This window comes from Paenibacillus sp. AD87 (assembly GCF_001659845.1).
Lineage (GTDB): Bacteria > Bacillota > Bacilli > Paenibacillales > Paenibacillaceae > Paenibacillus > Paenibacillus marchantiae.
In genome coordinates, this window is the sequence record NZ_LXQN01000007.1 from 4,483,245 (window position 1) to 4,540,915 (window position 57,671).

The window sequence follows — 57,671 nt, forward strand, 5'->3', positions numbered from 1 at the left end:
CCCTCCTTCGCCAAGACATAATTTATATAAACATTATATCATAAAAGATCAAATTTGAGCAAAATAGTTAGCAAAAAGAAGATAAATTCACAAAAAGTGAACTTATCTTGAGAAATCCGCCCTATAACGGCTAAAGCAGCGGAGAAAGCATGCGAGAAAGCATTTCTGCCCCTTTTTGCCACCGTGAACGCTGCTGAAACACCTTCACGTCAATCTGGCTGCATTCATCCAAATCACGTTCAAAATCCTCGGTCAGCCGTTCCATGGATGATTTTTCGAACAACACAGCGGTCAACTCGAAATTGCAGAAAAAGCTCCGCATATCCATATTGGCTGTGCCTACCGTCGCAAGCAAATCATCCACAATCAGGACCTTGGCATGCACAAAACCTTTGCGATATTGATAGAATTTCACTCCCGCACGCAACAGTTCTTCGACATAGGACAGTGAGGCCAAGTGCACAAGCCGGGAATCCGATTGATAAGGAATGATGATTTTCACATCTACCCCACTCACGGCAGCCGTCTTAATCGCTTCATACAATGCGGGGTCCGGAATGAAATAGGGTGTTGTGATGTATATGCGTTCGCATGCCACGGAAATCGCCCCAAAGCACATTTCTTGAATGGCATCCCAGTCCTGATCCGGCCCGCTGGCCAGAATCTGAATCCGCTCTTCCCCGCTGCAAATATGTGGAGGGAACAGCTCTGTCAGTTGAGGCTCTGTAATCTGCTCGCCGGAAGCAAGTTTCCAGTCGTTCAAGAACGTATTTTGCAGGAAATATACGGCATCTCCTTCAATCTGTACATGGGTATCGCGCCAGAATCCAACCTCCGGATATTGTCCGAGATAATCATCACCTATATTAATTCCACCCACAAATCCAATCCTTCCATCCACCACAACAATTTTACGGTGATTCCGGTAATTCACCCTTCGGTCAATCGTTGCAATGAGCGGCGGCAGAAAATAATGAAACTCCACGCCTGCGTCCTGAAACTTGCGGATAAAGCTCCAGCTCATCTTGTGACTGCCGAGTCCATCGCAGATCAAACGCACTTTGACGCCTTCTTTCGCCTTGCGAATCATCACGTCCTGAAACTTTGTACTGATGACATCATCCCGAAAAATATAAAATTCAACATGCAGATGGTGCTCTGCCTGTTCCATGGCCCTCAACATGGCTTCAAATGTCTCTTCACCATTCGTCAGTACTTGACTCCGATTGCAACCTGTAATTGGGCTCTCAGACAGGTGTGACAGCAGGTTGAACAAACGATGCTGATGATTGTATCGGCTACCAGACATCTGATCGGCATGCTCGACAATATGAGCCTGCTCCCAGATCGTTTCCCGTATTTCCCGAAAGATTCGCGAACCGCCCTTACGGACCTTCTTACGTTTGCTGTAGTCCTGGGCGACAAAATAATACACAACAAAGCCGATCAAGGGTACACAGAATAAAATAAAAAGCCATGCCACAGCTTTCGCCGGATTACGGAATTCCAGCAACAGAATGGTGGCTGCCTGAAAAGTAAATACGAGCAATATAATGACCAGCCAAAACATTCGGCTTCCTCCTCATGGCAAGGGATAAGCTTGCCGTTCTCTCTCACTGTACAAGCTTTGACGATAAAGCCTTTAGCTAATCATTAGATACCCAATGTATGCACTGTTCGTAACGTTTGCTTAGATAAAATTTTACATACACAGCGCATCTGTAACAGTGCTCAGCCAGTTCTTGCCATGTTTTGGCGTTGTATATTCTGACTGTGTTCCCCTCTACATATGATTCATTCCAGTCTGCGGATCAGCACTCCATCGCCATTTCGCATACTCTGCCTTCCAGACTCTTCCTCTTTTCTTGATTGGAAGGTGGTCTTCTTACGTAAAATTAGATATAATATTCGTTAAAAACTTATTACTTAAAGGAGAAGACTAGTTAATGGAAAGTGAGAGGTATGCGTTAAATTTAGTATTGGTTGCATTTTTGATAGGACTTTCGGCGTTTTTTGTTGCAGTGGAGTTCGCTCTGGTACGGATTCGTCCGAGCCGGATTGACCAAATGATTGCAGAAGGAAACAAGCGTGCCTTGGCTGTTAAACAAGCCGTTGCCAACCTGGATGGATATTTGTCCGCCTGTCAGTTGGGTATCACGATTACATCTCTGGGACTGGGCTGGCTGGGAGAACCCACGGTAGAGAAAATTCTCCACCCTGTGTTCGAAAGCATGAACATGCCTGAGGCAGTTTCTTCATTCTTATCGTTTGTTATTGCGTTTGTTGCCATCACGTATTTGCATGTGGTAGTTGGCGAACTTGCACCTAAAACGATTGCAATCCGTAAAGCCGAAGCCGTTGCTCTGCTGACGTCTACACCTATCATCTGGTTTAACCGAATTATGTATCCTTTTATCTGGCTGTTAAACAGCTCAGCGAATCAACTGGTCAAGTTGTTCGGAATCAAACCTGCATCGGAGCATGAAGATGCGCACTCCGAAGAAGAATTACAGTTTATCATTAATGAAAGCTTTGAGAGCGGCAAAATCAACCAAGCCGAGTTCGGATATGTAAGCCGAATTTTTGCTTTTGATGAGATGCTTGCCAAAGAAATCATGGTACCCCGGACTGATATGGTCTGCCTTTATGTCAATAGATCGAACGAGGAAAACCTGGATATTATCCGTCAAGAACAATACACCCGTTTTCCAGTAGTAAATGAGAGCAAAGACGATATTATCGGTATCATAAATACCAAACAATTTTTCCTGGAGTTGTACGGGAACGAAGAACCTGTCGATCTCTCTTCCCTCATTCAGCCGGTATCGGCTGTTCACGAAACGACTCCGGTCAAGGACCTGCTCAAGAAAATGCAGAAGGATGGCGTGCATATTGCCGTGCTGGTCGATGAGTATGGAGGTACGTCCGGGATTGTAACGATTGAGGATGTGCTTGAACAGATTGTCGGAGAAATTCGGGATGAGTTCGACGCAGACGAAGTGGAGGATATTCAGGTTATCAATGAAAACTATGTCATTATGGATGGCAAGGTGTCCTTGTCCAAAGTAAACGATATGTTCACGTCAAACCTGGATGCGGACGAATGGGATACCATTGGCGGATGGCTTTATAGCCATCGTCCAGAGATGAATGAACAGGAAGAATATGAGTTCGAGAATCTCACCTTCGTGTTGCTGGAAAAAGACAAAAATCGCTTCTACAAAGTCGCCGTTGTTCCTAAGGAACCGCTGACCATGTCCGATTACACCGATGAAGACGAGACGAATTAATAAACTCGCTTCTTCAATATAGATACACTAAAAGGTGGTGTCCATCGTCGTGAAGATGATGGATACCACCTTTTTCATATGGCAGGCGTATTGGGATGAGTCGCGGTTAGCGATACTTGCTGTTTAGCATAGTTCGCTCTCGCGGCGAATATCTAACGAATCGAGCACGTTCTATTGGCCCTATTTTCACTGTTACAACAGTTTAACGAATCGCAGACACTCTAATGCCTTGATCTGCTGGTCCTTTCGCATTTTTCCGGCGTAAAAGAGACCCTGAAGTTCGTTAGCCTTGGCCACTCATGCTAATTCACACGATAAGGTGCCTAGAGTTGTTAGCACCTTAGTTGAATTAATTGGCTGGATCTGCCTTGTCTTCGACGATTCGATTCTGAATCTTCCGGAAAATAATTTTGATGATCATATATAACGGAATAACGATAATCATCCCAAGAATGTTCCCCAGGTCTGCACCTACAAGCAGTAAGATGACGGTAGTCAACGGATGAATGTCCAACTGTTTGCCATAGACATAAGGAGAGATCAGATTATCCTGAATTTGCTGAGCGATAACAATGATGACAAGCGACCAGATCGCCATTGAAGGTGATTCAATGAACCCCACAATGACGACAGGAATGGCTGCCAGCAAAGCCCCTACATAAGGAATGAAGTTCAGAATAATGGATACGGCCGTCAGGAGTAATGCATATGGCAAACCGAGAAAGAGAAAACCAATATACATCAGGATGCCCAAGGCTACATTGACAATGACACGACCTACAATGTAGCTGCTCAAAGCTTCATCGATTTCATGTACCGTCTCTTCTCCATCTTTACGGTAACGTCTCGGGAGCAACAGTGTAAGATTAGTTCCAAATTTGCTGCCTTCCTTGAGCATGTAATACAGCATGATCGGGAACGTCGCCAGAATGATGACCAGATTAGATACGACAGAAAACAATCCGGATACATAATCCGTTACCTGGGCAATGCCTTGACTTAGAAAATCGGAGAAGCGTGAGAACAGATCGGAATCCTCAGGTATATATTTTGAAAGGAAACCACTCTTTTCGAATTCAGCCAACTGATCACTGAGCGATGTAACCAGTACCGGGGCATTCTCCACAAAATTCAACAGTTGTTCACGCAGTGAAGGCCATACAAGCACACTGAATCCTGCCATAATCAGCGCAATCACCACGTAAATAATAAGGACTGACAGTGCACGTTTCATTTTGTGCCGTTCCATATAGTCGACGAGCGGACGCAGCAGATAATAGAAGAAACCAGCAATCAGCAGCGGAATAATGATGATGTGAATCAGCGAGGTCAGGGGGCTGAAAATAAAGTTGACTTTATCCCCCAAATACACGATGAGCAGCAGCAAAATAATTGCTGTACATATACGGTAAAACTTGTTGTTTATCAAGAAACGTGATCCCTCCATACGCTGCTCTGCCAAATACGACTGCGGCGATAATATGTATGTCATGCAACTTAATACAGCTTGGACAGCGTGTTCCATTCCAAGCCGTATTCTTATGTATGATTATATGTACCCTTAAATGCTAGTCATGCCACAGCGAATGCTGAATATACTCTCTTTTCCATCCTGGAGGAGAAATTGGGTAAAAAAAAGAAGCAGGCGATTAGCCTGCCACATCTCTTTTGTTGAATACAACCCATGAGATCAACATGAAAACAACATAATATACAGCTAGCACAGCAACAGAAAAGCCAAGTGTCATGCCTGTATTCCCACCGTCTAACATACTAAAGTCCGTCACTGGATCCATATACCGACTGAGATCCATGTTATTGAACAGAACATACTTGGCCCATTCATAACGAACGGGATTGAAGATCAATGAGAACAAATTCTGTGTAAACATGATAAATAGAGACAAACCGATGGCCAGAGCTCCCGAACGAAACACGGAGGAGACCATAAAGGCAATAGCGAGCGTAATAAACAAGTCCACGTACAGATATCCCCATAGTGCAAATGCGTGTGATGCAGAAGCACCGCTTCCATCCGGAGTTACGGAATGGGAGAACAGCATATACGACATTACGGTTGCCATAATAACAACAAGTAACGTACTCAGAATACTGAATCCAATCACGGACAAATATTTGGATGCCAGTATTTTGCTGCGTGACCACGGACGAATCAACAGTAGTTTAATGGTTCCCCAAGTGAACTCTCCGGCCACCGCTTCGGCTGCAATGACGACACAGAAGATAGTATTCAGGAAAAAGACGACCTGAACGGTAGTAATAGCTGCTTGCCAGTATGGAACTTCACTGGACCCCATGCCTTCATTGAGCAGAACCGGCATCAACAGCGAAATTAATGCCAGAATAGATAACATAATCCAAGTACGCGGACGACGGAAAATTTTCATGTTTTCATTCATAATGAGATTGCCGAAATTACCCAATGCTTCCGCCCCCAGTCACCTGCAAAAATTGATCTTCCAGCGTATGGGTTACGCTACGGATACCGTATACCTGGAACCCTTCACTGACCAGCCTCGCATTCAAGTCCGGAATCTGCTCACGGGATAAACGAATCACAATGGCATTGCCCTGAACTGTAGCTTCGCTAATTAGTTCGGCTGCACGTGGAGCATCATTTACCTCAAAAGCAACTTCAGTAAGTACGTCTGCTCCCGCCTCAGCTCTGAGATTTCTCACATCAATCAATTTGCCATTTTGGATAATCGCAACGGTATCACACATCAATTCCATCTCCGACAACAAGTGGCTGGATACAAAGACGGTGATCCCTTCCTCCTGACAGAGCTGACGCAAATAATCCCTAAGTTCCCGTATTCCCTGTGGATCGAGCCCATTGGTGGGTTCATCCAATACCAACAACTTTGGTTTATGTAATATGGCTTGGGCCACGCCCAGACGCTGGCGCATACCCAGAGAATAGGTCTTTACCTTGTCATGAATGCGTGCTGTAAGCCCAACACGTTCAATCGTCTCGGCAATGCGTTCTTTCGTAATACCAGGTGACATCCGGGCAAAGTGAACGAGATTTTGATATCCGGTCAGAAACTTGTACATTTCTGGATTCTCGACAATAGCCCCAACCTGAGCGATGGCCTGTTCAAATTCATTCTTTACACTGTGTCCCGAGATGATGATATCTCCTTGACTGATGGACATCAGCCCTACCATCATTCGAATCGTTGTTGTTTTCCCCGCCCCATTGGGTCCTAAAAAACCAAAAACCTGCCCCGGAGAAATATCCAGAGTCAGGTCACTGACCAATGATCGGGAGGAGATGATTTTACTGACGCCCTGAAGACGGACGACCGGCTCCTGCTGCATTCCATTTCCTCCTTCATCAACGGGCATTCACATCATGCCCGCTTCTCATATGAAGATAGTGTATCATAATCTTTAGTATATTGTCCCGCAAACTGGGATTTCCCCTGACGTTTCGTTTGAACTACACACGCTTCACAGCATCCAAGCGGCATCTCACTCCGATAAAATCCGGTGCGAAATACGTGATTGCCTCCACAGTCCTCTTCCTTCAGTTCGACAGAGCCCCTAGCGACCGACACAATCATCCCACAACTGACACAGTAAAAGCGGTCCGTTTCAATCAATGATATTCCTTCCCCTCACAAGGAGCATTGAAGTCCCTGTTATTTGTCGTTAGACGCTGAATTTTGATACATTTTGTATCTAACTCGTAATTTACTTGACACCGGGACTAATGTCAACCCCTTAAAGGTTTAAAAAGAAATGAAATGCAAAAAAAGCTCTATAAATGCGACTAAAGTCTCGCATTCATAGAGCCTTTTCAAGTACAAATGATACAATTCGGCACATAGTATGGGTTAATACTATCATTCAGTTTTGTCATGCTCAGTCTCGGTATCTCCATTCTTCGGATAATACCAAAGCAATGTCCAATCGTCCCCATCCTTTACGATATAACAATTCTGCACGATTTTAAATTGACCAAAGGTTCCCGTAAACTTCTGGGTAACACCAATGCGATATGCCTCTGCAAATGGCTTAACGCCATCAATTACCGTAACGTCAAACTCTCGCTCCGGTTTTTCCATCTCCAGATCAAAAGTTTCCACCCCAAAATGCTGCATGAAAATATGCGCTCTCGACTGTAAATAAGCGCTTTTGGGAAAACGTTCTTTCATTAATGGATGAAACAATTCCCATGAACTGCCGAAATCACCCGTCTGCTCATATTTGTAAAACTCCTGGGCAATGGCAGCAGCTTCATCTGGTGCATCCGCACGAAACAGATATGGGATGGTTCTACCTATGAGCCACAACAGCAGCACCACAAGTGCTATGAATCCGATCTTTTTAAGTAACGCATTCCGGTTCCTTCTTCGCAGCATGCCCCGTCCCCCTTGTCCTACTTCCATACTTATGATGGATGGCAAGCAAGTAGAAGCGGGAACTAGTGAGCAGCATTTCCTGGGAAATCACTTTCTTTTGACTGACGATCGCCTTGGAGACCTGAATCTTCTGAAAACGACATTAACCCCCATATATAAGGCAATTCCGCCACATCCGCCAAGCAGATCCACGCCGACATCACGGATTGAACTCGTCCGGTTAGGGCTGAACTGCTGAATATATTCATCAATGGAGGCGATAACCGCTACTACGGCCAGGGCAGCAGCGATACAAGTGAACATCCGCATTTTCCTGTATCTCAGCCCACCATAGATAAGCACCGCCAGCACAGCATATACAAACAAATGTGCACTTTTTCGAAATAAGAACTCAACAAAATCATACGGTCGTTGTCTTAAGGAATAATCAAGCTCACCGTATGTGAATTTCACATCTGGTAGTGCAAATCCGATCTTTACCTTTTCAGACCATTTATGCAGCCATGGCTGGATAGTCTGCTGCTGATAAGATTGGGTCGAAAAGTGCCAGATCACCAAAACCCAAGCCGCAATCAGCAGCAGTGACAAGATATAAACAGAAGATCGTTGTTTACGTCTATGTTTATGCGTTCGTTTCCCGTAATCCTCCTCCATAAGCAAGGTTCTCACCACTTTCATAAGCCTTTCATTATTTCTGTTTATTTCTCCAAATGTTCTTCAATTATTCCGTGAATGCGATCTTTTTCCTGCTGATCCACGATGTAATAATAAATCCCATTGATTTTCTCGCCTTTACCCTTGATCTCCACCGTATCTACATTCTCCAGATCATTGCGATAATCGAGGAGGAGTTCCTTCATCTCATCAAAAGTAACATCCGTTCTGACATGAGTACCTAATTCATCAAGCATATTTTGGATATGAAGTACACTGGAGAATTGCATCGTATTCTTTAGCATCTGCTTCAGAACCTCACGCTGTCGATCATTACGACCCAAATCCCCTTTCGGGTCATCATAGCGCATTCTTGAAAAACCGAGCGCAGCAACACCGTCCAGATGAATATTCCCTTGATCATAACGCTGGCCCTCATAATCAAATGCAAAAGGATTATTTACATCCACGCCTCCGACCAGGTCGATGATTTTGGCAAAGCCCTCCATATCCACTTTCATGTAGTAATGAATGGGTGCTCCCAGAAATTGCTCGACAGTGTTTACCGACATGTCCACGCCTCCGAAGGCATAAGCGTGATTGATCTTATCTTCTGTATTGTGTCCCACAATCTCTGTCCGTGTATCCCTTGGAATATTAAACATGAGTACTTTCTTTTTCCCCGGGTTCACACTCAGCACAATCATTGTATCCGAGCGCCCTCGATCATTTGGACGCTCATCCACACCAAGAATAAGCGCGTTAAAAGGCTCCTTACTGTTGATGTCCACTGGTAGCCCACCTCTGCTATCTGTGACCGAGACGGGCTTTACAGGATTCCGGGGCTCATAGATTTGGTCAGCGGTTGATTTAACGGATTGGTAGAGATATATGGCATAACCAAACACGACAACTACAAAAAAGGAAACAATCCAGATGCTAACTTTCATCCACTTTTTCATGGGTTCTTCCTCACTCACATTCAAGATAATGAATAGCGATTAAATGATTGCTGCCGCTTTTCCTTCAAGCTTCGTCAAACCCGGACGACCAACCGAATAATATTGAAGATTAGATGCCTGCACCTGTTCAGCACTATACAAATTACGACCATCAATCATAATTGGATCCTTCATGATTTTGACCAGTTCATTCAAATCGATATGAGCGAACTCCTTCCATTCAGTCAACACGCACAAAGCGTCTGCTCCTTCCGCAGCATGAAATGGATTCTCTTCCCACGTGATGGAGGCGACATCTACCTCTTTACGGAAATTCGCAGTTGCGATGGGATCGTAGGCCTTAATGACTGCTCCAGCATCACTTAAATGCTGAATGATATCGATCGCTGGAGCATCACGCACGTCATCTGTCTCCGGTTTAAAAGCTAACCCCCAGACAGCAATTGTTTTTCCTTTTAAAGATCCCAGCGCCTCTTCCAGTTTGTGAATGACATGTAAACGCTGATCTTGGTTTACTTGGACAACGGATTTTAACAGTCTGAAATCATAATCGACCATGCCTGCGATCTGAATTAAAGCCTGTGTATCTTTTGGAAAGCATGAACCTCCATAACCAATGCCTGCCTTCAAAAAGGAAGCTCCAATACGCTTATCATATCCCATGCCTTCAGCTACTCTTGTAACGTCGGCTCCTACTTTTTCACATATATTCGAGATTTCATTAATGAATGAAATTTTGGTTGCGAGAAATGCATTGGAAGCATATTTAATCATTTCGGCTGATCGAATATCCGTAATGATCAGGTTCTCGGTCAATGGCCGATGGAGTTTCTTTAGTGTTTTAATTGCACGATCACTGTCTGTTCCAATGACAATCCGGTCAGGATTCAGCGTATCATTCACCGCAGATCCTTCGCGGAGGAACTCGGGAACAGAAGCCACATCGAAAGGCTGAGATGAAATACTGCTAATCAGCTCGCGGACACGATCATTGGTGCCTACAGGAACGGTGCTTTTGGTCACGATAATTTTGTAGCTTTCAATGTGACTTCCAATCTCTATAGCTACTTGCTCCACATAGCTCAGGTTGGCTTCGCCGCTCGGAAGAGAAGGCGTGCCTACAGCGATAAAGATAATATCCGACTGGCTAATCGCTTCAGCAATATTGGAGGTGAATGATAGTTTGCCTGCTTGCATGTTGGAAGCCATCAACTCTTTGAGGCCAGGCTCATAGATGGGCACGTTGCCCTCGTTGAGCATCTCTACTTTGGCCTCATTGTTGTCCACACAGATGACTTGGTTGCCGATCTCCGAAAAGCATACTCCCGATACAAGACCTACATACCCTGTTCCAATCACCGCAATATTCATCTTGTTTTCCCCCAATTCACGCAATTTTGGATAATATCTGTCCATTCCATCTCGATTCGCACGATATCCTCTTCCACCAGCTCACTGCCCATCTGAACTTCAATGATTTCAAGTTCGGTTACGGCTTTCACACTGTGTTTACTACCTGCCAGGATGGAGATAACATCCCCTTGATTAAGCAATCTCAGTTCACCATCCAGAATCAGTTCGCCCTGTCCCGAAACAACTGTCCATACTTCATTTCGTTTGAGATGGTATTGATAAGAAAAATTCTTATCTGCCTCAACAATAATGCGTTTAGTTAATACCTCTTCTCCTCTGGCATTACGCGTGTAATCAAGCACTTTGTAACAACCCCAGCGGCGTTCCTCATACATAGGACGTTGATTATCATCCTTAAGAATCTCTTTAATCTGTGGACTTGCCTCTTTCTCACTAACCAGAATTCCATCCGGACTCGTCGCAACAATAAGATTGGATACTCCCAGCACACACACCGGAATATTCAACTCATTGATCAGATGTGTGTTTACCGAGCTATTCGTCATTACACCTTTGCCCACAATATGGGTACTCATTTCGTCCGTCAGCGTATTCCATGTGCCGAGATCTTTCCAATATCCCTCATAAGGTGTAACCACAATGTGACTGGCTTTTTCGACTACTTGATAATCAAAGCTAATTTTCTGTAATCTTCCGTATTGTTTGAGCATCTCTTCATACTGAATTGGCAGTTCAAGGGAGATCAGCAGATTAATCAGATAGTTCAGCTTGAATGCAAAAACCCCGCAATTCCAAAGGGCAGATTGCTCTATCATCTCTGCCGCTTCAGTCTCACAGGGTTTTTCTTGAAAACGTGATACTTTGGCGTAATGGTTATGTTTTTCGGTCTCATGTGGATCAGGAATAATATAACCGTATTTCTCTGAAGGATAAGTGGGCTTTACCCCGATTAGTGCGAGCTCCGCACCAGACTCATCCAACACTCCTTCAAGCTCTGTAACTTTATAGAAAAAGGATTCCTCCACATATGGATCAACGGGAAGTACAGCAACCGTTTCGTTCAGACTGACGCCCTGTACCGAGTACAGATAAACAGCTGCCAAGGCAATTGCGGGAAAGGTATCTCTGCGTTCCGGCTCTACGACAAGATCAACCTCATCGCCCAGTTGACTCCGCAAAATCTCCACCTGTGGCTTACTCGTTGCAATCGTGGCCTGTTCGCTTAATCCCGTATGCTGCAGTTGCCTCCATACCCGTTGAACCATGGATTCCGTCTGCCCTTCAGGGCCCTCCAGTACTTTCAAGAACTGCTTCGATCTCGTATCGTTGGATAAGGGCCATAACCTCTTGCCTGATCCACCGGAGAGAAGTACGATTCTCATGGTTATCACTCCACTCTCTATATTTTATACACATTGAGCTCATTTTTTTAAACTGTTGCGGTTGTTTCCATATACTTAGGTGTAGGTTGAGAGATCGTTTTTGAGGAGGTATCCATGTTTGCCGTGTTTACTTCATGAGTCCATATTCGATAATATCCCGAGTTTTTCCCGTAGGAGTTATCAATCAGTACATTGGGTTTTGACATAAGGCAGGATAAGATATGTCCGTGTAATCTGGAAGAATGAATCATGCGATAATCCGCGAAACAACGAATAGCCTTGTTCACCAGATAATCACTATATTTCATCCATAAAAACTGTGAAATGGCTCGTGACGCCCGCTTTTTCAGTCCTTTACTGATGTAATAAATAAGTTTCTTTTCATATCTGTTATATAATGTTGGCCAATCTAAGTAGTCACCTTGCTGCTCTGTTGAAATCGAAGATTGTTGAGAGATTTGTTCAATATCTGTTCTAAAGAAATTCAACTTTTCTTTACGTGGGGATCGTTTCAATTCAATTGGCCATAATTGATGTGCCATATCAGGAATTAAAGCTACCTCACAGTTGGGGAAATTCTCGGATGCAATTTGAAACGATACTTCATCTCTAACATATATATGGAGATCTGGATGTTGATTAAAAATAGCAGCGGTTCTTTGAAGAGCAGACGGATCCTTATAAAATATCGTCTGAGGAAGAATCACAATCTTATGATTCGGATAATGCTGAACAATATTTTCTCTCAATTTTTGATGTGCTTCGTATAAATCGCCAAAATTCCCGCCACCATGGAGTACAATAATTTGATCTCGCGGTATTTCAACCTGATAATCAAAATCATAAACACTATATCTATGGGTGACGTGAATACGGTGGTCTTTAAAAAAAGTCTCTGTTCCTTTCATAATAAGAAGATCACCACAATTGCTATGGACAGGGTAATCAATATAATAAATTTTGGAATTAGCAGGTATGATCTCCAGTATGGATTCAAGCCGTTTTTTCAACTCATCCATGGGATGAATCCTTTGCACGTTTGACATCTTTTCCGGCTCCTTTGAGTATATTTTTCTCTCTCAATCTTTCCTTTAGAAAAGTAATATCTTCCTTGTTGTACAGCATCTTATGCATAGGCATTTTGAAAATAATGGATACAGATGCTAATGACATCATTATGCGAACAAAGGAACCGAGCAATAATGCTAACCCTATTCCGTATAAGCCCAGTAGTGGAGTGAGCACAAAAAATAAAGTAATCGTCACTGCCAATGCTACAATCTGCCGGAGTACGATTACACCAGGTCTTCCCAACGCATTAAACGCCGAAGCCAGAATCCAGGATCCTCCGCCAACAATGCATTCCAGAGATAACAAATAAAACACACCGCTAGCTTCAAGAAATTCCGGTCCGAACAGTATTCCAATAAAAAAACGACCAATCAGCATACTAGGTATGATGATGATCGTCATAAGAACCATACTAATACGGAAGGCTCTGCCTACAAGAGTCAGTACCTTCTGCTGCTCCATGCCTGCGACCTTTGGAAAGATCACATTCGTTATCGCAGTCTGAACTACGTTAAACATTCGGGAGAGGGCAAAAACAACCGAATACAACCCAAAATCTTTGGGTGTAAGTAAAGCCAAAATAATTATTTTATCAAACTGGTTATACAAAGTACCAAGCAGCTCCACACCGTATACTCGAATACCATAACTGAATAGGTGAATACAGGTTCTAAATTGACTCACCAGCTTGCTTGCTGAACTGAATATTTGCTGCCTCATGGCATACATGTAACAGATTAATACAAGTATATTAGCTGCAAAACTAACAATGATTGCTCTTTCCACTGTTAATATGCCTGTTATCCACAGCAGTACCAGACCAACAAGATTAAATAAGGGAGCAAACAACCTTGATAGATTATAAATATGGAATTTATCCGTTCCTTGGGCGGCTGCAGCAAGCACTCCCATAAACAGCATTACAGGAACCATGGATACGGTATACCAGCGCGCAATGGAAACGACCGATTCCGAATATCCGGAGAGCCAGAAAGAGATGCCAAACCAACTTACAATCCCAGCTATCAAGCTGATAGGAATTTGAACCGCAAAACTCATGCTGATGTATGTTGGTAATTGATTTATGTTCTTTTTCACATTGTAGATTAACGAGGTTGGTAGACCAAATGCAGCTAGACCAGATATAAAGGCGGGCCAAAACAGTACAGCAGCAAGTTCACCTTTACCTGTTGCCCCGAACATTCGAGCTGTAATAATAGAAGTGAGAGTCGTCACAGCCATAATAAGAATATTGGCAACACTGGTCATAAAAATGGTCTGCACCATGCTAAGCTGCCTTGGCTTTTTGGCAATTGCCATGTTCATCAGGTGTTCAGTCCTCTGCTGTTCCGGAAAGACCCTACGATCGTTCCGTTACGATAAGATATTTTTGCCATTTCACTCATTACCTTTTGGACATTATTAAATGAGATTAATATTAATAACGCCGCCTGAACAATTCTTACAGTATGCTTGAATATTCCCCATCCACTCTTCTTATAACGTGTTGCATCACTAATGCCTTGCCAATAAACTCTTCGCAGTAACCAACGTTTAGTTAGCCTACTTTTTGCTATTTTGTGCTCTACAATAGCGTATGGACTGTAAAAAACTTTATATTCTAGACGAACTCGACCAATTAGCTCGCTTTCTTCACTTGACATTAAATTGCTACCTACACGTCCCAAATCTTCTCTAAATGGTTTAATCTGCTGAAAAATACTCATCCTGAAAGCTACATTAGCTCCAAAAGGAATAGAGGGCGCCTGCATTTCCACAATCTCGCTAGAAAAATCCATCAGCGTGTACAGACTAACGATATCATGTGGTATCCAATCAGGTTTCCCCCCCTCCCAGATAGGTACTATTTTTCCACCAACACAACCAATTTGGGAATCCATATCAAAAATTTTAATAACTTCTTTAATCCAGGTAGAACACGCTAGTGCGTCATCATCCAGGAATAAAATAAACTCTCCCTTCGCTTCCTGTATCGCTCTATTTCTTGCATAGGATAATCCTAATTGAGGCTCGAAAATATAGCGAACATGCGCTGGCATGTTAAGAGAGTCGAATAATTCTTTTGTGTTATCCGTTGAATTATTATCAATAACCAGAATCTCGTAATCAGCATTACCCGTGTCCCCATTCAAAACACTTTCAACAGCCTGCATCGTGTCTATTGCTCTGTTGTGTGTGCAAATGGATACTGAAGCCCTCATTATCTCACCCCAAATATACAGTTTTATTTGTTCAGGCTAATTGCTTCAACAGCTGTCCGCGATGCGACCATAAGCAATGATTAATAACCCAGTCATGACCGTTATTCCCCATCGTTCTGGCCAGTCCTTCATCTGTAATCAATTCTTCGATACGATTGGCAATTTCCTTTTCATCCAGAGGATTTACAAGATAACCAGTTATCTCGTCCTTTACTGCGTCAGGAATTCCACCGCTGTTGCCCGCAATCACAGGTAATCTGTAGTAATTGGCTTCAAGAAATACGATTCCGAAACCTTCTACATCACCTTTTTCCTTAATATCGCGGCTGGGCATGATGAATAAATCAGAACATTCATATAACTGATGTAGCTCATGGTCAGTGATGCCGCCTGTGAAAACGACTACAGAATCTAACCCGTACTGCCTCACCAGACGTTCCAATTCCCCTCTGTGTGGACCATCTCCACATATTAGATATTTCAGATTAGGAATCCGCTTGATCACATGACTAATAGCTTTAAGAGTGACATCATGTCCCTTGCGCTCAACCAAACGAGAGACGGTTATCATCACTTTTTTGCCATGCAGATCATATTTATCCCGGATATCTTCATTGAAATCAGAACCACCGTTTAGTTTGCTTACGTTTAACCCTGGTGGAATAATGACAATCTGCATCTCCGGAATGCCGAGCTCCACCAGCTTTGACTTGGTATACTGGCTATTGGCAATCACCTTGTCAGACCGCCTCAAAATGAACAACAGGAGTGGGAATAACTTGCTGTTCACCATCCCCATAACATCCAAGCCATGAACATAAGGGAAATATTTAACCCCAAAAAAAGTTTTCATAAACGGGCCTGCGATGCCTACTGGGAATATGTTGACAAAGTGTATTTCGTCCGTTTTTTTGCGCCATTTGAGAATAATAAGCTGGAAGACTAGGATAAGTTGCGATAAGACGAGCAGGAGCTTATTGGAATTCCAAAAGATTCGCTTCCTGATAATCTGGAAATCGGTCTTCTGATCAAATTGTTCTGACGCTGCAACATCCTTTATTTTATTCGTTAGAACCGTGGTCTCTTCTGCCGGAATCTGTGATATAAGTCCATAGGCATAATCATGAATCCCTCCTTTTTCGGGCGGGAAATCAATAGCAACAAATACCTTATTCATACATTTTATCTCCCTTGAGAGGTCTTATGGAAAGAGTATCTACATCGTGTTCATAATGATGTTCACCGTGTCTTTAGCACATTTGTTCCAGGAAAACAGACCCGAGTGATCTTTTCCTTTATAAGACATTTGCTTGCTCAATTCCGGATTTGATGTAATTTCAATCAATTGTGAAGCTGCTTCTTTCGGACTATCTGGATTAAAATACAAAACAGCATCCCCACATACTTCTGGAATGGATGCACGAGAAGATACAATAACCGGGCAACCTGACGCCATTGCTTCCAAAGGCGGCAAGCCGAAGCCTTCATACAAGGAAGGGAATATAAACCCAGCCGCATCCTCGTAAAGCGCCTTTAATTCCTCATCTGTAACATAGCCCACCCAATTAACAGCATCGGATTTGGCCCATGTCTGTTCACCGAAAACTTTACTGTTTTTAGACCCAACAATAACAACGTTCAGATTGTGAGCTTCGATCTCAGGTAAAACTTCAAAAATCAAGTTGAAGTTTTTATAGGGATTCATCGTACTCACGGCCAAGACATAAGGTGATTGAATACCATATTTTTCGATCGTTCCTGCAGCCGCCTTTTTTCGATGAATGTGATCAATACCCAGATGAGTGACCACGAGCTTGTGCTCGGCTATTTTACAGTGCTGCATCAGTTCTCCTTTGGAGAAGTGAGATACAGTAATAATCTTCTTGGATGTTTTCCCCAGTCGAACCATCAAAAATTTGTACCAAGCACGGAAAGCAAAAGAAAAAGCCTTCGGGTAATTGAAGACAGCAGCATCATGGATGGTTACAATCTGATTTTTGTTAAAAGCCGGACCCGTGTTACACAGGTTGATTAACAATCCTCCCTTGGCATAAAAGGGAAGTTCAAGTTGCTCCCAAAGATGTCCTTTCAACTTACCAACCGCTTTGTGTCGTATATGCTTGAATGCTGGTTCGTTAATTATATTGGAGGGAGATAATAAGCAAAATTCATAACGGTTTCCGTCAATTTCACCCCGATCTATCAATTGATCAATTTCTTTCACAAGCTCCAGTGCATATCGCTGAACTCCGGTTATGGTCTGGGTCAAAAAACGAGCATTAATATATATTTTAATCATGTGCATCTCCAGCTCTCTTCGAAAATTCTAAGCGACTGGTCACGGGTATTTCCTGAAGAGAAGCTCCTGTAAATGCCTCATAATAGAGTCCCACAATCTCTTCGTTCATCCGAGAAGCGTTAAATTTATCCTTATAGATGGCATAACCTGCTTCACCCATTGTTACCAATTCAGCCTTGTCTAGGTTCTTCAGGATGTTCAAAAGTTCATGAGAATGTTCAATATCAAAAATATATCCACTTTCACCATGCTGAATGAGTTCCGGTAAAGCTCCACGACTACTTCCAATAACGGGTTTCCGGTTCTTCATAGCCTCGATAGCAACAAGTCCGAAACCCTCCCATCTGGATGGCATGATGACCGCATCACATTGCTGATAATATCGATCAATTTCCGCATTGTTTACCCAACCAAGACGAATAATGTTTTCGGGAAATTCCCATACCTTGTCTTCAAGTACGGTGTCTCCGATAACATACAAGCGAATGTGTTGCTGCAATTCCGGATATTCTTTAAACATATTCAGTACAATATCAAGCCCTTTTTGTCGGTCATACCTGCCCACGAATAACAACTGAATGATATCCGTCTCCTCTGAAGATTTGCTTAAGGGAATAGAGTTACTAGCTTCGCGTTCACGTATACCGTTATAGATAAGTTTGGACTTAGAAGCGGATAAACCCAAACGTAAAGATTGTTCCAGTTCATACTTGGAAATATTAACAATGACATCCGTTTTATATTCCATAAGCTTTTCTATAAAAAAATAACCTTTTCTGTACAACGGTTTGGTGTCCATTAGAAAAGCCCAGCCATGGGAGCAATAAAAAACGCTGGCTTTTTGTGGAAAAATAAAAAATAAGCCCCTTGCGAGTATACCCGCAAATGAACTGTGAATATGAATAATATCTGGTTGAATAGACTTAATGGCTTGGTGAATTTGTCTCATGGCCGCGAAAAAGTATTTGGGGTGACGTGTATACTCATAACGCAGAATGTGATCCGGCTCCAAATCAAAATCAGAAGCAGAATTATAGTCACTCATCATCAGATAAACATCGAAAAATTCACGTTGGTATCCAACAACTTCATTAAGATAGGTCGCCATTCCACCAACAACGTATTCGCCGATGTGTAAAATCCTCAATCTTCTCACCCCAATTTCTGTGATATTCCCCCTGAATTACGAGTCTGAACAAGAGCCATGCCAATGAGCATCCAGAAGAAAACATTGGCAGGAAACAACTCAAGTACATTCGTTGTAAGACTTGCAGCTGCCACTCCCGCACCAAGTGCAAGTGCCATCTGAGGCAGACGCAAAGTGCTCGAGTCGGTTGACGTATTCATTTTCTTGACAAGCGAGACAACAATCCACATAAACAAAACGATAAAATAAATGATTCCGATCCAACCTGTCTGCTCGTATAAGGAAAAATACTGATTGTCTACCGCAAAATTACTAGAGTTCACACCGATCATATACGTTCTCCGGCTTGCAGCCCCTACCGAACCGATCCCATTGCCAATCACTCCATTCATCGTAAACGGAGAAGTAAGACTGTTCCCCCATGTCTGTAATCGATCCAATAAGGAAGAACTGGAAAGCAAATTTTTAGATTCCAGCATTCTGCTCCCGAAGAACACAGCTGCTGGGAGCAACATGAAAGTAACGCCAATTAGCAGTGTGTTTTTTTTGCTATATTTTCGAATCTGGAGAAAAAACATAATGATTTGATATACAAACCACAGTAACAGTGCTGATCGAATGGTCGACAATAGCAAGAAGCTGATTGTCAGCAATTGAATGATTACTCGGAAAAAACGATGTTTCAATGCCATTTTAGTTCGTTCTGCAATCAAGCCTGTTATAAGCAAAGCATACGCATAGCCGTCAGGTGAATAGGTTATAGATGAGAGGCGAGGTACACCTTCTAAATAGTTTTTAATGTTCACTCCATAGATAAAACCAAGCGAAATCAACTTTTCAATCCCAAGTGAGTACTGAACCAGCCAACCAACGATTAATAAAATAAATATAATCAGGTTTGTTCTGGCAAACGCATAGATGCCTTGACATTGTGAGATAAGCATCCCGGTAAACATCATAATTAACGGTAAAAATGTGATTTTAATTCCATATATAAGTGTTACAACACTTGCACCCAGCAACAGATTTAACGCGCCTAGTGCAATAACTGACCCCAATATGAATAGAAAAGGCCTAATGAATAAAGACTGGCTTCGGTATACTTTCCTTAAAGCAAAGATCGCGACCAACACCATGCCTAAGTCCTTTAGTGAACGAATGATGATGTTATCGACATAAATAGAGACCAAACCATAGATGGACAAATAGATCAGCAATATATGGACGGTTGTATTGAATAGTGTATACTGTGATTCTGGCTTCACATAAACATACGAATGGGGTCTGGCATTCAAGGAAGTAATTTGCATTTTACCCTCCACGCCTGATTAACTTATCGTATATATTGATATGTTCTTTAAGAAGATAGGCTTCATTAAAAGTCTGGCTATGCGCATAACATTGTTGTTTCAATTGAACCTTATCCTGTTCGGGTAAATGATAATATTGAAGAATTCCTTGAGCAATAGCCTCTGAATTGTAGGCAGGAAATGAAAATTTCCCCGGTTCAACCAGAATCTCTGGCATGCCTCCCACACGAGAAGCATACACAGGTGTGCCTACCTGATAGGACTCGATCACTACTCTTCCAAAAGGTTCAGCCCACGTGGAGGGAACAACGGTAATATCCATCTCTTTCATCTGTGGGGCAATCTGAGATTTATCCAGTTTCCCTCTGAAAATAATGCGTGGTTCTGACCCTGCTAACTGTTTCAAATGATGCAGCAGTGGACCATCCCCAAAAATATGCAGGTTGCCCACAATATCCTGTCCAAGACTTTTTACCGCATCAATTAGATATTGAACACCCTTTACTTCCGTTAATTGCCCAAAGTAACCTATATTCAATGGCTGATGATGTTGAATCTCTTTCTGTGCATACAACTGCTGAACATTGTTATTCTCCTCTACAATGTTATGAATGACATGTTTGGAGGATCGTTCGAAGAAACCAAGCGTTGTATGACTCCCAAGGATATGATTGGATATACCAATTACCGTAGATATCATTCGGCTGTATCTTCTTGATATTTGTCTATATAACCTGGAGTAGGCAGATATTTTGATCGGGTCAATTAATGAAAAGTCACGTAGTGTATGCACGACCGGAATATTCAACTCATGTGCAGCCTTCCAAATCGCCAGGCTCAGACCAGGGATATTCTGAGTATGAATAATAGCAGGTTGTAATCTGGTTAGATACGCCTTGATGTATCGATATTGCCTAATATTAAAGATATCCTGGACTCTCCACATAATCTTATTGGCAGCGGACGTTTCTTGTACGGAGTCTCCGATCCAGTACCGATTGTTATAGGGCAGCCGCGAGATTTCAATTCCGTTAATCATCTCTGTACGTATTTCCCTTTTCTCGTGCCCACCTACAGTAATGACTTTGACCTCATAATGACGATTCATCGTCTGCGCCAGAATTTGTGTTGATATCTCTGCGCCTCCAATGATATGGGGTGGATACAAGCTGTGAGCAATTAATACTTTTTCCATTCTTCTCAACTCACTTTATCAGCTTCATGAGGTTTCCTGCAGCATCGCCCGGTAATGGTCGATCGTAAGTTTTAATCCTTCTTCCAAGCCAATCTCCGGTTCCCAATTTAAAATTTCTCGAGCCTTGTCAATTACCGGACGTCTAACCTTAGGGTCATCTTCTGGCAAAGGTAAAAAAACGAGATTGCTGTCTGATTGCGTAAGCTCTTTAACCAAACGAGCAACTTCAAGTACGCTATATTCCGTGGGATTACCAATGTTGATTATTTCCCCATTCGCTCTATCTACAGCCATCAGTTGCTGTAGTCCTCGAATGTTATCATCCACATAACAGAATGAGCGAGTCTGTGATCCGTCTCCGTACACCGTAATATCCTGTCCTGTCAGTGCCTGTGTTACAAAGTTGGAAATGACACGACCGTCATCGTTTCGGAGTCCTGAGGAATACGTATTGAAAATACGCGCCACCTTCACGGGAATACTGTGTTTCGTGTAGTATTCATAACAAAAAACTTCGCCCAAACGCTTGGCCTCATCATAACAGGCTCTTGGTCCCCAAGTGTTCACGTTACCACGATAACTCTCAGGCTGTGGATGAACTTCGGGATCTCCATAAGCTTCACTCGTACTCGAATACAGGAACTTTGCTCCTTTGATACGGGCCAGCTCCAGTAAATGATAGGTTCCTCGAGTATTCACCCAGATCGTCCCAATCGAATCCGCCTGATAGAATTTGGGTGAAGCGGGTGAAGCCAGATGATAGACTTCATCTACTGGCTGATCTACCAGAAAATCCAGTGAATCGGGCAGCGTGACGTCAGCTTCATGGAAAAAAAAGAGGGGGCTGTTAGCCACCTCTTGCAGATTTTTAGAAACTCCTGTTGAAAGGTTATCTATTCCGGTAACCTGATGTCCTTGATCAATTAATGATTTGACTAGATGTGAGCCTAGGAAACCGGCCGCTCCCGTCACTACAACATGTTTCAATGCGATCACACTCCATATTATCTAATGAGTAGGTTAAAATGTATTACTTTTGATCATAACGCCAACGGTTTTAAAAATGATAATGATATCCATCTTTAAAGATACGTTAGAGATGTAGTGAAAATCATATTGCAGATTATGGTGAATCGGTTCCTTACGAACATCACTTACTTGCCATAATCCAGTAATCCCTGGTTTCACCAGAAAACGTCTGCGCTCCAGATCCGTGTAGCTTTCTTCTACGATTCGCTTCATTTCAGGTCTGGGACCTATGAAGCTCATGTCACCCTTGATAATATTAAGCAATTGTGGCAGCTCATCCAGGCTAGTTTTACGAAGTAATCTACCCAACCGTGTAATTCTCGGATCATTGCTTGTCGTTGGAGATACGCCATATTTCGGCGCATCCGTACGCATCGTTCTAAATTTATAAATACTAAATTTAACTCCGTTTTTCCCGTAACGTTCTTGTCTGAATATTACAGGTCCTTTGGAATCAAGCTTAATCATAATCGCTGCAACAAGCATGACCGGTGATGTGATCAGCAACAGCACAGCCGCAATAATAAAATCGATAAACGGTTTTATTACGTCAGCATATCCGCCAACACGCTGGGAGTAAGGCTGTTCCAATACTGCCGAAGTGCCATCCTTGGCAAGGGCTTCTCCACTCCCAAAGTATTCCGGTCTTGGAAGTTTCACAGACTATCCCCTCCTGCTACAAGCATTTGGTTCAATTGTTCCTTCATCAGAATCTCTTCAATCGCCATTAGAACCGGCGCACGCAATTCTTTATTTTTGAGAGCAAAATCAAGTGTGGTCAGGATATAGCCCAGCTTCTCACCGACGTCAAACCGGGAGCCTTCAAAATCATAAGCACTAATTCCTTCATCCCGATTCAGCATTTGCAGCGCATCCGTGAGTTGAATCTCACCGCCCGCACCCACATTTTGTTCTTCCAGATACTCAAATACTTTAGGTGTCAAAATGTAACGGCCCATAATTGCCAAATTGGAAGGTGCTGTACCCAACGGGGGTTTCTCAATCATGCTGTTCACAGAGGATAAGCGTCCCTCTGTATGCAGGGGATCAATAATTCCATAGCGGTAGGTTTCACTTGGACTTACTGTTTTCACTCCGAGTACAGACTGGTTGACCTTCTCATATTGCTGAATGAGTTGCTTCGTGCACGGCACATCCGAAACCACAATATCATCGCCAAGCAATACAGCAAACGGTTCATTGCCAATAAAGTTTCGAGCACACCAGACAGCATGCCCGAGTCCCAGCGCTTCCTTCTGCCTTATGTAATGAATATCAACGTTGGAGGACTTCCGGACTTCTTCCAGCAAGCTGAGCTTTCCTTTTTCGAGCAAATTTTGCTCCAGTTCAAACGCGCTGTCAAAATGATCTTCAATCGCACGTTTTCCCTTGCCCGTTACTATAATAATGTCCTCAATCCCGGAAGCTACAGCTTCTTCAACGATGTATTGAATGGTCGGTTTATCCACAATAGGGAGCATTTCTTTAGGCATTGCCTTTGTAGCGGGTAAAAATCGGGTTCCCAATCCGGCTGCGGGAATGATTGCTTTCCTCACTCTAGTCATAAATACCACCCTATCCATTAATATTTTTTATGTTTAAAAGCATGAGTTGGATCACTTATTAAAATCCATGAAATCATGAAATAAATTGATGCAATTCTTACTTTTAATTTCATAAAAGGGCATTAAACCCATCCTCACATCACACCCTTGACGATATACGTCTAAGGTACACTACCCACAGTGTGACCGAGTGCCTACCTTGATAAAGGTATAGTAGACATCACCTTGGCGATATTATTTGTGGATCAATGTGCGCATTCGTTAAGCATTTTCCCCATAGTAGGCATTTCGACTTTTTGGCACCTGTACATTGTTCAAGACAGCTCCGAGGATACGTGCGTTCACATGTTCAAGATGGGCTTTTGCCTTTTTAACCAGATCCTTCTTCACCTTGCCCGCACTCACGACAAGAATGACGCCATCACACAATGAACTAATAATTAAAGCGTCCGTAACTGCCAGAACAGGAGGGGTATCAAATAAAATCACATCGTATTCTTCCTTCAAATCCTGGAGCAAAGCCGTCATTTTACGAGATCCAATCATCTCTGAAGGGTTAGGAGGTATAGGGCCAGAAGAAAGAACATGCAGCCCTTCTACTCCGGTTTCCCGAAGTACTTCCGTAACTTTATATTGGCTGGACAATACACTAGTCAGACCCACATGGTTAGGAACATTAAACATACGATGCACCGCAGGTTTTCGCAGGTCCGTATCCATCAACAGAACCTTTTTCCCTTCTTGGGCATAGGTAACTGCCAGATTGCCGATCGTTGTCGTTTTCCCTTCGCCGGATAATGCCGAAGCAATCATGATCGTTTGAATCTGACTATCAATCGATGAGAATTGGATATTGGTTCTTAACTTCCGATATGCTTCAGATGATGTAGACTTGGGATTAGCCATAGTAACGAGGCTCCCTTTATCATTGGTTAACCGTGGCATACTGGCCATCACCTACCTGTTTTTGAGATGTTGTTGTTTGCTTAGAAAAACGGGCGTCTTCTTTTCGGATTCTTGAGATGACTGCTAGTGCAGGTATACCCAGTTCTTTTTCCAATTCATCCTCTGTTTTCAAAGTATCGTCCAGGTATTCCAACAGGAATATAAATCCTATAGATAATAGAAGTCCAACAAAGAAACTGATCAGGATGTTCATAACGGGATTGACATTGATGGGTCCAGAGGAATCCGTAGGTTTGGCTTCACTCAGAATCGTTACATTATCCACTTTCATAATTAAGGGGATTTGGGATTTAAATACTTTGGCAACGGCATTTACCGTTTTTGCCGCTTTTTCAGAAGATAAACCGGTGGCGGTCAAACTCATAACCTGGGATTCATTCGCGGTGGTTACCCGTAGGCTCTGTCCCAATTCATTACCGTTCATGCCGAGATCGGGGTATGTAGCTGCTACTTTATCGAGGATTGCCGAAGATCTGATTATTTCAATATACGAATTAATCACTTTAATGTTGGTTTGAATTGAACTAATATCGAGGTTTGGAATACCTTGAGCGTTATAAGCCTGGTTCACGATTAATTTGGCATTCGCCTCGTAAATAGGTACAGTCAAAAAATAATTTTTAACACCTGCTCCTATACAAGCAACTGCAACAAAGACAATGATGATCCAAATTCGTTTTCGTAAAATTTGCATATACTCTTTTAGCTCCATCTCGTATTCCTCCCATTTAAATCAGCAATTATGATGAAGAACGTGTCTTCTATATATGTTTAGCTGGTTACCAGAACAACAATCTACGCTTCAAAATTAAAGGTTCTTCGGGCTCTATGATTTGATTGTTCCATACCGAGCACGCATTATTTTGCAAAGTTTGAACTAGACGACTTCCAAATCGGCGTTCAAGCAGGTGATATGCGGCTTTCATTGAAAATGTTCTTTCTTCCATATTATGGGCGTCTGATGAAATGAAATGAAATCCGTTTTCTTTGCAAAAATGAAAACACCATTTCTGAACTTTTCGCCCGAAAAGTCCCATGACCGATTGAGCCGTGATTTGACATAGAGCACCTTGCCCAAGATATTCAACCAATAAATCGGGATTGTTCTGAATTGGACGATTTCGTTCGGGATGAGCAATAATAGGAATGATACCCGCCAACTTAAGTTCTTGGAGTATCCCGGGGAACTGCGAGGGGATATGACCAAAGGGCAATTCCAGCAACATGTATCGGCTCCCGGCGAGTGTGCAGCATTTTCCTGCATATAAGTCTGCAATCAGGTTGTCATGCACCCTGATCTCCTGTCCGGGACGGATCTCCAAGCAAATGTTGCGTTTGCGAAGTTCTGCATGTAGCAGGTCCACTGCCTGATTGACCACGTTGGGTTTATTGTTGTACTGCCCGTTCAGGTGATGCGGAGTAGCAATGATCGAGGTAATTCCTGAGGCTGCCGCTTTCTCAGCCATCGCGATGGACTGTTCCATATGAACAGGGCCATCATCCAGACCGGACAAAATGTGGCAGTGCATTTCAACCATATCCAAACTTCCTCAATGTATGATCCCCCTCGCCCCTTTATTCATTGCGCAAATGCTTTTGGTGTTAAAGAACTAATGCATAACGCTATGAAATATAGTAAAATGGCGTTAAGTACATGCTTGTTCAGAATATGTTTAGAATGTGTTCATTTCATATGGTAAAATCAATGTAATGATAGGTTTCCTGCAAGTTAGGTTGTTCCGATGCCTTCTCATACTGAAACCGGGAAACGGTCGGAAACTGAACTTCTCGAATCATTGTATTTAACTGTCCCGTTATATATAGTGTCTGCTCTTGCTGAATATGCAAGTTTGAATGATACAATGTGAGCTCACCGAAAGGCTGTTTCCATTGCAACTTTGCGTGGAGTCGCACACATACATGGCTATCTTCTACATCCAAACCAATTAGCATCTCTGGTGATATCGGCAAGTCCAGGTCGCTCAGGAAGGTGATCGCTCTTGTGTCCATACCTAGCAGCAGAACGGGGCGTCTTTTGCGGTCTACCAATTTGCCATGAAACTCCTGAATGTACATATGGACATTTAATTTGAGATCCGCCCATTCCTGAATCATTGAATTCATGGCTTCATTCCTTTAGAATGGATTAGCTTGCAAGAGTTGCCTATACTCCTTCTCACAGGTATATTGGCTAGGCAACGTGGTCATACTTAAAATATCCCAAATGATACATTTTGTAACTCCATACGTCCAATTTACGATACAATTTGTATCATGTCAAGCAGTATTTGGACATGGTTCTTTTGATTTACGACAATATGAGATGTCCTTAGACAGACCTATATACAACTAGGACTACTAAGGCGTTACGATGATGCAGGAAAGCTGCCCTGATCAAACACTTGGCTCAGGATTGTTTCAATATATATTTGATTGCGTTCAGGGGGAAATAGCATATGAGCTACGGAAATCGCATTGCTGAATTAAGGGAACAGCGGGGACTTACTCAAGAAGAACTTGCGAGCTCCATTCATATTACAAGAGCTGCTCTCTCCCACTACGAGAAAAACCGACGCAAACCGGATTTCGAAGTGTTAACGAGACTTGCTGACATCTTTGGCGTATCTATTGATTATCTCATTGGACGGACGAAACAAAATGATGTCGTAATGGATGAGGACGTAAGGGAGTTCGTGGACGCCCTTGAATTATCGGATAAGGAAGTGCTGGAACGCTTCGGCCTGATGATTGATGGCAAACCCTTAACAGAAGAAGAGGCACGTCGTTTTATTGCTTTTGTCCGCATGGAGCGCAGTATGGATTAAACCGCAAAGAAGACCCAGTACCGAGAAAACATCACTCTCCGGTTGCTGGGCTTTTTTATGTCTTGATTTCCCTCCATCTATTCTAGGCTTGTCGATGTGTTGTCAAGCGCGCTTGTTGTTGTCGGAGGATACGAAATGGTTCCAACGCTCCGGGTCGATTCCGCATTGCAGTAAAACTTTCATGATGTCCATCTGGGTTGCTTCGACTGGTTTACCTTTCGGCTTACGATCGCCCCTGTTTGGTTGCTTCATATTCATTCCGCTAACCTCTCTTATCTTTATACTTTCCCTGCACTCCAAAACTAGCCTTATTATACTTGAGAAAGTTCTTCAATGTTGTCGTCTCATGGCGATAGCGTTTTTTGTGCGGGTTCTAATTTTGTCGAAAACCAAATAGGAGCTCTACAGCGCCGTATTGGCCGCCATAAAGCTCCTATTATTCTTAATACAACCCGTTCATGCAATCGAACAGGAATATATTAACCTCCTGTACGTGCAAGTTCACGCATGTTGGCTTCAAAAGCAGCCAGCAAAGCGGCCTCTCCGGTCAGACCCGTAGCCTGAATCCGTTCGATTTGCTCGGTCATTCGTTTGAAATCCTTCGGAATAACACGAACGAATTGATCTACAGATTGCTGCCAGTTATCCAGAATGTGCTGACCAACCGCACTACCTGTATTCGCAACATGACGTTGAATCATGCCTCGCAGATCTGCACTCTCAGAAACATCTTCGATACGCTCCAAAAGTACCATTTCCAGATTACAACGTTTCAGGAATGTGCCTTTTGGATCATACACATAAGCAATACCTCCGGACATGCCGGCTGCAAAGTTACGACCTGTATCACCCAGAACGACGACACGTCCACCCGTCATGTACTCACAACCATGGTCGCCTACACCTTCAACAACCACTTTGGCACCCGAGTTCCGTACAGCAAACCGCTCTCCGGCGATACCACGAATATAAGCTTCACCACTGGTTGCCCCGTATAGAGCCGTGTTACCAATGATGATGTTATCTTCGGCATCAAATGTGGCTTTTGGTGAAGGCATGACGATCAATTTACCTCCGGACAACCCTTTACCTACATAGTCATTGGAATCCCCTTCAACGGTCAATGTCATACCTTTAGGTACAAAGGCCCCAAAGCTTTGTCCAGCAGAGCCGACAAATTTGAATTGAACCGTATCTTCCGGTAATCCTGCAATTCCATATTTGCGCGTGATTTCACTACCCAAAATGGTTCCTACTGCACGGTTAACGTTGGTAATTGGAAGCACCGCTTCAACCGGTTGACCGGATTCAAGAGCAGGTTGCGCCAATGGCAGCAACTGCTGCATATCCAGCGTCTCTTCCAATTGGTGGTTTTGATGCTGTGTACGGTAACGTGCAGAGCCTTCCGGCATTTCTGGCACATGCAGTAATACGGACAGATCTACACCTTTCTTCTTCCAGTGGTCTACAGCCTCTACTGTTTCAAGGCAATCTGTACGGCCCACCATTTCCTGAATCGTACGGAAGCCAAGATCAGCCATGATTTCGCGGACATCTTCAGCAACAAAACGCATGAAGTTGACGACATGAGCGGGATCTCCCGTGTAATTTTTACGTAATTCAGGGTTTTGTGTCGCTACACCTACCGGACATGTATCCATCTGACAGACACGCATCATGATACAGCCGAGTGCAACGAGTGGTGCTGTAGAGAATCCATACTCCTCAGCTCCCAGCAAAGCAGCTATGGCCAAGTCACGACCATTCAGCATTTTGCCGTCAGTTTCCAGCACGACACGGTCACGCAGATTGTTCAGCATCAACGTTTGATGTGTCTCTGCAAGACCCAGCTCCCAAGGCATCCCCGCGTGGCGAATCGAGCCTTGCGGCGATGCCCCTGTACCGCCGTCATAACCGCTGACGAGGATAATATCGGCACGACCTTTGGCTACGCCAGCCGCAATCGTTCCAACGCCTACTTCGGATACCAATTTAACGTTGATCTCTGCACGTGGATTGGCATTTTTCAAGTCATAGATCAACTCAGCCAGATCCTCAATCGAGTAGATATCATGATGCGGTGGCGGAGAGATCAGACCTACACCCGGTGTTGATCCACGAACTTCAGCAACCCAAGGGTATACCTTACGGCCAGGCAATTGTCCACCTTCACCCGGTTTTGCTCCCTGTGCCATCTTGATCTGAATCTCATCGGCATTAACCAGATAGTTGGATGTTACACCAAAACGTCCGGATGCCACCTGTTTGATCGCACTGCGACGAGAATCTCCGTTACTATCTTTAATGAAACGAGCCGGATCTTCGCCGCCCTCACCTGTATTGGATTTACCACCAACACGGTTCATCGCAATGGCGAGATCTTCGTGTGCCTCTTTGCTGATCGAACCGAAGGACATCGCCCCTGTTTTGAAACGTCGCATAATGTCTTCGACGGATTCTACTTCTTCCAAAGGAATCGCAGGACCGACCGGTTTCAGTCTCAGCATGGAGCGAATGGTCAGCAACTGATCATTTTCGCCTTGCACAAGTTTGGAATACTTTTTATACAGTTTGTAATCGCCCGTACGTACTGCATGCTGCAGCGTATGGATCGTTTGCGGATTGAACAGATGCTCTTCTCCGTCGTTACGCCATTGGTATTCCCCGCCAGAATCCAGTACTTTGTCATTGCCATCTTTGTCCGTAAAGGCACGGTTGTGATGAGTCAATGCTTCGGCTGCCACTTCTTCCAGACCAATCCCGCCAATTCGCGAAGGTGTCCACGTAAAGTATCGGTCAACGAAGTCCGATTTCAGACCCACGGCTTCAAAGATTTGAGCTCCACGATAGGATTGAATCGTCGAGATTCCCATTTTGGACAATATTTTAATAACGCCCTTCGTAGCGGCTTTAATATAGTTCTTCACAGCTTTATCATGTGAGATGCCACGCAGCAGCCCTTGCTGAATCATGTCATCCAGCGTTTCAAACGCCAGATAAGGGTTCACCGCACTTACACCGTAACCAAGCAACAAGGCATAGTGATGAATATCACGCGGCTCTGCCGATTCCAGCAAAATGCTGACTTTGGTTCTGGTTCCTTTACGAATCAGATGGTGATGTAAACCTGCTACAGCCAGCAATGCTGGAATAGCCGCATTCTCGGCGTCCACACCACGGTCAGACAGGATCAAAATGTTGTGACCTTTGTCAATGACACGGTCTGAAGCTTCGAAGAGCAGTTCCATCGCTTTGCGAAGTCCTTCTGCGCCCTCTTTTGCTGTAAAGAAGATCGGAATCGTCATGGAACGGAAGCCCGGACGACGAACGTGGCGAATCTTCGCAAAATCCTCATTAGAAAGTACCGGTGTATCCAAACGAATCTGACGACAGCTCTCCGGTTCAGGATTCAGCAGGTTACGCTCAGGTCCGATCGTTGTTGCCGTAGACGTTACAATCTCTTCACGAATCGCATCGATCGGTGGATTGGTAACTTGTGCAAACATCTGCTTAAAATAGTTGTACAGACGCTGCGGACGATCCGAAAGAACCGCAAGCGGCGCATCATAACCCATGGAGCCTGTAGCTTCCATACCTGTTGAAGCCATGGGCTCCAACACTTTGCGCAATTCTTCAAATGTATATCCATACGCCAGCTGAAGCTGAGTTACGTTATCATGTTTTGGATCAGGCAGTTCCGGTGCATCCGGCAGCTCATTCAGATCCATCAGATGCTCATCGAGCCAATCCTGATACGGATTCTCGGCCGCAATGAGAGCTTTCACTTCCTCATCCGCGATGATCCGTCCTTGTTGTGTATCGACAAGCAGCATACGTCCAGGACGCAGACGATCTTTATAGAGAATTTCTTCAGGAGCGATATCAAGTACCCCTACCTCGGAGGACAAAATAATACGATCGTCTTTCGTTACATAGTAACGTGCAGGACGCAGACCATTACGGTCAAGAGTTGCACCAATCTGCAAACCGTCCGTAAAGGCCATTGCTGCTGGTCCATCCCAAGGCTCCATCATCGTGCTGTGGTATTCATAGAATGCCTTTTTGGCAGGGTCCATTCCCTCATCTGTACTCCAAGGCTCAGGAACCATCATCATGGCCACGTGTGGCAATGAACGGCCACTCAAATACAGGAACTCCAGCGTGTTATCAAACATCGCTGTATCCGAACCATCCGGATTGATAACCGGTTTTACTTTCGAGATGTCGTTACCGAACAATTCGCTCTCAAACAGCGACTGCCGGGCATGCATCCAGTTCACGTTACCACGCATCGTATTGATCTCACCGTTGTGGATCATGAAGCGATACGGGTGAGCACGTTCCCAGCTTGGGAATGTATTCGTACTGAAACGGGAGTGAACAAGCGCAATCGCTGATTCCACGAGATCTTCCTGAAGATCTAGATAGAACTGTCCCACCTGTTCCGTTGTGAGCATGCCTTTGTAGACGATTTTGCGACAGGACAAGCTTGGCAGGTAGAATGAACCACCCTCTGCTTCATCCGCCGAATAACGAATAGCCAGCTCCGCACGTCTACGAATGACGTACAATTTCCGTTCAAATCCCAATTCATCCTTAACATCTGTCGATCTTCCAATGAACACCTGACGCACATAAGGCTTTGCTGCAAGCGCAGAACGTCCCAGCATCTCATCAAACGTAGGCACATCCCGGAAACCCAGGAACGTCTGGCCTTCTTCTTCGATGATCTTCTTAAGGCTCTCTTCATGCGCTCTCCGAATGACAGGGTCCTGTGAAAGGAACAGCATCCCTACGCCGTAGAAGCCCTGTTCAGGCAATGCAAAACCAAGACGGTCCGCTTCCTGTGCAAAATAGCGATGTGGAATCTGGATCAAGATACCGGCTCCGTCACCGGAATTCGGCTCACTGCCCTGTCCTCCGCGGTGTTCCATGTTACTGAGCATGGTCAGTGCCTGACTAACGATGTCGTGTGAAGGTACTCCTTTGATGTTGGCAACAAAACCCATTCCGCATGCGTCTTTTTCGAACTGTGGGTCGTACAGACCCTGTTTAGGAGGTAATCCGATGTGTCTCATGGAACGCAACCTTTCTATAGTGAAGTATTTCGGAAAGATCAAGAACATAGGCAACAAGCAACAATGAAACGGAAGGAGCGGGCATTTCAATATGAATAAACACCTGCTAGATGAACGAGGGCGACAGCAAAAAGGGCTGTCAATCTTATAATTGCTGCTATTGCGGCAGAGGCCATCCATGAGATGAGCTGATCCGGATCACCCGGTAAACAGCTTGGTATAACAACACGCAACCGCTGGCACGGCCGCTGATATGGAGCGACGTTTTTTGATATAGTTCTATTATTTTAACACCGACCTAACATCAGCGCAATTTAAACTTTTTAATACCTCTGATAAGAAATGTTTTGCAGTACAGCTTTAGTGTGATGATGCTGAAATTCATCTCTTTTTCGAATAATTATACACATTTTATGTCAGAGTACAACTAATTTTAATTGCTGACAAAAGAAAATCATTCCATATGTGGCCTGCATTTAACCATAGTTGGGCCAATTTCTCATACCATGCTCCAGCGAATATCTTCATCCTTATGCATTTGTATACAAAAAGAGTCTGCAACCCATTTTCGGGTCACAGACTCTTTGCACTATTTGACTACTATATTGCATAATTTTGATACTTGAGTTCAAAGTTTATTTTCACGATTCTGTCCTATTCCGGTTCAATTCGGCTTATGCCGTCACCACTTGACCGGATTCAGCCACTTCAGCTTCTTTTTTGCGACGTTTGCCGCTCCAAAGGAAGAAAGCCAAGGTCAGCAGCACAGATATACCTGCATAGATTGACAGAATACCGACCTGATGCCACATCACATCGAAATTGCCACTGGATACAACTGCTTTGAAGCCCATGATGCTGTGCGTCATTGGCAGCCAAGGGCTAAATGACTGGAGCCATGACGGAATCAGCTCTACCGGGAAGGTTCCCGCACTTGCTGCAAGCTGGAAGACCAATAACAGGATGACAACATAACGACCTGGCAAGTCAAGCCAAGTTACGAGGGCCTGAACAATAAACATAAAGGTTAGTCCCGTAAAGATCGTGAACAGATAGAACAGCGGTACGCTGTGCGTTTCCAGTCCAAGACCGTACAGCATGAAGCTTGCCACGATTACGGATTGGATAATGCTCACAAAACCGAATACGAGTGTACGGCTGACAAAACGGTTCCAACCCGTTGCGCCCGGTACGGAAGTTTCCCGCATTTTCAAAACAATCGTTGAAATCAGTGATCCAACAAACAAACCGATGGACAGGAAGAACGGCGTCAACCCTGTACCGTAATTGCTCACGTTCTCTGTTGTGTTCTCGGACGTATTCACAGGTTCGGCGAACATATTCACCACATCGTCCGTTTTCTTGACTTCTGACGTTTTCTGAGCTGCATCGTTCAGCTTGGTAGCCAGTTCGCTTGAGCCGTCTTTCAGCTCAGTTAAACCATCTGCCAGCTTGCCTGCGCCATCACCGAGTTGTTTGGAGCCATCCGTTAGTGAACTCACGCCACCGCTCAGTTTACCTACACCCGTTTGCAGGGCTGTGGTTCCCGAGCCCAGCTGCTTGGCTCCATCTGCCAGCAATGTGCTGCCACTTGCAGCTTCACCCAACTTGCCGCTAAACTGCTTCAGACCATCGGAGAGCTTCGCTCCGCCTTGGCTAAGCTGTCCAGCGCCCGCCAGCAATTGCTGCTGACCATCCACCAACTGGTTCGCACCCGTCAGAAGCTGCTCTTGGCCTCCATGCAGCTCGGATGCACCTGATGCCAATTGCTGATTGCCCTGGTGCAATTGATCTGCACCCTGCGCAAGCTTCTGTTCGCTCTCATGCAATTGCTTACTGCCTTCAGCGACTGCTGCACTGGCTGCCAGCAGCTTCTGTACATCCTCACTGGCTGCCAGTTCAGGGTTGGATGCAGCTAGCTGCTTCAACCCGTCAGCAACGCCCTGAGCACCGTCAGCAACCTTGCTGCTGCCGTCTACTGCCGATTTCAAGCCAGTGGCCAATGTGCCGCTGCCTTGCACTGCGCTTTGCAGACCATCGGACAGCTTCGCACTGCCCTGCTCAGACGATTGCAGACCCGCTTGCAGCTTGCCTGCTCCGTCCACAGAAGACTTCAGCCCAGTTTCCAGCTTGGCACTGCCGTCCTTCAGCTGGTCTGCTCCGCTCTGAAGCTGGCTTGTTGCCGCCGCTTGAAGTTGCTGCAAACCGGATACCAGATTCGATGTTCCACTTTCAAGTTTGGTTGCACCCGTATGCAGTGCATTAACACCATCACTTAATGGAGACAAGCCATCCTGAAGTTCCAATGTACCGGATGCCAGCTTCGCCAGATTATCCTTGAGCTTCACAGCTCCATCATCCAGCTTGCCTGCGCCTGTATTCAAGTCTCCTGCGCCATCGCCAGCTTCAGCCAATCCGTCCGATACTTCGGAAAACTTGTCGAGCAGGGTCTCCGCATAGGATTCCGTTACTTTGGCCGAAACCTTAGCTTTCAGATCTTTGATGGCCGTTTTGCCAATCTGCGCACCCACAAAGCTGTAATTACCATTCGGTTCGTAGATTAGATCAGCCGGCTCTGGCTTGTCATCAAGCAACGTCGTTGCCTGGGAAGAAAAGTTTTCCGGGATCGTAATTTGCATATAATACTTGTCGTTTTCCATGCCTTCTTTAGCTTGACTGGCACTGACAAAATCCCATTTAAAATCTGCATTCTTCTTCAGTTCATCAACGAGGTCACTACCGACATGCAATGATTTGCCTTCTAGCTCTGCACCTTTATCAAGGTTAACAACCGCAACCGGCATTTCATCGACATGACCATATGGGTCCCAGTAGGCAGCCAAATAGATACCACTATATAGAATCGGTATAAACAAAATTGCAATAACGGGGATCAACACCTTCGGGTTTCTCACGGCCGATCCCACATCCTTGAAAAACACGGATAAAGATTTCATGTCATTTTCTCCCCTTGTTCTCTCTGCTTTCCAAGCAGAATAACCATAATGAAATTAATTTGATGCGTTCCGGAAAATTTACCGAAACACGAAGTGACCAATTTCCTCAAACGGTCACTTTAGAGCAAAAAAACAAACCTGTCTCTCGACAAGCCTCACTGCCTGTAATCGTATGACTAACCCATATTATAGTAGAATAAATTCGGGTTACGTTGCAGCAGCAATTCCTTCCATTAAGAAAAGGCGAAAGTAATTCTTGATTTCCTCTTTGCTCAGCGGTTCGTGTTGCTTGCTCCAATCTGAGGTGAGGGCAATGTACAAACGAATCATCATAAAAGCTACTACCTGTGGATCACACTCACGAATCTCTCCGTTGTCTCTTGCCTTCTCAAGCTCCCGAGCCAGAAAATCGGAGATGACTTTCTCCACTTTCTCCAAACCTTCCTTGGCCTGAAGAGTTCCAAAATCCTTAAGCTCCTGGGACAATTTAACCAGCAAATCGTGATCACGACGAAACTCCAGCAATGAATCTAGTACACGAAACAGATTATCAAAAAAAGCACTTTCCTGATGAACTTCACGATGAGAAATGTTTTTCATTTCCTGGATTACTTCAACCAAAATCTGATCAAACAATTGTTCCTTATTCGTAAAGAACGTGTAGATCGTTCCCTTGCCAACATTCGCAATCTTCGCTACCTGATCCATCGTGGTTGCCTTGTATCCAAACATGGCAAAAGACTGCGCAGCTGCATGAATGACCTGCTGTCTCCTGTCAATCGGAGCCATCATATCCCTCCTCGTTTTCGTTAATCGTCCTCTTTAAATGACCAGAAATACAATTCGGTCATTCGGTCAAAACCAAGATTACCACTCTCATCATCAGATTGCAACCCTAACATTAAAAAATTGTGTTAATTTTTTTTAACCGAAATGCAGTGGAAACTGCTTCTATCGTCGTCTATAGTGTATGATGACTCCAATAACACGGATAAAGACGAAGTTTTGATGTATCAGAACATTAACTATAGTGTAAATATGTAACGAATGAACATGATTTTCCGCTTCGCTGTATATTCATGTAGTAATGCAACGTGCGGTATAACTGTGAATGTTAAATTTAAATTGATGAATAAAGGTGAACTCATGCGAAAACCAAGAGTGCTCTTGTTATCCGAAGGTTTCGGCACCGGTCACACCCAGGCCGCCCATGCGCTCGCAAGCGGCATTAAGAAAGTCAGTCCACATGTGCATAGTCGGGTCATTGAGCTCGGCAAATTTTTAAATCCAACCATGGCTCCGCTTATTCTGTCCGCATACCGCAAGACACTAACCGTTCAGCCCAAGCTGGTCAGTCTGCTGTATCGGACACAATATAACAAATCTCTAAACGGATTTACGAAACTGGCCTTGCACAGGATTTTCTATACACAGACGGCTCAAGTCGTATCCCAATTGAAACCCGATGCCGTGATCTGTACCCATCCATTTCCGAATGCGGTCATCTCACGACTAAAACGTCAGGGACTTAATATTCCACTATATACACTCGTCACAGACTACGACGTACATGCAACGTGGATTAATCCCGAGGTCAACAAATATTTGGTATCCACGCCACAGGTAAAGGCTCTGCTTGAAATTAGGGGTGTTGAGCCCTCTCGCATCCAAATCACCGGTATTCCTGTTCATCCTGACTTCTGGGAAGCAGGAGACAAGGTAAGCCTCCGACAGGAAATGGGGCTTCAGAACATGCCCACTGCTCTGCTAATGGGTGGCGGATGGGGTCTTTCCTTTGATGAAGAGCATATGAAGGCCCTCACGTCATGGGCGGATCGTGTACAGCTGCTGTTCTGTCTGGGAAGCAATGAGAAAATGATTGCCAAGCTGAAGGAAATGTCCTGCTTCCAACATCCGAATATACGCATTCTTGGGTATACCCGTGAGGTCAGCAAACTGATGGACGTATCCGATGTGCTCATTACGAAACCAGGTGGCATGACTTGTACAGAAGCATTGGCTAAAGGCCTGCCGATGTTATTCGTACCTCCATTGCCGGGACAGGAAGAAGAGAACTGTGAATATTTTGTACAAGCCGGATACGGCAAGATAATTCACTCTGCTGACGTTATCGCCGATCGCTTCAGGCATTTGTGTGAGCAGATCTATGCACCACGTGAAGCTGAAAGCCAGCTGAAATCAGTCCACAAACCAGGGAGCAGAAACACCTACGATCCAACGTGTTGTGCCCAGGCTGTCCATGATTTATTGTTCCCGGCTACAGCGGGAGTCACATCCGCACCTAAAGAACGCCTCACAGCCGGATTTGGAGCAACTTCGCTGTCAGGTACCAGAATCCCATTCTAGCAGCTCTATGACCCCTTCTAGTCGTTCTACGAGGATGTTTTATCTCTTAAGGACATGCATAAAGAAGGTTCCCCTCCAATGATCCGGAAGGGAACCTTCTTTTATTTCATTCATATCTCCGTATGATTTGCTGCAAAAAAGGGTAATTTAAATAACAAACTCTCATCACCAGTTAAATTGAAAACGACGAAATAAAACTGCATTACAGGGCTTTTCAAGGTCTATGTAGCAAATACATAGTTAACTACCCTGCCTGTTTGCAGAATTTACAGGTCAATTACTTGTAAAAAGTATGATGCCCGATCGTTTTTACTTTTTTCTGGGAGCGAGCCACTGTCAGATCATCCGCTAGCGTCAATGACAAGAAATAATACGTATCATCGGCGACTTCCTTTTTCCCATTCAACGCTGCATTAACTGCCTTGATACTGTCCTCATTAGGAGTAACACGTTTCAAGCGCCCGTTCGCTACAGGACTGAATTGAGATTTCTGGTAGATTACTTTGTAAATGGTATCGGGAAAATTGGCTGACCGCAGCCGGTTTAAGACAACATTGGCAACTGCCACTTTGCCTTCGTACGGTTCACCTTCCGCCTCTGCCATGACGATTTTTTGCAGCAGAAGCAGCTCTTTATCAGACACACTGTATGACCAGGTTGCAAGTTTCGAGTCTTCCTGGTTCAGGAGTTTGGTCCGTGTAAAGTAAAGTTTTTGGGGGGGAGTCGTAATTGCAGCTAACGCTTTGGCATGCTCAATCTTGGCCAATTTCAGAGCAGCTTCTTTCTTCGCTTTGGCCGCAGCTGCAGCTCGGGCCGCATGTTTAGCCTTGGCTTCTTTCTGTTCCTGCTCTTCTTGGGCAGCCGTCAGCCAGTTCTTGGCCGGGAGCGAATTGGTCCAGTTATCAGTCTGAATAGACGCATCAGTAGATAGACTTGTCCCGTCTTCCATCATTCGCCTGTCTCCGCTAAAAGAATTTTCGCTATTTTCTGCAGATGCCGCAAGTTCGGTCATCTGTTTGCTATCACTTGCCTCATTCCACTTACCAGTCGCCTGAACGACGTTAGCCCCCACTATACATACAAGCAGCACAGATAACATCGGTGCCACCCAACGATTCTTGCTTATAATATCCATTCGAAGATTCCTCCTGTCGAAACAATTCCCTAATCTAAGTAACCACAAAAAAAGAATTTGAATAACGATGGCTAATATTACATAGGGAATAACGTAATGTCAATGTGATTTTATGTCATATCAATGAGTTTCAGGAAAAAGAAAACGTATCCACAACCCCATACATCGGCGCCTGACCTGGCTGTGTCACATAAAGCACAAAATCTTGCACCATCCAAGAATTAACACCTAAAAATTGTCCTGGAAGCACTTTAAATATCCCTTTATCTCCATTTCCTGGGTCCTGACCCAGAAATTTACGCGCAATCGTAATATGAGGAGAATAAGGTCTTAATTCGGCCTCGAATCCAAGGGAGGAAGTTGCGTCGACGATCCGTTTTTGCAGAAGATGAAGTTGATCCGTTTCTCCTTCAACACCTTTCCACAGCACCTTTGGCGCCTCTTCCAAACCGAACGTTCCCCAACCGGATAATTGCAGTTCAAAAGGCTGGAACCCGGCCGTTACCGAACGCAGCGCTTTCCGAAGTTGTCCAATGTCACTAACAAGGATATCTCCCAGAAATTGCAATGTAATATGATAATCCCGGTAGTCCGTCCATTTGCGAAAATCTAGCTTTCCTTGCACCTGTTCCGCAGACATCCGAAGTGAATTCTGAATATGTGCAGGCACCCGGAGTGCAATAAATAATCGTTCCCGTCGGGATGGAAGATCCGTATGTGAATGTAAATAGTTATTCATGGTATACACCTCATCTAAAGTTCGTTTTATTATTTCACAGTCGTCTCTATGGTTTCAAGCTGGTTAAGTATAGAGTGACACAATTTTTGGGATTTGCACAAGAGGCTGTATTCCTGCCTTTTACGCACATCACCTTCTTTTCTGCTACACTAATACCACAACTTATTTCAATTCAGGAGGCCACTAACTATGGGTAAAATTGTATGTTTTCCATCCCTGTCGACAAAGCAGCAACAACGTATTCTGGATGCAGCACCAGGTTATACACTTACGGTTGGCAAAGCCAAAGAGATTGACACATCGGAGTTAAAAGAAGCCGAAATTATCGTAGGCTGGTCTCCTCTGGTAACCGAACATGCACTTGAAGAAAATAGCCCATTGAAATGGGTTCAGGTCTGGTCCGCAGGTGTAGACAACCTTCCTTTCTCAGATTTGGAACAAAAAAGTATATTGGTAACCAGTGCTAATGGCGTACACGCCATTCCCATTACCGAAATTATTCTGGGCATGATGTTGTCCCACAGCCGCTGGCTCAGACAAGCAATGCTGCACCAGCAGCAGGCAGAGTGGAAATCTCCAGGCAAACCACTTCCTGAACTGCATGGCAAAACAGCGGTTATCGTCGGCGTGGGAGAGATTGGATCAGAAACTGCGCGCATTCTCAAAGCACTGGGCATGAACGTCATTGGGGTTCGGCGCTCCGGAAAAGACGTTCCAAATGTAGACCAAATGTACAATATGTCCGGCCTACATGAAGCACTGGGGCAAGGCGATTACGTTATCAATATTTTGCCACTCACAGATGAAACCCATCATATCTATAATCAGACTGCATTTGAGCATTTCAAATCCGGTTCCTGTTTCGTCAACGTGGGACGTGGTCCAAGCGTGAATACGGAAGCTCTGCTGGGTGCACTGGATAGTGGACAGGTTGCCTTTGCTGCACTTGACGTATTCGAGGAAGAGCCGCTCCCTGCCGATCATCCACTGTGGGGTAAGGAGAACGTCCTGATTACGCCGCACATTGCAGGCAGTACAGAGCAATACACCGAGCGGGCACTTGATATTTTTGTTCAAAATTTGGAAGCATATATCGCCGGAAAAACCCTTCCTCTCAATCTGGTGAATTATAGTCATAAATACTAAAAATGCTTATTTTTCCTATGTGAAATTGTACAAATTCATGTAAGGTAGTTTCCCTACGAAAATCAAAAACCTCCATACCGGAAAATGGATTTTTTCCGGTATGGAGGTTTTTTCGTTTATTTTCAGCGTAGTCGTTCTAAGTGCATAGCCAAATGTGACGTATAAACGTACCTTTGCTCACCGTTCGATACTGATCGATGTTCCATCCGGCATCCAGAATGTGCCCCTCCACCCATTCGGTGGAAACGATCACTGCCCGTCCTGCAAGTCTCTTCAAACTGGTCAACATGGCAAGTTGTTCCTCATCCGGAAGAACAGAACAGAGATTATATGGCATGTCCAGAATAACTGCATCGTAGAAACCTTCCAGATCATTCATATCCCCGAGGGTAATTCTGGCTGAATCATACCCATAATGAGGAAGATTAATGCGAGCACCCTGTACTGCCAAAGGGTTCAAATCATTTCCTTTGACCTCAATTTCCATCGACAATGCCTCAATTACAACGGTTCCCATTCCGCAGCATGGATCGAGCAACTGATGCCCCTCCACTTGCGGAATTGCAATATTGACTAACGCTCTGGCTAACGTAACACCAAGGCCTGTGGAGTAATTTTGCGGCTTCTGATGATGGGTTTGCCACGAGCGATCAGCTTCAGTCCATTGACCGAAGAGCCATTTTCCATTCACATGCATTAGTCCAAAAGTCACGTCAGGCTGTTTCATCATAGCTTTGCCTCTAATGCACATACCTAGCTCTTTTTCCAGCAGACGGGAATGCGCATAATCCGGCATGTCATCGCCCTCTTTCAAGCAGACCACCTTGAACGTTTCACCAGAGGACAGGTCGATTTGTGAAGCGACAGGTTTCAGACCTGCCACTGTATCCGCTTCGGCCATCACATCCAGTCTGCCCCGGACAAACGGACTCCTACCTGGTGGAATGCAAATATTGGAGCAAACATAGGCGTGATCTCCTGAACCAATATCTGTCCCAGGAACAAGCATCGTTTCCAATTCCAATTCACATAGGGCACGTTCATTCTCATGGCAAGCGAAGGTATATACATAACTTCCGACAACTGAATCTTTGCTGTTTGTAGAGCTCAATATGGTAGCCGTCCTTCATGTTTCTTCTATTATAAGAAGAGGTTTTATATTTTTAATTTTTCAATGGAAGAAAGCAGATCCTCGGACAGATCTTTTAGGGTTTGAATATTGCCGCTAATCGTTTCCATTGAACTCACCTGTTCTTCGGCTGACGCTGACACTTCCTCAACACTTGCCGCGGATTCCTCTGACACTGCCGAGATTTGTTGACTGAAATCATTCATGCGTCCGCTCGCTTCCTGCATGCCTTCCAGACCATCCGTCATTGTACCAATGACTTGAACCATACCCTCTACCGACTCATTAATGGTACGGAACAGATTGCCGGAATTACGTACTTGCTGCTGCCCTCGTTCTGTTTCCAGTACACCTGTTCGCAATTCCTCAACAACACCCTGAGAATCCTTCTGGATATCCTCGGTGATGACGGTAATCTCTTCTACAGAAGTCCGAACGGCTTCGGACAACTTCCGCACTTCTGCTGCAACAACTGCAAATCCGCGTCCACTCTCTCCTGCACGGGCAGCTTCAATGGAAGCATTCAATGCGAGCAGGTTGGTCTGGCGCGCAATGTCATGAATAACTTGAACCAACTGCGATATATCTTCGTTTTTGCGGTCCAGCTGTTCCATCTTGTTCATGGAAGAGGAAACTGCGCCAGCAATCTGTAGCATTTGGTTCACGGATTGCTCCATGGACTCGCGACCTGTCTGTCCTTGTTTCAGAATCAGTTCTGACATCAGACGAAGCTGATTCCCCTGTTCCGAATGTTGCTGAATATTTGCGTTCAGCCCCTCGACGGTACGGGCGGATTCAACAGCCGTTTCCGCCTGACTCTCTGCCGCTTTTGCCGACTCTTCCATCGTTATAGCAATTTGGCGACTGCCGATCTTAACCTCTTCAGAGGAAATGGCCAGTTCGCTGCTTTGGCGGTTGACGGCTTCAGCGATTCGTCTGACATTCAATACCATCGAGGTCAGATTACCTTTCATGTCATTCACGGCTTTGGCAAGTACACCAACTTCGTCTTCATGTTTGGTATGTATGTCCTGGACATTCAATTGACCTTCCGCAATCAGTTTCACGGCACTGATCACCCGAAGCAGCGGTTTAACGACTTGTGAACGGATAATAGGGATCGCAATTGCTGTAATGATAATCATCACGAGAACACCAATGACGATAATGATTCGGCCATCCTGGACGGATCTGATCGTCTGAGCCGCAGAGAGATCGGACTGCTCCTGATTGTAATCCACCAGATAGTCCAGATGGACTTGCATGGCATCGAAGGAGGCGGCCCCTTTTTCGGATACTTCCTTAGCCAGCTGTTCCTGACCTTCGTCACTCAGCTTAATGGATTGCGTGTTAATTTTGAGGTAAGCTTCCCACTTGGTCTTTAACGCTTCCCAATGTTCTTTTTCTTCAGCCGTCTTTTGCTGTTGATCATATATTTTAATAGCCTGAGCCGTTTCGCGAATGTATTTGGTGCGCTCTTCAGCAAGGTCCGCTTTGGCCCCTGCCTGTGCATCAAAGTGACGATAGCTCAATGACAGAATATGTTCTGTTGTATAATTCAATCGGTTAATCTGCTGGATGGAGGGCATCCAGTTATTGGTGATCATATTCGTGTTTTTTTCCATCGAGTTCATTTGTGTAACAATCGTGACACTAAGAAGAATTAAACAGAGGATTAATAGATAGAACGCGATGCTGATACGCAGACCGATACTCTTGATCCTGAATCTGCTGAACATGTGATTTCCCCCTTGTGCCCATCTTCGGCCACTTCCGTATTTTAGGTGCTTTTGTCGTTGTTTTACCCTTCTTTTGGCATCTTGCAAAATACTCTTTTCTATATTATATCTATAGGAAAAGAGACGTAAAGTATTATAACATTCTTTTGTTTTAGTCATGCTTTATTTTGTAAAATCTTGTGATTATTTCACATCATCTGATGAACGGAATCGAATGATGTAAAATTAAGACTAAAATGAAGCAAAAAAGAGCTGCAGCATACGGCAAATATCCGATCTGCAGCTCTTACGATTTGACTCCATGCAGATGGCGGGTATGGAACCAGCCATTCTTAGTATCATAACGGCTAACCGCCGCGCTCTTATGCGTTCGCCAGTAGCTTGTAAGAGGCCAACCTTCGCTCGTAATCCGGCCCAGCTGTCACCACGAGCAGCCGATCCGTATCCAGCCTTTGGCACACCTGCTGCAACTGTTCCCAGACCTGTGCGGGTGTACCGGCGTAATGTCGTTGTACTTCATTCACATTAGCATCGGTCCCGTCGTTGGTGCTGGTACTTGTGTTGATGTTGTCAGATTGCGTTGGAATCTCTTTCCCAACGGCTCTGCGTTTCTCCGCCAATTCGCGGCTACAGGACAGCGCTTCTTCCTGCGTTTCCGCACACAGCACACTTACAGCAACCATAACCTCCGGCTCTTTCCTAATGGCGCTGGGGATAAAGCCCTCCCGATAACGCCGCACAGCCTCCGTACCATCCGCATCACTCATGAATTGTCCGAATACATACCCCATACCAAAGCGAGCAGCAAACTCAGCACTCTTCACGTTGGTACCCAGCATCCATAAGGATAATGGAAGCTCCGGAATCGGTCGGGCCGTCACCGGATGTTCTTCATAGGTATAACGATCTTCCAGCAGTTCGGTCAGTGCAGCGAGCGACTCAGGCAACTTGGACACATGTTGCAAGTAATTGCCACTCAAGGCCATCGTTGCATGGGGACCGCCCCCAGGAGCACGTCCCAAGCCTAACTCAATGCGCCCCGGGTAGAGCACCGCCAGCAGACGGAACGACTCAGCTACCTTAAGCGGGCTATAGTGAGGTAACAGTACGGCACCGGAGCCAAGCTGGATCGTGTTCGTTCGCGCACCAATATGGGCAAGCAGCACTTCTGGTGATGCTGATGCAAGTTCGTCCATGTCATGGTGCTCCGACGTCCAGTACCTTGAATAGCCCCATTCTTCAGCATGCTGCGCAAGCGTGACGGATTGTTGCAGCGCCTGTTCTGCTGTGGCGCCGTTCAACCTTGGAACAAGGTCAAGTACGCCTAGATTGTATTTTCCACTGATGTTCGCACCCAAGCGTCTCATCTCCCTTCGTCTTGCATATCTCTAATCCAGATCGTAAATGGAACCGACCTTGAGGCCGTATAGTTCATTGTAAATTTTCTCGGCAAAAGCATCCGTCATCCCGGCAATATAATCAATCACCATATGCTCCCAAGTCCAGATTGGATTCGCCTTCGCCTGATCCTTCTCATAGCGTTGCAGCCAATCGGATGGAATAATGGATTTGGACGTTTCCGGGTCAAGGAAAGCATCCCACAGACGCTTAATCATCCATTCACTGCGCTTTTGCAACCTCTGCACACGCAGGTCACGAATCATGGTCACCCAGGCAAAACTCTTGAGCACACTCACCGTCCGCAGCATATCGAGATCCTCGGCACCTTCACGGACAAACGTCACCTTTTTCCAGTCTCCGTTATCAATAACCCCCAGGCTAGCAACAAAAAGGCTGACCCAGTAAGCCTTTACCTCACGGCGGGTACGTGAGTAATCATGCTCGCAGAACGGCATCTTTTCATTCCAGATGCGCAGGAACGAAGCGAGGACTTCTTCAACTTTTTTCCCAATCGCTTCCCTTGTCCATCCGTTCCAGAACAGATCCTCCAGTGTGGTAATCTTATCCACAATCAATCGATTGATATGCGGATCTTGCAGGAAATGCTCGTGTACTTCGATTTTGCCTGCCTTGATGCCATCTTCCAGATCATGTGCGGAATACGCAATATCGTCGCAGAGGTCCATCAACTGCGCTTCAAGCGTCTTTTTGCCAGCAGGAATGTTCCAACGATCGCGAATCTCGCGGATATACTGCCATTCATGATGATACATGCCTTTCTTGCTCTCCGTACCAGGATACGGGTACTTGTTGATGCCCAGCAGCACTGCATCAGACAGGTTCAGCCCGTCGATATCTTCCCGTTTTTCCAAATACATAATGAGACGGAAGTTATGCGCGTTGCCTTCAAAGTGCTCATACTTCCGCTTGAGCTCTGCACGAATCTCCGGTTCCGGTTGAGGTGATTTGGCCCCACGATTTTTCTTCATGATTTTCTTGACCTCTGTGTTGATGAGATCATCGAGGATGCCATCCAGCACTTCTTCCCCTTTATGCCCAAAAGGCGGGTGACCGAAGTCATGCGCAATCGCGGCACACTCCACCACTTCCGAATCAATAATCAGTCCGGGGCTGTCCGCTTGGTTCAACTCCACCTCCGGGTAGCGACGCAGCAAGCTTCTTGCTGCTTCTCGCGCAATCTGCGCCACCTCCAGAGAGTGGGTCAATCGTGTGCGATAATAATCGCCCGTTCCTGCACCAAACACCTGCGATTTGCCTTGCAGCCGACGAAAGGTCGGTGAATGTATCAGTCTGGAATAGTCGCGCTCATAGGCTGCACGAGCCCCGTCCAGTTTCGTTAGTTCAGGGTATTGTCTATGTTCTCTCAGATCGTTCCATTGCATGTTGATCACTCCTAGCCGACTGTCTCTATTTTGAGTGATTATACACATATTCTGCAGTTTCGAAAAGCAAAACCTGTCTGCGATTGTCATCTCTTCTCACATCAACTTGTGATGCACAGTCGTCTTCTCTTATTATACCCTGCCAGACTATCATCCGTGCACCTAAATGATAATGATATAAAATGAAATCACAATTTACTCAAATTTTCTCAGCTCTAAAAATCGCTAAAATCGAAAGGGCAAACGATTTGGAAATAGCTGCATGCCTGAGGGCTTTCACGATGCGAAGCCTAGAAAAAAGTTTAGAAAAACGAGGGTGTTTGGACAAGGAATGTTCTTGTAACATAGGTTTATACACCTTTCTTTTCATGGTTGCTCAACACTTCCATGAATCAAACAAGCGAGGATTTTTGTCAATAGGAGTAACTGTATTGAATTCTTACTTACGCCTTTAAGGGTTTAAGTTAACATTCTAGGTGCGAAAGTTGAGTTAATAAGTAAAACGTATTCCATTGATTAAATCCTCTTAAAAAAAAGTTCGGTAAAGTATCCCTCAAAGAATGAGAAATCTACTTTACCGAACATTTAATTCTAAGTCCCGACATACTCACATTACTTTTGATGATTGAAATTTTGCGAGATTCAAGTTAGGAAGAATGGTGGATTTTTTTTCTCTCGCTAGCTGATTGTAACTTATCCCCAAAAATAACCATGTAGTCAAGTAGGAAAATTCAGGGACGGATAACATTAAGGATACATAAATTATTAGCAAAGAAATTTTAAGACCATCATTAAAATAGTTTCTCTTTAATTTAAACATTGGATACAAGAAAAATATACTAAAAAAAATAAATCCAAGAATACCGCTATTAACCAATAACGTAGAGAAAAAATCGGTTGAGCGAACATATCCAAATCCAACCCCGAACAACTTATTGAAAAATGGCATATGAGAAAAATATTCTAGATGTTTGAACATAGAAGAGGATCTTTGAATTCCAGAGTGGGAATCAATCTTATTAAATAGTAAGAACTCAAGAACAGATGCAACCCTTTTATAATTTAGGATAACTAAAATTGTGGAGAAATATATGAGTATTTGACTATACCGATCTCTTAAATGATAACGCAAAACTCTATACATGAAATAAATTAGTATTCCTAAAAATGCGGTTGATGAGGTAGATAAGATTAATGCTATTAGCATGGGAATGTGGAATAAAGGTTTGCGTAAATGTATTGCGAATATCCAGAGAGGTAATACAGTTAGCGCGAAAGCACTTGGCTCTCCTGTTAGACTCTTCATTCTGAGTGTATTTATTCCAAAAGCATCAGTCCTCTGACTCATGCTCCCCAATCTGGGATCACCGTTAATATCTAAAGCAAATACTCTGTTACTTAAAAAGTCTCCAGTTGTTCCAAATAGTAAATAATAAATCCATTCGTAAAACCCATAAATAAGAAATATAGACGTACCTATGAATATGTACTTATTCCACTCTTTCTTGTAAAAATACTTAGTGTAAAAGCAAATTATTGAAGCAGCAATAAGATATATGGACTGAGTAAATAGGCTAGATCTTAAAAAAACATGCCCATTCTCGTTAACTAATATAACATTGTGCAAGAAATTGTAGTCATATCCTCCATTCATTTTGAATAAGACAGTTAATTGTGCTAAACCGTTAAATAGCGTTAATACGTAAACGAAAATAATTAAGTCTCTATAAAAATAATTGGTTACCTGTTTAACTTCCATATTGTTTTTGAATTTTAGACTAATAGCAAATAAAAGCACAAAAACAACTGATAACAAGGATAAAAGTAGCCCAGGCGTTGTTCCTGGATTTGAAGGCATTAAAACCCAAGAATTTATAGGTAAAACAATGGCCCATATTTTAAAATAATTATCAAAAGGTTTAGGTGCGGATAATGCTTTAATATACTTTCACCTCTCAATATCGCTTTTGATACAAATTGTATCACGGTAGATAGTATGTATCAATACCAAAGGAATTTTTCAGTGAAAATAGTTTCATTCATTTTTTTTGAAAATTACATCTGAAGGAACCACTATCTATAACAAATGACTTACCTACATAGCCTCACTTTGTTATTATCACGAATTGTAAAATGAGGTGCGACAGTTCCTCTATGAAAGTTCATATTCAGACAATTCAAACACATGAAATATTATTGCTTAATGTGCATCGGCGGCCGTTCCGGTTACGGATCGTCCTTTCGATCGCTGTTGTCTTCAGAATCAATTCCTTCCCCTTCTCTACTTCCGCTGTTTCTTATTAACAAATCCTGATGCCTACAATAAAAAAAACCGACAGGACGGAAATACCCTGTCGGAGTGGAGATGGTGGGTGCAAGGATTAGGACGTTGCAGATTTCAGAAGAAATCAACCGTACCTTGAACCCTTACGTTGCGTAAAATGTTGTAACCCTGCTTTCTTTTTACACCGTTATGTTACTGCAGTATTGCGGATTTTACACCATAACCTTACAGATATCGTTGGTAAACTCTACCGGGTCTTGAATTGGAAGCCCTTCGATCAGCAATGCTTGATGATACAACAAGCTTGTGTAAAGGCTCAGTTTTTCTTTATCCTGTGCGAATGCGTCTTTGAGGGATTTGAAGACATCGTGATTTACGTTGATCTCCAGGACTTTATCCGCCTGTACATTTTCGCTGTTCGGCATAGCTTTCAGGATTTTCTCCATCTCAATCGTCAGCTCACCTTCAGTAGACAAACATACGGGGTGGCTTCTCAGGCGTTTGGAAGCTTTAACAGCTTTTACTTTGCCGCCAAGTTGTGCTTGCATCGCTTCGAACAACTCTTTGTTGTCGTTGTCCTGTGCGTCTGTTTCTTCTTTGTCAGCACTGTCCTCGATGCCCAGGTCACCGCTGGAGATGGATTTGAATTCTTTCTCTTTATAATTCGTGATCATCTTGATTGCAAACTCATCGATGTCGTCGGTGAAGTACAAGACTTCATAGCCTTTGTCGAGTACACCCTCGATTTGTGGCAACTTCTCAATCCGTTCAATGGATTCACCAGATGCGTAGTAGATGTACTTCTGATCTTCAGGCATTCTGGAAACGTACTCGTCCAGGCTAACCAGCTTTTTCTCTTTGGAAGAAGAGAACAAAAGCAGATCCTGCAGAGTGTCCTTGTTCACGCCATAGTCGCTGTATACACCATACTTCAGCTGACGGCCAAACGCTTGATAGAACTTCTCGTAATTCTCACGCTCGTCTTTGAGCAGGCTTTGCAGTTGGCTCTTGATCTTGTTCTTGATGTTCTTCGCGATCAGACTGAGCTGACGGTCGTGTTGCAGCATTTCACGGGAGATGTTCAGGGACAGATCTTCGGAATCGACCATACCTTTTACAAATCCGAAGTAATCTGGCAGCAAATCACCGCATTTGTCCATGATCAATACACCGTTAGAGTACAGTTCCAAACCCTTTTCATACTCTTTTGTATAATAATCAAACGGTGTGTTCTCCGGGATAAACAGGATTGCATTATACACCACTGCCCCATCCGCGCTGATGTGCAGGTGTTTGAGCGGTTTGTCAAAACCGTAGCGTTTTTCCATATAGAAGTTGTTGTAGTCTTCTTCGGTCAATTCGCTTTTATTTTTACGCCAGATCGGCACCATGCTGTTCACGGTTTGCTCTTCTTTGTACTCTTCGAACTCGTTCTCTGTACCCTCTTTTGAACGCTGACCTGTCACATCCATCTTGATTGGGTAACGAATGAAGTCGGAGTATTTCTTGATGATGGATCTCAGGCGGTACTCTTCCAAAAATTCGTCATACGAATCTTCTTCAGTATTTTGTTTGATCGTCAGGACGATTTCCGTACCCACGGAATCTTTCTCGGCTGGCGAGATCGTGTACCCGTCCGCACCTTCGGATTCCCATTTCCAAGCTTCGTCGCTGCCCAGCGTTTTACTGGTTACCGTCAGCTTGTCCGCCACCATAAACGCGGAGTAGAAACCAACCCCGAATTGTCCGATGATGTTGTGGCCGTCTTTGGCTTCATTCTCTTTCTTGAACGCCAGCGAGCCACTCTTCGCGATAACGCCCAGATTGTTCTCCAACTCTTCCTGCGTCATCCCGATTCCTGTATCGGTCAGTGTGAGCGTACGGTTCTCTTTGTCGATAGTGAGCTTGATATAGTAGTCCTCTTTGTTGAAGACGAGTGTGTCGTCCGTCAGTGCTTTGTAATATATTTTGTCAATGGCGTCACTGGAGTTGGAGATCAGTTCTCTCAAGAAGATTTCTCTTTGGGTGTAAATGGAGTTGATCATCATATCTAGCAAGCGTTTGGATTCAGCCTGAAATTCTTTTTTAGCCATGAATGGGTGTCTCCTTTCAAATTGGATATAGAATGATTTGATTGAATATAGAAAGTAAACCTTTGAATACTCCCATGCAGAATATTACGTTACTAGAAAAACCTTTAATCGCTTTGATCACTAGATTATTTTGATTCACTCAATCGTTCATTTAAAATAAGTGCATGATTTTCTGCAGTCTAGCCGTTCCGGTTACGAATCGTTTTTCGGATCGCTGTTATCCCCGAATTTCTTTGATTCCCTTTTTGAAAAGGGAGAAATTCAGTGATAGCGTATGCTTCCGTAGCAGCTTTCCTTCAGAAAGCTTTTAGGCGAACGCTTCGCTTCCTCCAAATCGATTTCGTCCCCTCCACTACTTTTGCATCTGATCAGGAACTGATTTTAAACATTGAGATTTTCTCAATTGAAAATATAGTGATCAATCTTTCGCGTGCCAGGCCTTTTCTAGCTCATTCCACTCTCATGTCCTATTCAAAGTTAACTTAATCCATATTCAAAAACACAATCATTCCATATGTAGTCGTGTAGTAAAAACATCATTTGTTAGCACTCTAATGATCGGAGTGCTAAACCCTTCCTTTTATATAACATATGGGAAAATTGGGTGTCAATACGAAGGCGGTTATTTTAACAAAATCATCGAGTAACACTTTAAGTTTTGCACATCTCTAACCATTTTAGCGCAATACATCATGCAACACAAAAGCCGCCTCGAACCAAAGTTCGAACCGGCTTGGATACAAATTGTAATGAGTACGGGCAGCATTGGCAAGAAATCGCAGAATAAGGCATCCTAGGTTCGTTAGATTGGAACAGAGTTGTAGACTTAGTTAGAGATTCAACTAGAGTTGAAACTAGAAGAGCAACCAGAGATGCAAACCTCTACTTTTTGGCCATCTTTGGATCAAGGGTGTCGCGCAGGCCGTCCCCGAGCAAGTTGAAACCGAGCACGGTGAACATGATGGAAAGTCCGGGGAAAATCAGCGTCCACGGTGCTTTTTGCAGAAACTGGCGGGAATCCGAAAGCATTTTTCCCCATTCCGGGTCAGGTGGTTGGGCCCCCATGCCGAGGAATCCGAGCGCAGCCGCTTCAATAATTGCTGTTCCAATCCCCAGTGTGCCTTGTACGATGAGCGGGGTGAGACTATTGGGCAAGATGTGCCGGAACAGAATTCGCATATTGCTAGCCCCGAGCGTACGCGCAGACGTAATGAATTCCTCCTGCCTCAAGCTAAGTACCCTTGAACGCACTAATCGTCCGTAGGTCGGGATGTTCACGATCGCTATCGCGAGCAGTGCATTTTGCAAAGACGGACCGAGAATCGCCACAATGGCAATTGCCAACAGGATAGCGGGGAAAGCAAGCAAGATATCGAACAAACGCGAGATGAGCATGTCTGCCCATTTTCCATAATATCCAGCAATCAGACCGAGCAATGCGCCCGCAATAATAGAGCCAATAACAGAAAAGAAACCAACCCACAATGAAATGCGCGCTCCATGCAGCACTCTGGAAAATACGTCACGCCCGAGATCATCGGTACCGAACCAATGCTCTGCCGAAGGGGCTTGCAAACGATCTGTGAGTACCTGCTCTTTATAGTCATACGGGGCAATATACGGGGCAGCAAAGGCCAACAGGATGAAAAAAACGATAATAATCAAGCCTGCCAGCGCAAGCCGATTTTTCCGAAACGTTCTCCAGGCTTCCCGCCATGGACCTGATGCAGGTGCCGACGCGGCGTCAATAGGTGCTCCGGTATTGGTCGATAATTTGGCCATGCGGCGTCTCCCTTCTTGTATATGAATGAAATACAAGATCAACGAGTTCTATTACACTCAAGCACTACGATTGCAGCACCATCTTCCGATCGCTGTTATCCCCAGATTTTATTGATCCACCTATTTAAAGGTGAAGATCCGGTGCTAAATGCGAACACTACGCTTCTACAGATTGGTTCTGCACTCTTCGTGTCGTGTAATTTTTAAAGATCTTATATTAAGTTCCATTCATCAACCCAAATGATGAATTTCCTATTTATAACTAATACGCGGATCGAATACGGCGTACAGCAAGTCCACAATCAGGTTGATCACTACGAAAAAGAATGCGACGATCAGAATGCCGCTCTGGATTACCGGATAGTCCCGCGAACTAATTGCTTCATATATATAGCGACCAACACCGGGCCAAGCAAAGATCGTTTCGGTCAGCACGGCTCCACCCAGCAAAGATCCGGTCTGTATTCCGATGACGGTGAGCACGGGAATAAACGCATTTTTCAATGCATGTCCATATACGACAAAAAACGGGCCTAGTCCCTTCGCCTTCGCAGTACGGATATAATCCGAACTCATCACTTCGAGCATGCTGGAACGCGTCATCCGGGCAATAACGGCCATCGGAATTGTGCCGAGCGCGATACTTGGCAGCAGCAAATGTTTTGTTACCGTCCACAGCTGATCCCAGCGTCCGGCAATCATCGTATCCAGCACATACAAGCCCGTAATGGCTTCAATGGGATCACGCGCATTCATTCTGCCGATGGATGGCAGCCAGTGCAGTTTGTTCGCAAACAGCCACTGCTCCATCAACCCAAGCCAGAAGATCGGCATTGATACACCCACCAATGCAATGACCATGCAGCAGTAATCGAACCACGAGTTATGTTTCCACGCACTGACGATCCCTGCATTCACGCCAATAATGATCGCAAACAGCATACTCGCCATCGTTAATTCAAGGGTCGCTGTCAGATAGGGCACAATTTCCTGGGCAATGGGAACCTTGGTGCGGATGGATGTGCCCAGATCTCCCTTAAACAGGTCGCCCAGATAAGCGAAATATTGTTGAAACCATGGTTTGTCCAGTCCGAGCTGGTCACGCAGAGCTTGCTTGGATTGTTCGGTTGCCTTTTGCCCGAGTATGGTCTCGGCCGGATCACCCGGAATGGCGTGGATAATGGAAAAGACGATCAGGGTCATGCCCAGCAGCACGGGCAGTAACACGAGTACACGTTTGACGATGTAACTGTTCACTCCTCATTCACCTGCCTTTAACGTATAAAAAGCGCTGGCAGACATGCATGCTTTAGATCGTTACATCCTGATGTGGGTTCTGCCAAGCATTGCGTGTACGCCAGCGCTTTGAACTAATGGTTCCTATTTAATACTAAGTTCAGCTCATACATAAGTTATTCGAAGTAGGCATTAGCATAGGATTCCGTGCCCAATGGGGACGGTACAAAATCCTTCAGGTTCGCTTTACCTGCCAGAATAGGAGTGGTGTGCACAAGTGGAATCCATGGAGCATCTTCCTTAATAATCACTTGCGCTTGCTTGTACAGTTCCGCACGTTTGTCCTGATCCGTTTCTTTCTGCGCACTCTTCAGCAACGTATGCAATTCTTCGTTTACGTAGAAGCTGCGGTTGTTGCCCGGGATTGCATCCTTATCCAGCAGCGTGTACAGGAAGTTATCCGGGTCACCGTTATCACCAGTCCAGCCGAGCATGTAAATGTCGTCTTTCTCCCCAGCTTTGGCATCATCCAAGTACGTCGCCCACTCCGGTGATTCGATGTTGACGGTCACTCCGATTTTCTCAAAATCGGCCTGGATCGCTTCGGCAACCTTCTTGCCGTCAGGCATATACGGCCGGGATACTGGCATTGCATAGAATGTTACCGGGTCAGGCAATCCGTCAGGGTAGCCGGCTTCGGCAAGTAATGCTTTTGCTTTTTCCAGATCGTAAGTATAGTCCTCAATACTATCGTTATACCCCCAAAGCGTTGGCGGCATCGGGTTTACCGCTGGTTGCGCTTGTCCGGCAAAGAAAGCATCGATAATGCCCTGTTTGTTTACCGCGTGGTTGAGGGCTTGTCTTACTTTCACGTTATCAAACGGTTTTTTCTTAAAGTTGAAACCAATGTATGACACGTTAAATGGTGGACGCTCGATTTTTTGCAGCTCGCTATTTCCCTCAAGAATGGACAGATCATCCGGGTTCAGATCCTCCATGATATCAATCTCGCCGTTTTGCAGCGCATTGAAGCGAGCCGTGTTATCCGGAATCGAACGCACGATCACTTTGTTCAGCTTCGGCAGTCCGTCTTTCCAATAATTCGGATTCTTCTCCAGGGTGATGGAGTCGTTTCGCTTCCACTCTTTGAATACAAATGGGCCTGTGCCTACTGGCTCGCTCTTGAAATTTTGCTTTTTCTCCTGAATCGCAGTTGGACTTGCAATGCCAAATGGCGTCATCGCTATGTTTTGCAGGAAAGGCGCTTGTGGCTGGTTCAGTGTGAACTCGACCGTTGTCTCGTCAATCGCCATTACTTCCTTGATCACACGTCCATCTTCCGGACCAAACATGGAATCATAATAGTCGAAGGAATCTCCCTCAAATTTATATTCACTGGCCGGATCACTCCATCGGTTGAAATTGAACACCACAGCGTCTGCGTTGAAGTCGGTACCATCGTGGAATTTCACGCCGGACTTCAGCTTGAAGTCATACTTGAGTCCATCCGCCGAAATCTCCCAGCTCTCAGCCAGTCCCGGAACAACCTCGGTCCCACCCTCTTTGTAGTCCAGCAATGAGTCGAATACCTGATGTCCAATCTTCAGCGACTCCCCATCTGTAACGATTGCCGGGTCCAGCGCCACCGAATCTCCGCCGCGTCCCATAATCATCGTATCCTGCGCTGCCACTTCTGCCGGAGGCTCGCTACCTTCCGCCGGAGCGGGGGAATTGCCTGTACCCTCGTTACTGGCGCTAGAGCAACCCGACAGAATCAACACTGTACTCATGGCCATTGCCATGACCCCGGATAACCATTTTTTTCTCATTCGCATACGTACAACACCCTTCCCTGTCTCATAATGTGTGTAATACTGGCGTGAAAAAAACTCCAATGATTACAATCGATCGGTTTGGTGCTTTATATCATATGAAAGGCTTTAGATGCCTTTGATACCTGTGATGTAAATCCGGATATGTTAAAGCGTATATATGAAATGTAAAACGGGATGTAACCGTACACATTTTGTTATTTTTTCGGATGATGTGAGGAGTTATAAATACCTGTGGTTGTTGCGTAACAATTGAACTTAGGTCAATAAGCAACAGTAGAATGGTACGGACTGGGTGGCGGCCGACAAGCTGATTTTGAGAGAACGGTAGCGTTGCTTGATATGGAGTTTGGCTTAAGGTTTGACTTGGAGTTAAATCATCATAGTTAAAAGTGTAATTGGCAAAATCTAATGGTGGCAATTAGCTGGAACAGCAAGTTGGTAAACAGAATATTTTAGTGGTTTCTCAAGCAGGTTGGATTGGATTGTGTAAATAACGTTGTGAGATTGATCTACAGATGTTGGATTTTACAACAGGGAGACATTACAATAACTTTTCATGTTAAAGTCTTGTCATGATGAGGAGGATTGTGTAAATAAACAGTGGTGAAAATCGATTTCGTGTAACTTACTTTACATCACATTCATCAATTAGACAAGAGATTTACGGACATAAGTCTTCAACTTTATTATATATGTTAATATCATTTACATAAAACACAAAAAAGGAACACCATTCGACAAAAAGCGTCGTGTGTCCCTTGTTGTGTTCTCTCTTTTATAACCGGGTCCAACTTATATTTTAAGTTATGTCAGCTTATTTTTTGAATAAACCTCTGCGGTACATGACCGTGATAAAACGGTAAAAATCATAACTTGCCCCACTATCGATGCTGAACAACGGATTTTTGGTGTCATATGCCAGTGCTGCGTCAACGGCAGCTTTTGCCCAGACTGGAACTTCCATCTGCTGGCGCGCCTGCAGTTTATCGACCTGGGATTTCAACGCATCAAACGCTGCTTTCTCTTCGGCTGTCATCGGTTCGCCCCCTTTCGGTGGTTCGGTTGGATTCGTGGGATTGGTCGGATTTGTTGGTTCGGATGGCTCTGGCGGTTTTGGTGTTGCTATTGCATATCTTGCTTTCAATTCCGCTGCCGATCCTTGGAACTCGTTCATATCCACGTTGCCGCTAATTCCGTTCACCTTGCCCGAGTCTGTATACTGCCAGAACGTCCAACGTTTCCAGGCCGTCTGGTCATCCGGTACACGGGTGTTGCTGTAACGTGCGATCCACAGATCGTATGAGCTGAGTGATGTATCAAAATACCCGGCAAATGAATTGCCCGTGTATATGATCGGTTTCACACCCGTGAGACGTTGCAATTCCGTTAAAAAAGCCTTAGCTACCGTGTTGATCTGAGCTTTGCTCAGGTTACCTGGATTATTCTCGTAGTCCATGACAGGAGGTAATTGCAGTGCCTTGGCGCCTCCTACTTTTTGCAGTGTCGTGGCATAATGCGCCGCTTCAGCCTTGGCACCATCGGTAGTCGTTGCGCGAAAGAAGTGGTACGTTCCGACCAGCATGCCTGCCGCCAATGCGCCGCTTACATTTTTCTGAAAATTCGGATCGGTATACGTCTGCCCTTCAGTGGCCTTGATGAACACAA

At 44.5% G+C, this 57,671-nt stretch carries 45 protein-coding genes (1 of these 45 only partly in view); 4 read left to right on the forward strand and 41 right to left on the reverse strand.

Annotated features, from left to right (window positions below; genetic code table 11):
* Window positions 1-130: 130 nt before the first annotated feature.
* Window positions 131-1,570 carry a cardiolipin synthase gene (gene cls, locus gpAD87_RS19850; RefSeq protein ID WP_064640097.1) on the reverse strand — a complete coding sequence of 480 codons (1,440 nt, stop codon included), beginning with the start codon at window positions 1,568-1,570 and terminating at the stop codon, window positions 131-133.
* 376 nt (window positions 1,571-1,946) lie between these two features.
* Here cls and gpAD87_RS19855 point away from each other — a divergent pair, with 376 nt between their 5' ends.
* The gene (locus gpAD87_RS19855) at window positions 1,947-3,290 is read left to right on the forward strand and encodes a hemolysin family protein (protein WP_063564494.1); all 1,344 of its coding nucleotides are present in this window, start codon (window positions 1,947-1,949) and stop codon (window positions 3,288-3,290) included.
* A gap of 349 nt (window positions 3,291-3,639) precedes the next feature.
* Here gpAD87_RS19855 and gpAD87_RS19860 read toward each other — a convergent pair whose 3' ends face one another.
* The 24 genes from gpAD87_RS19860 to gpAD87_RS19975 all read right to left on the reverse strand — a co-directional run bounded on the left by gpAD87_RS19860 (window position 3,640) and on the right by gpAD87_RS19975 (window position 26,981).
* Complete coding sequence (locus tag gpAD87_RS19860) at window positions 3,640-4,737, reverse strand: AI-2E family transporter (RefSeq protein ID WP_063564495.1); 1,098 nt, start codon at window positions 4,735-4,737, stop codon at window positions 3,640-3,642.
* A 202-nt stretch (window positions 4,738-4,939) separates the two neighbouring features.
* Entirely contained in the window at window positions 4,940-5,734 is a 795-nt protein-coding gene (locus tag gpAD87_RS19865; RefSeq protein ID WP_064640099.1) for an ABC transporter permease, read from the reverse strand.
* Window positions 5,727-6,635: an ABC transporter ATP-binding protein gene (locus gpAD87_RS19870; RefSeq protein ID WP_064640101.1), complete on the reverse strand. Its 909-nt coding sequence runs from the start codon at window positions 6,633-6,635 to the stop codon at window positions 5,727-5,729. The genes gpAD87_RS19865 and gpAD87_RS19870 overlap by 8 nt, the downstream gene beginning before the upstream one ends.
* Before the next feature lie 32 nt (window positions 6,636-6,667).
* Window positions 6,668-6,874 (reverse strand): hypothetical protein, encoded by a 207-nt coding sequence (locus gpAD87_RS19875; RefSeq protein ID WP_197521444.1) that lies wholly within the window; start codon window positions 6,872-6,874, stop codon window positions 6,668-6,670.
* 288 nt (window positions 6,875-7,162) lie between these two features.
* Window positions 7,163-7,681: a hypothetical protein gene (locus gpAD87_RS19880; RefSeq protein WP_064640105.1), complete on the reverse strand. Its 519-nt coding sequence runs from the start codon at window positions 7,679-7,681 to the stop codon at window positions 7,163-7,165.
* 87 nt (window positions 7,682-7,768) lie between these two features.
* Window positions 7,769-8,359: a VanZ family protein gene (locus tag gpAD87_RS19885; protein ID WP_064640107.1), complete on the reverse strand. Its 591-nt coding sequence runs from the start codon at window positions 8,357-8,359 to the stop codon at window positions 7,769-7,771.
* Window positions 8,360-8,379: 20 nt separating this feature from the next.
* Complete coding sequence (locus gpAD87_RS19890) at window positions 8,380-9,297, reverse strand: LCP family glycopolymer transferase (protein ID WP_064640109.1); 918 nt, start codon at window positions 9,295-9,297, stop codon at window positions 8,380-8,382.
* 39 nt (window positions 9,298-9,336) lie between these two features.
* Window positions 9,337-10,668 carry a UDP-glucose dehydrogenase family protein gene (locus gpAD87_RS19895; RefSeq protein ID WP_064640111.1) on the reverse strand — a complete coding sequence of 444 codons (1,332 nt, stop codon included), beginning with the start codon at window positions 10,666-10,668 and terminating at the stop codon, window positions 9,337-9,339.
* On the reverse strand, window positions 10,665-12,053 hold the full coding sequence (locus tag gpAD87_RS19900) for a sugar phosphate nucleotidyltransferase (RefSeq protein ID WP_063564502.1): 1,389 nt from the start codon (window positions 12,051-12,053) through the stop codon (window positions 10,665-10,667). The genes gpAD87_RS19895 and gpAD87_RS19900 overlap by 4 nt, the downstream gene beginning before the upstream one ends.
* A 47-nt stretch (window positions 12,054-12,100) precedes the next feature.
* A complete protein-coding gene (locus gpAD87_RS19905) occupies window positions 12,101-13,072 on the reverse strand; it encodes a polysaccharide pyruvyl transferase family protein (RefSeq protein WP_231952667.1) in 972 nt (323 codons plus the stop codon).
* Window positions 13,065-14,444, reverse strand: a complete 1,380-nt coding sequence (locus tag gpAD87_RS19910; protein WP_064641053.1) for a lipopolysaccharide biosynthesis protein — start codon at window positions 14,442-14,444, stop codon at window positions 13,065-13,067. The genes gpAD87_RS19905 and gpAD87_RS19910 overlap by 8 nt, the downstream gene beginning before the upstream one ends.
* A 5-nt stretch (window positions 14,445-14,449) precedes the next feature.
* Window positions 14,450-15,346, reverse strand: a complete 897-nt coding sequence (locus tag gpAD87_RS19915) for a glycosyltransferase (RefSeq protein WP_064640115.1) — start codon at window positions 15,344-15,346, stop codon at window positions 14,450-14,452.
* A 31-nt stretch (window positions 15,347-15,377) separates the two neighbouring features.
* The gene (locus gpAD87_RS19920; RefSeq protein WP_064640116.1) at window positions 15,378-16,523 is read right to left on the reverse strand and encodes a glycosyltransferase family 4 protein; all 1,146 of its coding nucleotides are present in this window, start codon (window positions 16,521-16,523) and stop codon (window positions 15,378-15,380) included.
* Window positions 16,524-16,562: 39 nt separating this feature from the next.
* Window positions 16,563-17,645 (reverse strand): glycosyltransferase family 4 protein, encoded by a 1,083-nt coding sequence (locus tag gpAD87_RS19925; protein ID WP_053783448.1) that lies wholly within the window; start codon window positions 17,643-17,645, stop codon window positions 16,563-16,565.
* Window positions 17,638-18,792, reverse strand: coding sequence for a glycosyltransferase (locus gpAD87_RS19930; protein WP_064640118.1), 1,155 nt, complete (start codon window positions 18,790-18,792; stop codon window positions 17,638-17,640). The genes gpAD87_RS19925 and gpAD87_RS19930 overlap by 8 nt, the downstream gene beginning before the upstream one ends.
* A gap of 5 nt (window positions 18,793-18,797) precedes the next feature.
* Window positions 18,798-20,102 (reverse strand): hypothetical protein, encoded by a 1,305-nt coding sequence (locus gpAD87_RS19935; RefSeq protein ID WP_064640120.1) that lies wholly within the window; start codon window positions 20,100-20,102, stop codon window positions 18,798-18,800.
* Between the two features lies 1 nt (window position 20,103).
* Window positions 20,104-21,297, reverse strand: a complete 1,194-nt coding sequence (locus tag gpAD87_RS19940; RefSeq protein ID WP_064640122.1) for a glycosyltransferase family 4 protein — start codon at window positions 21,295-21,297, stop codon at window positions 20,104-20,106.
* Between the two features lie 24 nt (window positions 21,298-21,321).
* Window positions 21,322-22,284: an NAD-dependent epimerase/dehydratase family protein gene (locus gpAD87_RS19945; protein ID WP_064640123.1), complete on the reverse strand. Its 963-nt coding sequence runs from the start codon at window positions 22,282-22,284 to the stop codon at window positions 21,322-21,324.
* Window positions 22,285-22,317: 33 nt separating this feature from the next.
* Window positions 22,318-22,986 (reverse strand): sugar transferase, encoded by a 669-nt coding sequence (locus tag gpAD87_RS19950; protein WP_197521445.1) that lies wholly within the window; start codon window positions 22,984-22,986, stop codon window positions 22,318-22,320.
* Window positions 22,983-23,891 carry a UTP--glucose-1-phosphate uridylyltransferase GalU gene (gene galU / locus gpAD87_RS19955; RefSeq protein ID WP_064640125.1) on the reverse strand — a complete coding sequence of 303 codons (909 nt, stop codon included), beginning with the start codon at window positions 23,889-23,891 and terminating at the stop codon, window positions 22,983-22,985. Before galU ends, gpAD87_RS19950 begins: the two co-directional genes overlap by 4 nt.
* A 261-nt stretch (window positions 23,892-24,152) precedes the next feature.
* Window positions 24,153-24,836: a CpsD/CapB family tyrosine-protein kinase gene (locus gpAD87_RS19960; protein ID WP_064640127.1), complete on the reverse strand. Its 684-nt coding sequence runs from the start codon at window positions 24,834-24,836 to the stop codon at window positions 24,153-24,155.
* Window positions 24,817-25,569 carry a YveK family protein gene (locus gpAD87_RS19965; RefSeq protein ID WP_064640129.1) on the reverse strand — a complete coding sequence of 251 codons (753 nt, stop codon included), beginning with the start codon at window positions 25,567-25,569 and terminating at the stop codon, window positions 24,817-24,819. The genes gpAD87_RS19960 and gpAD87_RS19965 overlap by 20 nt, the downstream gene beginning before the upstream one ends.
* A gap of 67 nt (window positions 25,570-25,636) precedes the next feature.
* Window positions 25,637-26,395 (reverse strand): tyrosine-protein phosphatase, encoded by a 759-nt coding sequence (locus gpAD87_RS19970; protein ID WP_064640131.1) that lies wholly within the window; start codon window positions 26,393-26,395, stop codon window positions 25,637-25,639.
* Between the two features lie 151 nt (window positions 26,396-26,546).
* A complete protein-coding gene (locus gpAD87_RS19975) occupies window positions 26,547-26,981 on the reverse strand; it encodes a hypothetical protein (RefSeq protein WP_063564513.1) in 435 nt (144 codons plus the stop codon).
* A gap of 332 nt (window positions 26,982-27,313) precedes the next feature.
* Between gpAD87_RS19975 and gpAD87_RS19980 the strand changes: the two genes are divergently transcribed.
* Window positions 27,314-27,682: a helix-turn-helix domain-containing protein gene (locus tag gpAD87_RS19980; RefSeq protein WP_063564514.1), complete on the forward strand. Its 369-nt coding sequence runs from the start codon at window positions 27,314-27,316 to the stop codon at window positions 27,680-27,682.
* Between the two features lie 102 nt (window positions 27,683-27,784).
* On the opposite strand, the gene gpAD87_RS31895 is transcribed toward gpAD87_RS19980, so the two are convergent.
* The 4 genes from gpAD87_RS31895 to gpAD87_RS19995 all read right to left on the reverse strand — a co-directional run bounded on the left by gpAD87_RS31895 (window position 27,785) and on the right by gpAD87_RS19995 (window position 36,506).
* Window positions 27,785-27,940, reverse strand: coding sequence for a hypothetical protein (locus gpAD87_RS31895; RefSeq protein WP_157258495.1), 156 nt, complete (start codon window positions 27,938-27,940; stop codon window positions 27,785-27,787).
* Window positions 27,941-28,161: 221 nt separating this feature from the next.
* The gene (gene gltB / locus gpAD87_RS19985) at window positions 28,162-32,760 is read right to left on the reverse strand and encodes a glutamate synthase large subunit (RefSeq protein WP_064640132.1); all 4,599 of its coding nucleotides are present in this window, start codon (window positions 32,758-32,760) and stop codon (window positions 28,162-28,164) included.
* Window positions 32,761-33,434: 674 nt separating this feature from the next.
* On the reverse strand, window positions 33,435-35,717 hold the full coding sequence (locus gpAD87_RS19990; RefSeq protein ID WP_064640134.1) for a YhgE/Pip family protein: 2,283 nt from the start codon (window positions 35,715-35,717) through the stop codon (window positions 33,435-33,437).
* A gap of 207 nt (window positions 35,718-35,924) precedes the next feature.
* Entirely contained in the window at window positions 35,925-36,506 is a 582-nt protein-coding gene (locus gpAD87_RS19995; protein WP_064640136.1) for a TetR/AcrR family transcriptional regulator, read from the reverse strand.
* Window positions 36,507-36,863: 357 nt separating this feature from the next.
* Between gpAD87_RS19995 and gpAD87_RS20000 the strand changes: the two genes are divergently transcribed.
* A complete protein-coding gene (locus tag gpAD87_RS20000; RefSeq protein WP_064640138.1) occupies window positions 36,864-38,084 on the forward strand; it encodes an MGDG synthase family glycosyltransferase in 1,221 nt (406 codons plus the stop codon).
* Between the two features lie 277 nt (window positions 38,085-38,361).
* Here the strand turns inward: gpAD87_RS20000 and gpAD87_RS20005 are convergent, their stop codons facing one another.
* Both gpAD87_RS20005 and thpR read right to left on the reverse strand, forming a co-directional pair.
* Window positions 38,362-39,219, reverse strand: a complete 858-nt coding sequence (locus gpAD87_RS20005; RefSeq protein WP_063564519.1) for a cell wall hydrolase — start codon at window positions 39,217-39,219, stop codon at window positions 38,362-38,364.
* 130 nt (window positions 39,220-39,349) lie between these two features.
* On the reverse strand, window positions 39,350-39,958 hold the full coding sequence (gene thpR, locus gpAD87_RS20010; protein ID WP_064640139.1) for an RNA 2',3'-cyclic phosphodiesterase: 609 nt from the start codon (window positions 39,956-39,958) through the stop codon (window positions 39,350-39,352).
* Between the two features lie 189 nt (window positions 39,959-40,147).
* Between thpR and gpAD87_RS20015 the strand changes: the two genes are divergently transcribed.
* Window positions 40,148-41,104: a D-2-hydroxyacid dehydrogenase gene (locus gpAD87_RS20015; RefSeq protein ID WP_064640141.1), complete on the forward strand. Its 957-nt coding sequence runs from the start codon at window positions 40,148-40,150 to the stop codon at window positions 41,102-41,104.
* A 136-nt stretch (window positions 41,105-41,240) separates the two neighbouring features.
* On the opposite strand, the gene gpAD87_RS20020 is transcribed toward gpAD87_RS20015, so the two are convergent.
* The 10 genes from gpAD87_RS20020 to gpAD87_RS20070 all read right to left on the reverse strand — a co-directional run.
* Window positions 41,241-42,215, reverse strand: a complete 975-nt coding sequence (locus tag gpAD87_RS20020; RefSeq protein WP_231952673.1) for a TRM11 family SAM-dependent methyltransferase — start codon at window positions 42,213-42,215, stop codon at window positions 41,241-41,243.
* 44 nt (window positions 42,216-42,259) lie between these two features.
* Window positions 42,260-43,972 (reverse strand): methyl-accepting chemotaxis protein, encoded by a 1,713-nt coding sequence (locus tag gpAD87_RS20025; RefSeq protein WP_063564523.1) that lies wholly within the window; start codon window positions 43,970-43,972, stop codon window positions 42,260-42,262.
* Between the two features lie 362 nt (window positions 43,973-44,334).
* Window positions 44,335-45,339, reverse strand: a complete 1,005-nt coding sequence (locus gpAD87_RS20030) for an LLM class flavin-dependent oxidoreductase (protein ID WP_082935193.1) — start codon at window positions 45,337-45,339, stop codon at window positions 44,335-44,337.
* A gap of 21 nt (window positions 45,340-45,360) precedes the next feature.
* Entirely contained in the window at window positions 45,361-46,776 is a 1,416-nt protein-coding gene (locus tag gpAD87_RS20035; protein WP_064640144.1) for a deoxyguanosinetriphosphate triphosphohydrolase family protein, read from the reverse strand.
* Between the two features lie 607 nt (window positions 46,777-47,383).
* Window positions 47,384-48,634 (reverse strand): hypothetical protein, encoded by a 1,251-nt coding sequence (locus gpAD87_RS32235; RefSeq protein WP_197521447.1) that lies wholly within the window; start codon window positions 48,632-48,634, stop codon window positions 47,384-47,386.
* Window positions 48,635-49,272: 638 nt separating this feature from the next.
* On the reverse strand, window positions 49,273-51,153 hold the full coding sequence (gene htpG, locus gpAD87_RS20045) for a molecular chaperone HtpG (RefSeq protein WP_064640147.1): 1,881 nt from the start codon (window positions 51,151-51,153) through the stop codon (window positions 49,273-49,275).
* Between the two features lie 882 nt (window positions 51,154-52,035).
* Window positions 52,036-52,935, reverse strand: a complete 900-nt coding sequence (gene nikC / locus gpAD87_RS20055) for a nickel transporter permease (protein ID WP_064640151.1) — start codon at window positions 52,933-52,935, stop codon at window positions 52,036-52,038.
* 252 nt (window positions 52,936-53,187) lie between these two features.
* Entirely contained in the window at window positions 53,188-54,192 is a 1,005-nt protein-coding gene (locus tag gpAD87_RS20060) for an ABC transporter permease (RefSeq protein ID WP_024632912.1), read from the reverse strand.
* A gap of 155 nt (window positions 54,193-54,347) precedes the next feature.
* Complete coding sequence (locus gpAD87_RS20065; protein ID WP_064641060.1) at window positions 54,348-56,000, reverse strand: ABC transporter substrate-binding protein; 1,653 nt, start codon at window positions 55,998-56,000, stop codon at window positions 54,348-54,350.
* Window positions 56,001-56,820: 820 nt separating this feature from the next.
* On the reverse strand, window positions 56,821-57,671 hold the 3' portion of the coding sequence (locus tag gpAD87_RS20070; RefSeq protein WP_064640153.1) for a glycoside hydrolase family 25 protein. It continues 97 nt past the right edge of the window; 851 of the gene's 948 nt are visible here — the last part of the coding sequence; the start codon falls outside the window, past its right edge — the gene reads right to left on this strand; its stop codon occupies window positions 56,821-56,823.

Coding starts and splice junctions, on each gene's coding strand:
- cls (WP_064640097.1), bottom strand. CDS start 1,570: ATGTTTTGGCTGGTCATTATATTGCTCGTATTTACTTTTCAGGCAGCC.
- gpAD87_RS19855 (WP_063564494.1), top strand. CDS start 1,947: ATGGAAAGTGAGAGGTATGCGTTAAATTTAGTATTGGTTGCATTTTTG.
- gpAD87_RS19860 (WP_063564495.1), bottom strand. CDS start 4,737: ATGGAGGGATCACGTTTCTTGATAAACAACAAGTTTTACCGTATATGT.
- gpAD87_RS19870 (WP_064640101.1), bottom strand. CDS start 6,635: ATGCAGCAGGAGCCGGTCGTCCGTCTTCAGGGCGTCAGTAAAATCATC.
- gpAD87_RS19880 (WP_064640105.1), bottom strand. CDS start 7,681: ATGCTGCGAAGAAGGAACCGGAATGCGTTACTTAAAAAGATCGGATTC.
- gpAD87_RS19885 (WP_064640107.1), bottom strand. CDS start 8,359: ATGAAAGTGGTGAGAACCTTGCTTATGGAGGAGGATTACGGGAAACGA.
- gpAD87_RS19890 (WP_064640109.1), bottom strand. CDS start 9,297: ATGAAAAAGTGGATGAAAGTTAGCATCTGGATTGTTTCCTTTTTTGTA.
- gpAD87_RS19895 (WP_064640111.1), bottom strand. CDS start 10,668: ATGAATATTGCGGTGATTGGAACAGGGTATGTAGGTCTTGTATCGGGA.
- gpAD87_RS19900 (WP_063564502.1), bottom strand. CDS start 12,053: ATGAGAATCGTACTTCTCTCCGGTGGATCAGGCAAGAGGTTATGGCCC.
- gpAD87_RS19905 (WP_231952667.1), bottom strand. CDS start 13,072: ATGGATGAGTTGAAAAAACGGCTTGAATCCATACTGGAGATCATACCT.
- gpAD87_RS19910 (WP_064641053.1), bottom strand. CDS start 14,444: ATGGCAATTGCCAAAAAGCCAAGGCAGCTTAGCATGGTGCAGACCATT.
- gpAD87_RS19915 (WP_064640115.1), bottom strand. CDS start 15,346: ATGAGGGCTTCAGTATCCATTTGCACACACAACAGAGCAATAGACACG.
- gpAD87_RS19920 (WP_064640116.1), bottom strand. CDS start 16,523: ATGAATAAGGTATTTGTTGCTATTGATTTCCCGCCCGAAAAAGGAGGG.
- gpAD87_RS19925 (WP_053783448.1), bottom strand. CDS start 17,645: ATGATTAAAATATATATTAATGCTCGTTTTTTGACCCAGACCATAACC.
- gpAD87_RS19935 (WP_064640120.1), bottom strand. CDS start 20,102: ATGCAAATTACTTCCTTGAATGCCAGACCCCATTCGTATGTTTATGTG.
- gpAD87_RS19940 (WP_064640122.1), bottom strand. CDS start 21,297: ATGGAAAAAGTATTAATTGCTCACAGCTTGTATCCACCCCATATCATT.
- galU (WP_064640125.1), bottom strand. CDS start 23,891: ATGACTAGAGTGAGGAAAGCAATCATTCCCGCAGCCGGATTGGGAACC.
- gpAD87_RS19960 (WP_064640127.1), bottom strand. CDS start 24,836: ATGCCACGGTTAACCAATGATAAAGGGAGCCTCGTTACTATGGCTAAT.
- gpAD87_RS19965 (WP_064640129.1), bottom strand. CDS start 25,569: ATGGAGCTAAAAGAGTATATGCAAATTTTACGAAAACGAATTTGGATC.
- gpAD87_RS19970 (WP_064640131.1), bottom strand. CDS start 26,395: ATGGTTGAAATGCACTGCCACATTTTGTCCGGTCTGGATGATGGCCCT.
- gpAD87_RS19975 (WP_063564513.1), bottom strand. CDS start 26,981: ATGAATTCAATGATTCAGGAATGGGCGGATCTCAAATTAAATGTCCAT.
- gpAD87_RS19980 (WP_063564514.1), top strand. CDS start 27,314: ATGAGCTACGGAAATCGCATTGCTGAATTAAGGGAACAGCGGGGACTT.
- gpAD87_RS31895 (WP_157258495.1), bottom strand. CDS start 27,940: ATGAATATGAAGCAACCAAACAGGGGCGATCGTAAGCCGAAAGGTAAA.
- gltB (WP_064640132.1), bottom strand. CDS start 32,760: ATGAGACACATCGGATTACCTCCTAAACAGGGTCTGTACGACCCACAG.
- gpAD87_RS19990 (WP_064640134.1), bottom strand. CDS start 35,717: ATGAAATCTTTATCCGTGTTTTTCAAGGATGTGGGATCGGCCGTGAGA.
- gpAD87_RS19995 (WP_064640136.1), bottom strand. CDS start 36,506: ATGGCTCCGATTGACAGGAGACAGCAGGTCATTCATGCAGCTGCGCAG.
- gpAD87_RS20000 (WP_064640138.1), top strand. CDS start 36,864: ATGCGAAAACCAAGAGTGCTCTTGTTATCCGAAGGTTTCGGCACCGGT.
- gpAD87_RS20005 (WP_063564519.1), bottom strand. CDS start 39,219: ATGGATATTATAAGCAAGAATCGTTGGGTGGCACCGATGTTATCTGTG.
- thpR (WP_064640139.1), bottom strand. CDS start 39,958: ATGAATAACTATTTACATTCACATACGGATCTTCCATCCCGACGGGAA.
- gpAD87_RS20015 (WP_064640141.1), top strand. CDS start 40,148: ATGGGTAAAATTGTATGTTTTCCATCCCTGTCGACAAAGCAGCAACAA.
- gpAD87_RS20025 (WP_063564523.1), bottom strand. CDS start 43,972: ATGTTCAGCAGATTCAGGATCAAGAGTATCGGTCTGCGTATCAGCATC.
- gpAD87_RS20030 (WP_082935193.1), bottom strand. CDS start 45,339: ATGAGACGCTTGGGTGCGAACATCAGTGGAAAATACAATCTAGGCGTA.
- gpAD87_RS20035 (WP_064640144.1), bottom strand. CDS start 46,776: ATGCAATGGAACGATCTGAGAGAACATAGACAATACCCTGAACTAACG.
- gpAD87_RS32235 (WP_197521447.1), bottom strand. CDS start 48,634: ATGCCTTCAAATCCAGGAACAACGCCTGGGCTACTTTTATCCTTGTTA.
- htpG (WP_064640147.1), bottom strand. CDS start 51,153: ATGGCTAAAAAAGAATTTCAGGCTGAATCCAAACGCTTGCTAGATATG.
- nikC (WP_064640151.1), bottom strand. CDS start 52,935: ATGGCCAAATTATCGACCAATACCGGAGCACCTATTGACGCCGCGTCG.
- gpAD87_RS20065 (WP_064641060.1), bottom strand. CDS start 56,000: ATGAGAAAAAAATGGTTATCCGGGGTCATGGCAATGGCCATGAGTACA.